General features: G+C 63.2%; 53 protein-coding genes, 2 pseudogenes and 1 riboswitch (2 of these 56 only partly in view). Of the genes and pseudogenes, 28 read left to right on the forward strand and 27 right to left on the reverse strand.

Features of this window, described 5'->3' with window-relative positions:
- From CO655_RS22345 to CO655_RS22375, 7 genes are all read right to left on the reverse strand, one after another.
- Positions 1-777 carry the 5' portion of an aminotransferase class V-fold PLP-dependent enzyme gene (locus CO655_RS22345; protein WP_097666688.1) on the reverse strand. Its footprint begins 318 nt before the window's first position, so the window shows 777 of its 1095 coding nt (coding positions 1-777); the start codon lies at positions 775-777; its stop codon lies beyond the left edge, outside the window.
- Positions 778-788: 11 nt separating this feature from the next.
- The gene (locus tag CO655_RS22350; RefSeq protein ID WP_097666690.1) at positions 789-1568 is read right to left on the reverse strand and encodes a dipeptide/oligopeptide/nickel ABC transporter ATP-binding protein; all 780 of its coding nucleotides are present in this window, start codon (positions 1566-1568) and stop codon (positions 789-791) included.
- Positions 1565-2359 carry an ABC transporter ATP-binding protein gene (locus CO655_RS22355; protein ID WP_097607585.1) on the reverse strand — a complete coding sequence of 265 codons (795 nt, stop codon included), beginning with the start codon at positions 2357-2359 and terminating at the stop codon, positions 1565-1567. Before CO655_RS22355 ends, CO655_RS22350 begins: the two co-directional genes overlap by 4 nt.
- Complete coding sequence (locus CO655_RS22360; protein WP_097607586.1) at positions 2356-3189, reverse strand: ABC transporter permease; 834 nt, start codon at positions 3187-3189, stop codon at positions 2356-2358. The genes CO655_RS22355 and CO655_RS22360 overlap by 4 nt, the downstream gene beginning before the upstream one ends.
- On the reverse strand, positions 3186-4175 hold the full coding sequence (locus CO655_RS22365; RefSeq protein WP_097607587.1) for an ABC transporter permease: 990 nt from the start codon (positions 4173-4175) through the stop codon (positions 3186-3188). Before CO655_RS22365 ends, CO655_RS22360 begins: the two co-directional genes overlap by 4 nt.
- A 102-nt stretch (positions 4176-4277) precedes the next feature.
- On the reverse strand, positions 4278-5888 hold the full coding sequence (locus CO655_RS22370) for an ABC transporter substrate-binding protein (RefSeq protein WP_097666692.1): 1611 nt from the start codon (positions 5886-5888) through the stop codon (positions 4278-4280).
- A gap of 159 nt (positions 5889-6047) precedes the next feature.
- Positions 6048-7088, reverse strand: a complete 1041-nt coding sequence (locus CO655_RS22375; protein WP_097666694.1) for a substrate-binding domain-containing protein — start codon at positions 7086-7088, stop codon at positions 6048-6050.
- Positions 7089-7223: 135 nt separating this feature from the next.
- Between CO655_RS22375 and CO655_RS22380 the strand changes: the two genes are divergently transcribed.
- The 8 genes from CO655_RS22380 to msrA all read left to right on the forward strand — a co-directional run bounded on the left by CO655_RS22380 (position 7224) and on the right by msrA (position 15081).
- Positions 7224-8258 carry a Gfo/Idh/MocA family oxidoreductase gene (locus CO655_RS22380; RefSeq protein WP_097666696.1) on the forward strand — a complete coding sequence of 345 codons (1035 nt, stop codon included), beginning with the start codon at positions 7224-7226 and terminating at the stop codon, positions 8256-8258.
- Positions 8259-8269: 11 nt separating this feature from the next.
- The gene (locus CO655_RS22385) at positions 8270-9172 is read left to right on the forward strand and encodes a sugar phosphate isomerase/epimerase (RefSeq protein ID WP_097666698.1); all 903 of its coding nucleotides are present in this window, start codon (positions 8270-8272) and stop codon (positions 9170-9172) included.
- A gap of 62 nt (positions 9173-9234) precedes the next feature.
- Entirely contained in the window at positions 9235-10467 is a 1233-nt protein-coding gene (locus CO655_RS22390; protein WP_097666700.1) for a sugar ABC transporter substrate-binding protein, read from the forward strand.
- Positions 10468-10717: 250 nt separating this feature from the next.
- Entirely contained in the window at positions 10718-11620 is a 903-nt protein-coding gene (locus tag CO655_RS22395; RefSeq protein WP_003595640.1) for a sugar ABC transporter permease, read from the forward strand.
- Entirely contained in the window at positions 11617-12447 is an 831-nt protein-coding gene (locus CO655_RS22400) for a carbohydrate ABC transporter permease (protein ID WP_010031033.1), read from the forward strand. The genes CO655_RS22395 and CO655_RS22400 overlap by 4 nt, the downstream gene beginning before the upstream one ends.
- Entirely contained in the window at positions 12444-13514 is a 1071-nt protein-coding gene (locus tag CO655_RS22405; protein ID WP_097666702.1) for an ABC transporter ATP-binding protein, read from the forward strand. Before CO655_RS22400 ends, CO655_RS22405 begins: the two co-directional genes overlap by 4 nt.
- Positions 13515-13626: 112 nt before the next feature.
- Complete coding sequence (locus CO655_RS22410; protein WP_097666759.1) at positions 13627-14460, forward strand: inositol monophosphatase family protein; 834 nt, start codon at positions 13627-13629, stop codon at positions 14458-14460.
- 111 nt (positions 14461-14571) lie between these two features.
- Positions 14572-15081: a peptide-methionine (S)-S-oxide reductase MsrA gene (msrA, locus tag CO655_RS22415; protein WP_097666704.1), complete on the forward strand. Its 510-nt coding sequence runs from the start codon at positions 14572-14574 to the stop codon at positions 15079-15081.
- A gap of 4 nt (positions 15082-15085) precedes the next feature.
- Here msrA and CO655_RS22420 read toward each other — a convergent pair whose 3' ends face one another.
- Positions 15086-15958, reverse strand: a complete 873-nt coding sequence (locus tag CO655_RS22420) for a LysR family transcriptional regulator (RefSeq protein WP_097666706.1) — start codon at positions 15956-15958, stop codon at positions 15086-15088.
- 97 nt (positions 15959-16055) lie between these two features.
- Between CO655_RS22420 and CO655_RS22425 the strand changes: the two are divergent.
- Positions 16056-16841 (forward strand): annotated as a pseudogene (locus tag CO655_RS22425) (SDR family oxidoreductase).
- Positions 16842-16866: 25 nt separating this feature from the next.
- Positions 16867-17565 carry a ribonuclease activity regulator RraA gene (locus CO655_RS22430; protein ID WP_097607596.1) on the forward strand — a complete coding sequence of 233 codons (699 nt, stop codon included), beginning with the start codon at positions 16867-16869 and terminating at the stop codon, positions 17563-17565.
- A gap of 99 nt (positions 17566-17664) precedes the next feature.
- Here the strand turns inward: CO655_RS22430 and CO655_RS22435 are convergent, their stop codons facing one another.
- The 6 genes from CO655_RS22435 to CO655_RS22460 are packed head-to-tail and all read right to left on the reverse strand — an operon-like array spanning position 17665 to position 24893.
- Positions 17665-18954, reverse strand: a complete 1290-nt coding sequence (locus CO655_RS22435) for an amidohydrolase family protein (RefSeq protein WP_097666761.1) — start codon at positions 18952-18954, stop codon at positions 17665-17667.
- Between the two features lie 25 nt (positions 18955-18979).
- The gene (locus CO655_RS22440) at positions 18980-19924 is read right to left on the reverse strand and encodes an ABC transporter permease (RefSeq protein ID WP_097666708.1); all 945 of its coding nucleotides are present in this window, start codon (positions 19922-19924) and stop codon (positions 18980-18982) included.
- Positions 19921-20970 carry an ABC transporter permease gene (locus CO655_RS22445; RefSeq protein ID WP_097607598.1) on the reverse strand — a complete coding sequence of 350 codons (1050 nt, stop codon included), beginning with the start codon at positions 20968-20970 and terminating at the stop codon, positions 19921-19923. Before CO655_RS22445 ends, CO655_RS22440 begins: the two co-directional genes overlap by 4 nt.
- On the reverse strand, positions 20960-22492 hold the full coding sequence (locus tag CO655_RS22450) for an ABC transporter ATP-binding protein (protein ID WP_097666763.1): 1533 nt from the start codon (positions 22490-22492) through the stop codon (positions 20960-20962). The genes CO655_RS22445 and CO655_RS22450 overlap by 11 nt, the downstream gene beginning before the upstream one ends.
- The gene (locus tag CO655_RS22455; RefSeq protein ID WP_097666710.1) at positions 22489-23901 is read right to left on the reverse strand and encodes an amidase; all 1413 of its coding nucleotides are present in this window, start codon (positions 23899-23901) and stop codon (positions 22489-22491) included. Before CO655_RS22455 ends, CO655_RS22450 begins: the two co-directional genes overlap by 4 nt.
- Positions 23902-23909: 8 nt before the next feature.
- On the reverse strand, positions 23910-24893 hold the full coding sequence (locus CO655_RS22460) for a BMP family protein (RefSeq protein WP_097666712.1): 984 nt from the start codon (positions 24891-24893) through the stop codon (positions 23910-23912).
- Positions 24894-25233: 340 nt separating this feature from the next.
- Here CO655_RS22460 and CO655_RS22465 point away from each other — a divergent pair.
- The 3 genes and pseudogenes from CO655_RS22465 to CO655_RS22475 all read left to right on the forward strand — a co-directional run.
- Positions 25234-25440, forward strand: a pseudogene (locus CO655_RS22465) (hypothetical protein); the annotation flags it as partial.
- Between the two features lie 53 nt (positions 25441-25493).
- Positions 25494-26114 carry a lysophospholipid acyltransferase family protein gene (locus CO655_RS22470; RefSeq protein ID WP_097607601.1) on the forward strand — a complete coding sequence of 207 codons (621 nt, stop codon included), beginning with the start codon at positions 25494-25496 and terminating at the stop codon, positions 26112-26114.
- The gene (locus tag CO655_RS22475; protein WP_097666714.1) at positions 26111-27040 is read left to right on the forward strand and encodes a phosphatidate cytidylyltransferase; all 930 of its coding nucleotides are present in this window, start codon (positions 26111-26113) and stop codon (positions 27038-27040) included. Before CO655_RS22470 ends, CO655_RS22475 begins: the two co-directional genes overlap by 4 nt.
- Before the next feature lie 27 nt (positions 27041-27067).
- Here CO655_RS22475 and CO655_RS22480 read toward each other — a convergent pair whose 3' ends face one another.
- The 3 genes from CO655_RS22480 to CO655_RS22490 form a co-directional block, all read right to left on the reverse strand.
- Positions 27068-27391, reverse strand: coding sequence for a chaperone modulator CbpM (locus CO655_RS22480; protein ID WP_097666716.1), 324 nt, complete (start codon positions 27389-27391; stop codon positions 27068-27070).
- A gap of 2 nt (positions 27392-27393) precedes the next feature.
- On the reverse strand, positions 27394-28308 hold the full coding sequence (locus CO655_RS22485) for a J domain-containing protein (protein ID WP_097666718.1): 915 nt from the start codon (positions 28306-28308) through the stop codon (positions 27394-27396).
- 136 nt (positions 28309-28444) lie between these two features.
- Positions 28445-28912 (reverse strand): universal stress protein, encoded by a 468-nt coding sequence (locus CO655_RS22490; protein WP_097666720.1) that lies wholly within the window; start codon positions 28910-28912, stop codon positions 28445-28447.
- A 216-nt stretch (positions 28913-29128) separates the two neighbouring features.
- Between CO655_RS22490 and CO655_RS22495 the strand changes: the two genes are divergently transcribed.
- Positions 29129-29995, forward strand: a complete 867-nt coding sequence (locus CO655_RS22495; protein WP_097666722.1) for an NAD(P)-dependent oxidoreductase — start codon at positions 29129-29131, stop codon at positions 29993-29995.
- A gap of 69 nt (positions 29996-30064) precedes the next feature.
- Here CO655_RS22495 and CO655_RS22500 read toward each other — a convergent pair whose 3' ends face one another.
- Both CO655_RS22500 and CO655_RS22505 read right to left on the reverse strand, forming a co-directional pair.
- Positions 30065-30889 carry a phosphoenolpyruvate hydrolase family protein gene (locus tag CO655_RS22500; protein WP_097607607.1) on the reverse strand — a complete coding sequence of 275 codons (825 nt, stop codon included), beginning with the start codon at positions 30887-30889 and terminating at the stop codon, positions 30065-30067.
- Positions 30886-32097: a Tm-1-like ATP-binding domain-containing protein gene (locus tag CO655_RS22505; protein ID WP_097666724.1), complete on the reverse strand. Its 1212-nt coding sequence runs from the start codon at positions 32095-32097 to the stop codon at positions 30886-30888. Before CO655_RS22505 ends, CO655_RS22500 begins: the two co-directional genes overlap by 4 nt.
- Positions 32098-32226: 129 nt before the next feature.
- Here CO655_RS22505 and CO655_RS22510 point away from each other — a divergent pair, with 129 nt between their 5' ends.
- From CO655_RS22510 to yghU, 7 genes are all read left to right on the forward strand, one after another.
- Positions 32227-32880 carry a GntR family transcriptional regulator gene (locus CO655_RS22510; protein ID WP_064685297.1) on the forward strand — a complete coding sequence of 218 codons (654 nt, stop codon included), beginning with the start codon at positions 32227-32229 and terminating at the stop codon, positions 32878-32880.
- A gap of 79 nt (positions 32881-32959) precedes the next feature.
- A complete protein-coding gene (locus CO655_RS22515) occupies positions 32960-34216 on the forward strand; it encodes an extracellular solute-binding protein (RefSeq protein ID WP_097666726.1) in 1257 nt (418 codons plus the stop codon).
- A 92-nt stretch (positions 34217-34308) separates the two neighbouring features.
- The gene (locus CO655_RS22520) at positions 34309-35211 is read left to right on the forward strand and encodes a sugar ABC transporter permease (protein WP_097666728.1); all 903 of its coding nucleotides are present in this window, start codon (positions 34309-34311) and stop codon (positions 35209-35211) included.
- Positions 35208-36035 (forward strand): carbohydrate ABC transporter permease, encoded by an 828-nt coding sequence (locus CO655_RS22525; RefSeq protein WP_097666730.1) that lies wholly within the window; start codon positions 35208-35210, stop codon positions 36033-36035. Before CO655_RS22520 ends, CO655_RS22525 begins: the two co-directional genes overlap by 4 nt.
- A 2-nt stretch (positions 36036-36037) precedes the next feature.
- Positions 36038-37129: a Gfo/Idh/MocA family oxidoreductase gene (locus tag CO655_RS22530; RefSeq protein WP_097666732.1), complete on the forward strand. Its 1092-nt coding sequence runs from the start codon at positions 36038-36040 to the stop codon at positions 37127-37129.
- Between the two features lie 17 nt (positions 37130-37146).
- Positions 37147-37527: a cupin domain-containing protein gene (locus CO655_RS22535; RefSeq protein ID WP_097666734.1), complete on the forward strand. Its 381-nt coding sequence runs from the start codon at positions 37147-37149 to the stop codon at positions 37525-37527.
- A gap of 254 nt (positions 37528-37781) precedes the next feature.
- Positions 37782-38657 (forward strand): glutathione-dependent disulfide-bond oxidoreductase, encoded by an 876-nt coding sequence (yghU, locus tag CO655_RS22540; RefSeq protein ID WP_097607614.1) that lies wholly within the window; start codon positions 37782-37784, stop codon positions 38655-38657.
- 83 nt (positions 38658-38740) lie between these two features.
- Here yghU and CO655_RS22545 read toward each other — a convergent pair whose 3' ends face one another.
- Genes CO655_RS22545 through CO655_RS22565 form a run of 5 tightly spaced genes read right to left on the reverse strand, consistent with a single transcriptional unit; the run spans position 38741 to position 44693 of the window.
- Entirely contained in the window at positions 38741-40255 is a 1515-nt protein-coding gene (locus CO655_RS22545) for an ABC transporter substrate-binding protein (protein WP_097607615.1), read from the reverse strand.
- Positions 40256-40273: 18 nt separating this feature from the next.
- Positions 40274-41971, reverse strand: coding sequence for an ABC transporter ATP-binding protein (locus CO655_RS22550; protein WP_097607616.1), 1698 nt, complete (start codon positions 41969-41971; stop codon positions 40274-40276).
- Positions 41968-42816: an ABC transporter permease gene (locus CO655_RS22555; protein ID WP_097666736.1), complete on the reverse strand. Its 849-nt coding sequence runs from the start codon at positions 42814-42816 to the stop codon at positions 41968-41970. The genes CO655_RS22550 and CO655_RS22555 overlap by 4 nt, the downstream gene beginning before the upstream one ends.
- A complete protein-coding gene (locus CO655_RS22560; RefSeq protein WP_097666738.1) occupies positions 42813-43751 on the reverse strand; it encodes an ABC transporter permease in 939 nt (312 codons plus the stop codon). Before CO655_RS22560 ends, CO655_RS22555 begins: the two co-directional genes overlap by 4 nt.
- Positions 43752-43802: 51 nt before the next feature.
- Positions 43803-44693 (reverse strand): proline iminopeptidase-family hydrolase, encoded by an 891-nt coding sequence (locus CO655_RS22565; protein ID WP_097607619.1) that lies wholly within the window; start codon positions 44691-44693, stop codon positions 43803-43805.
- 127 nt (positions 44694-44820) lie between these two features.
- Here CO655_RS22565 and CO655_RS22570 point away from each other — a divergent pair, with 127 nt between their 5' ends.
- A complete protein-coding gene (locus tag CO655_RS22570; protein ID WP_097607620.1) occupies positions 44821-45597 on the forward strand; it encodes a LuxR family transcriptional regulator in 777 nt (258 codons plus the stop codon).
- Positions 45598-45689: 92 nt separating this feature from the next.
- Positions 45690-46592 carry a proline iminopeptidase-family hydrolase gene (locus CO655_RS22575; RefSeq protein WP_097607621.1) on the forward strand — a complete coding sequence of 301 codons (903 nt, stop codon included), beginning with the start codon at positions 45690-45692 and terminating at the stop codon, positions 46590-46592.
- 16 nt (positions 46593-46608) lie between these two features.
- Here CO655_RS22575 and CO655_RS22580 read toward each other — a convergent pair whose 3' ends face one another.
- The gene (locus CO655_RS22580) at positions 46609-47523 is read right to left on the reverse strand and encodes an acetamidase/formamidase family protein (protein ID WP_097666740.1); all 915 of its coding nucleotides are present in this window, start codon (positions 47521-47523) and stop codon (positions 46609-46611) included.
- Positions 47524-47698: 175 nt separating this feature from the next.
- Here CO655_RS22580 and CO655_RS22585 point away from each other — a divergent pair, with 175 nt between their 5' ends.
- Together CO655_RS22585 and CO655_RS22590 are read left to right on the forward strand one after the other, a co-directional pair.
- Positions 47699-47953, forward strand: coding sequence for a type II toxin-antitoxin system Phd/YefM family antitoxin (locus CO655_RS22585; RefSeq protein WP_004677292.1), 255 nt, complete (start codon positions 47699-47701; stop codon positions 47951-47953).
- Entirely contained in the window at positions 47950-48372 is a 423-nt protein-coding gene (locus CO655_RS22590; RefSeq protein WP_097666742.1) for a type II toxin-antitoxin system VapC family toxin, read from the forward strand. Before CO655_RS22585 ends, CO655_RS22590 begins: the two co-directional genes overlap by 4 nt.
- A 15-nt stretch (positions 48373-48387) precedes the next feature.
- Here the strand turns inward: CO655_RS22590 and CO655_RS22595 are convergent, their stop codons facing one another.
- A complete protein-coding gene (locus CO655_RS22595) occupies positions 48388-51861 on the reverse strand; it encodes an AAA family ATPase (RefSeq protein WP_097666744.1) in 3474 nt (1157 codons plus the stop codon).
- Complete coding sequence (locus CO655_RS22600) at positions 51861-53129, reverse strand: DNA repair exonuclease (RefSeq protein WP_097666746.1); 1269 nt, start codon at positions 53127-53129, stop codon at positions 51861-51863. The genes CO655_RS22595 and CO655_RS22600 overlap by 1 nt, the downstream gene beginning before the upstream one ends.
- 291 nt (positions 53130-53420) lie before the next feature.
- A riboswitch (TPP riboswitch) is annotated at positions 53421-53552 on the forward strand.
- 95 nt (positions 53553-53647) lie between these two features.
- On the opposite strand from CO655_RS22600, the gene thiC reads away from it, so the two are divergent.
- The 3 genes in view from thiC to thiS are tightly spaced (at most 2 nt apart) and all read left to right on the forward strand, a layout consistent with a single transcriptional unit that may run on beyond the window.
- A complete protein-coding gene (gene thiC / locus CO655_RS22605) occupies positions 53648-55480 on the forward strand; it encodes a phosphomethylpyrimidine synthase ThiC (RefSeq protein ID WP_097666748.1) in 1833 nt (610 codons plus the stop codon).
- Between the two features lie 2 nt (positions 55481-55482).
- Positions 55483-56469, forward strand: coding sequence for a glycine oxidase ThiO (thiO, locus tag CO655_RS22610; protein ID WP_245423880.1), 987 nt, complete (start codon positions 55483-55485; stop codon positions 56467-56469).
- A protein-coding gene (gene thiS, locus CO655_RS22615; RefSeq protein ID WP_088393589.1) for a sulfur carrier protein ThiS crosses the window boundary here: on the forward strand, positions 56466-56629 show its 5' portion. The gene runs 34 nt beyond the window's last position; only the first 164 of its 198 coding nucleotides appear in the window; it begins with the start codon at positions 56466-56468; its stop codon lies off the right edge, out of view. The genes thiO and thiS overlap by 4 nt, the downstream gene beginning before the upstream one ends.

The raw sequence follows: 56629 nt of genomic DNA on the forward strand, positions 1-56629 counted from the left end.
CCACGTCGCCGATGCCGCCAGCGCATGGCGGGCAATGACATTCTCCAGGCCCTCGGCCTCAATGCGGTCGAGGGCCGCCTCCAGCGCAAAGAATTCCAGCGGCGCCGGGGTTCCGGGCAGGATGCGCCGGCCGTCGTCGATCCAGCGCTTCAGATCGGCCAGCGACAGGATCGAGTCGCGCGGCGCGCCGGCCTTGAGAACGAGATCCCAGGCACGCTGACTGACGGAGAGCGCAGAGACACCCGCCGGACCGCCGAGCGCCTTTTGCGGGCCGATCACCGCGATGTCGATGCCGAGATCGTCGACCTCGAGCCGATGCCCGCCGACCGAGGCGACCGCATCGACGACGGTGACGATGCCGCGGGCGCGCGCAAGCGCGAGTATCTCCGGCAGCGGGTTGAGAATGCCGCTCGCAGATTCCGCGTGAACCACGGCGAGCACATCGATATGAGGGCCTGCATAGAGGGCTTTGGCGACGGCGTCGATCTCGATCGGCAAGCCCGGCTCGGCGACGAGATTCCGAACGGTTGCGCCGCCTCGCCGCAGCCATTGCCCGAACCAGCCGCCATAGGGGCTGGTGACGAGGTTGAGGGCCGAAAGGCCGGGACGCGCGAGACTGATCCCCACGGCTTCCAGCGCCACCACCGCCTCTGCCTGCACCAGCACGACGTCACCCCGGCAGCGCAGAATGCGGCCGATTCTGTCAGCGAGCATGGCGTAGCGCTCCGCGGGGTATAAAGGCGCGCCGAGCAGGGGATTCCAACCGAGATCGAACATGGGCGCCTCCTTCACAACGGTTCGGTCACAAGACGAGGAACGGCTGCCACAAGCGCGCGGCCGGCAGCCGATTGCGGTGCGGCGACAACCGCCGCAGCCGGACCGGTCTCGACGATCCGGCCGCCGTCCATGACGGCGATGCGGTGGGAAACGGCGCGCACCACGGCAAGATCGTGCGAAATGAACAGACAGGCAATGCCGTGCTCCTTCTGCAGCTCGACTAAAAGTTCGAGGATCCTGCCGCGCACGGTGACGTCAAGCGCCGAGACCGCCTCGTCGAGCACCAGCAGCGACGGCCGTGTGGCGATCGCCCGGGCAATCGCCACACGCTGGCGCTGGCCGCCGGAGAGCGCGCGGACCGGCCGGCGGGCATAATCGGCAGGCAGGCCGACGTGTTCGAGGAGCATGGCGATCTCGCCGGCACGCTGGTCTTTCGACACGACGCCGTGGATGCGCAAGGGGTCGTCGAGCACCGAACCGACCGTCGCCAGCGGGTTGAAGGCCGCCAGCGGATCCTGGAACACCATCTGCATGCGCGCCCGCCTGCGGCGCAGCGCAGCACCTCTCAGCGTCAGCCAATCCTCTTCCTCGAAACGGATGGCACCGGCATCACAGGAGAGAAGCCGCAGCAGGATACGCGACAGCGTCGATTTTCCGCTGCCGGAGGCGCCGACCAGACCGAGCGTTTCCCCGGCTGCGATCGTCAGCGAAACATTGTCGAGCGCGGCAACCCGGCGGCCCGCGGAAGAAAAGCCCTTCGAGATGTTTTCTATGGACAGCAGAGGATTCATGGCGCCAGCTCTTCGATCAGGGGTGGCGTTGCGAGGTCGCGATGGCTGGCGATGAGAGCGGCGGTATAGTTGCTCACGGGCGCCGAAAGCACCGAACGCACGGGACCTGCCTCGACGAGGCGCGCATCGCGGAAGACGGCGATCCGATCGACGAAGCCGGAGGCGAGTGCGATGTCATGGGTGATGAAAAGCAGCGTCATGCCGTCCTCGCGCACCAGCCCGTCGAGCAGGCGGACGATCTCGGCCTGGACCACGACGTCGAGGGCGCTCGTCGCCTCGTCGGCGATCAGCAGCGCGGGCTTGCCAGCGATCGCTGCCGCGATCGCCACGCGCTGGCGCTGGCCGCCGGAAAGCTGATGCGGAAAGGCCCGCAGCGCCTTGTCCGGCTGCGGTATTCGCACTCGTCCAAGGAGTTCCTCGGCTCGGATAGAGGCCTGTTTCCAGCCGAGCCCGAGATGGCGCCTGGCGCCCTCGGCGATCTGCTCGCCGACCGTCAGGACGGGATTGAGGCTCGTGCCCGGATCCTGGAAGACGAAGCCGAAATCGCGGCCCGGGCGGGGCGGGTGGCCGAGGGCGGGCCAGAGCATCTCGCCGGTGACTTTCGTTCCCTCGGGCAAAAGACCGGCGAGCGCCCGGGCGAGCGTGCTCTTGCCGGAGCCGCTTTCACCGATGATCGCCAGCCTTTCGCCGGCGGCGATATCGAGATCGACACGGTCGAGCGCCGCAGCATTGTTCCTGCCGCGCCGATAGGTGACCGAAAGCTGCCGGAGGCTGCAGAAGATGTCGCTCACGCCGCCCTCCCGCCGTCATCGCCAAGCGCCTTGCCGAGACCCTCGCTGAAAAGATGAACGCCGAGCACGGTCACGGCAAGTGCCGCGCCCGGCAGGACGGAGAGATAGGCGGCCGAGCGCAGCACGCTGCGGCCCTCGGCGATCATCGAACCCCAGGTGGCGATATTCGGATTGCCGAGGCCAAGAAAGGAAAGCGCCGCCTCGGTGAGGATCGCGCCGGCGACGATGGTCGCGGAAAGCGCCAGCACCGGCGGCAGGGCGTTCGGCAGGATCTCGCGAAAGGCGATTTCCGCCGGATGCATGCCGATCACCCTTGCCGAGGCGACGTAATCCTGCTCGCGGATCGCCAGCACCTGGGCTCGCGTCAGCCGCGCCGGATCGGCCCAGGCGCCAAGCGCGATGGCAAGCACGACGATCGGGGTCGACACCCCGATGGTGCTGACGAAGGCGAGGGCAAGCAGGAAGCCCGGCACGATCTGGAAGGCATCGACCACGCGCATCAACGCCTCGTCGACGAACCCGCCGGAAAATCCGGCCGCCATGCCGACGCAGACACCGAGGACCATGGCCGAAAAAGCTGCCGCGAGGCCGACGGCAAGCGAGGTTCGCGCGCCGTAGAGCAGGCCGGCGAGCACATCACGTCCGAGGCGATCCGTGCCAAGTGGAAAGGCCGGGTCGGTGAAGGGCGCAAGCAGCGCCCGCCCGGCGATCCTCAGCGGATCGCCGGGCGAAATGATCGGGGCAAGCAGCCCGACCGACAGCAGGATGGCCAGGATTGCAAATCCGGCCATGCCTTCCCACGTGCCGAGCAGACGCTGGAGACGGCTCATGCGCCGCCCTCCGAAGCGCCGATGCGCGGGTCGAGCGCGGCATAGATAAGATCGACGAAGAAATTGACCGAAATGACGAGAACGGCACTGGTGACGACGATGCCCATCAACAGCGGCGCGTCGCGGCCGTTGACCGCCTCCTGTGCCAGGCGCCCGAAACCGGGGATCGCAAAGACGCTCTCGATGACCACGCTGCCGCCGAGCATGGCCGCCGATTGCAGCCCAAGCATGGTGACGAGCGGCAGCGCCGCATTGCGCGCCACATGGCGCAGCACGATGCGGCTGCGCGACAGGCCCTTGGCGCGGGCGAAAAGGACGAAATCCAATTTCCAGGCCTCAGCCATGCCGGCCCGCATCACCCGCAGGAACAAGGCGAGATAGATCAGGGCAAGGGCGCCGACCGGCAGGACCAGATGATCTGATATGTCGACGGCGCGGGAAAACCCGGTCTTGCCCGAAGCGATCGTCTCGATGCCGGCGATCGGAAACCAGCGCAGCTTCACCGAAAAGGCAATGCTCAGAACCAGGCCGAGCCAGAAGCTCGGAATGGCATAGACGATCAGCGAGCCGATCGACAGCAGCCGGTCGCGCAAGCTTCCCGGCCGCGCCCCGGCGAGGATGCCGAGCGCGGAACCAAGGCCGAAAGAAAGCGCCGTCGCGCTGCCCATCAACAGCAGCGTATTGGGCAGGCGTTCAGCGATGAGCGCGCCGACCGGCCGGTCGAAGGCGACCGACCAGCCGAGATCAAGCCGCGCCAGCGAGGAAAGATAGAGCCAGAGCCGTGCCAGCACGGACCGGTCGAGGCCGTAGCTTTCGCGCAGCGCCTGCCTGAGTGCCGCATCGCCGCCGCCGATCGCGCCCAGATAGGCATCGACGGCATCGCCCGAGGCGGATTCGAGCAGGAAAAAGGTGAAGATCACCACGATCAGCAGCACTGGAAGGCTGCTGATCGCCCTACGCCGCAGGAGGAGGATTGCGCGTTTCACGCCGGATAAGGCCTCCGGAAGAAAATTGCCGCCGATTTATCTCTTTGTTTTTACGCAATTCCGAACGCAAAACCGCGGCACACTTTTACTGAAATTGCTCTATCACGATTGCAAAGCGGTATCGCCCCAGTTCGAGACGGCCCAGCGCGGATTGTCCGCAACGTTGAGGACGGTGTCGCGGGCGACGGTGATGAAGCCCCATTCCGCAACGTTGATCAGCGGCAGATCGGCGACGACGAGCTGCTGGAACTTGCGGTAGAGATCGGTGCGCGCCGCTGTGTCGACGGTTTCGGAGGCCTGCTTGATGATCTTGTCGAGCTCAGGATTGGCATAGCCGCCCTGGTTGGAGAAGGGAACGCCGTCAGGCGTACCGGACTGAACGAGAATGGTGGTGGAGATCGCCGGATCGCCGCGGAACACCGGCGGGGCGACGGCGAGGTCGAAATCGTGGTCGGTGTAAACAGCCTTCTGGTGCGCGGCCGCATCGGCATTGACGATCTCGGCATCGATGCCGATCGCGGCAAGCGCCTGGCGAAGGTAATCGCCGAACTGGCGGGTCTCGTTGAAATAGGGCGCGGGGCGGAGCTTCAGCTTGAAGCGGTTGCCGTCCGCCCCCTGGGCATAGCCCGCCTTGTCGAGAATATCGTTGGCGGCCGCCGGATTGAAATCATAGGTCGCGACATCGGACGTATAAAATTCCGGCGCATTCTTCGGCACCGGACCTGTGGCGGCGGCGGCATAACCGAGGAAGATCGTGTCGACCACAAATTTCTTGTCGATGGCGTGCGCGATCGCCTGGCGGACCCTGAGGTCGGCGAGCTCCTTGCGGCGGTGATTGATCTCGACGACAAGCTGGTAGGTCAAGGCCTCGTAGCCCTTCGAAATCACCTTGATGCCGTCGACCTTGGAGATGCGGTCGAGATCGGCAAGCGGCACCGCCGAGAAGGCGGCAAGCTGAATTTCGTCGGCTTCGAGCGCCGCGCCGGCCGAGGCGCGGTCGGGCAGCACGCGGAAGACGATCTCGTCGAGTTTCGGCTGGTCCTTGCCCCAATAAGTCTCATTGCGCGTCAGCCGGTAGTATTCGCCGGGCTTGTGTTCGGCGAACTTGAACGGGCCGGTGCCGATGAGCGTGTTGTTGGCCGGATTGGTGGCGATATCGCTGCCGTCGAAGATGTGTTTGGCGACGACGCTGGTGACGACGGGCAGGGCATTGCGGATGAGCTGGAACGGCGTCGGCTTGGAGAAGCGGAAGATGGCAGTGTAGTCGTCGGGCGTATCGACGGTTTCGAGATTGGCGAAGACCAGGCGGCCGAGATTCTGCAGCGGCTTCCAGATGTTAAGGGCGGAGAAGGCGACATCGACCGAGGTGAACGGCTTGCCGTCATGCCAGGTGACGCCGTCGCGCAGCTTGAAGGTGACGGAAAGGCCGTCGGCCGAGCCTTCCCAGGAGGTGGCAAGGCGCGGCGCAAGCCCGTCCTTGCCATCGAACGAGGCTTCGGCCAGTGGTTCGATCACCTTGCTGGCGATGAAAAAGACACCGTTCGAAGCGACGATGGCAGGGTTGAGGTTCTTGGGCTCGGAATCGGCCGCAACGACCAGTCTCCCGCCGCCAGGTGCTGTCTGCGCCAGCGTCTGGCGGGCGAGCGCCGTCGAGGCAAGCAGCAGAGCAGCGCCCTTCATCAGCGTGCGCCGCGAGATAGATGACACCGTCATGACCCCTCCTGATCGATCGAAACCGGCTACCATATTCGGCCCGAAATACCGGTTGGCATAGAGATTAAATTCGAATGATCGGGCTCCGCGAGACATTTTTTGTCACCCAGCCATTATATCCTCTGCCGTGCTCGCAGGGGAGGCCGAAGCCGGCAACCTTCAGGCCTCCGCCAGCTGAAACGCGTCGCTTTCTCCTGCCACCAGTTCGAGTGGCCAGATTATGTTGCCACCGGCATCGGAATAGAAGTCTCGATAGGCAGGCATGCGGGCGAGCAGCATTTCGCCGAGTGCAACGCCGAGATCGTAGAGCGACATGCGGAAGCAGCTGAGCGAGGGCTGCAGAAAGCGGGCGCGCGGGGCATCGCGGAAGCCGATCACCGCAAGATCGCGGCCGGGCAGGACGCCCGATTCCATCAGGCGGCGGTAGAGGCCGATCGCCATCAGCTCGTAGATCAGGATCACCGCCGTCGGCCGGTCCTCAAGCAGCAGCAGCTCATGGGCCGCCTGATAGCCGCCTTGTTCGCTCGATTTGACGCGGATGACGAGCGACGGGTCGAAGGGAAGGCCGTGCTGCTCGAGCGCGCGGCGATAGCTCTCGACAAAGACGTAGCCGAGGTTGACCTCGCTTGAGGGCGCCGTGATCGCGATCCGGCGGTGGCCGCGCGCGACCAGCCGTTCGACGGCGCGCTCGGCGACGCCTTCGAAATCGAGGTCGATCCAGGGGAAGTTGCCGGCCGAAAGGCTGCGCCCGACGGCGATGAACGGGATCCTTGCCCGCGACAGAAGATCGACACGGCGATCGACGCGCTGCATATTGGAGATGATCATCGCATCGACGACACGCCGCGCTACCATGCGCTTTAGATATTCGCACGGGTCTTCATCGCTCGGGCAGGGCAGCATAAGAAGGTCAAGCTTGTGGCGGGTAAAGACATGCTGCAGGCCGCTGGTGACGCCGAGGAAGAAGTTGTCAGCGTTTTCGACCGCCTCCGCGCTGGATTCGATCATCAGGCCGATAACCTTCGTCTCTCCTTGTCTCAGGCTGCGCCCCGACTGATTGGCGACGTAGCCGAGCGCCTCGGCCGCCGCCAGCACCCGACGGCGCGTTTCCTCATTGACATCCGGCCTGCCGTTCAGGGCACGGGACACCGTGCCGATCGAGATAGCCAGGTGTTCGGCAAGCTGGCGGATTCCCTTCATCGGCTGCGATTCCCTCCTGGGCCGTAATTTCGCAGTTGGCCTCTATTGACACCGCAAAATGTTTTCGCCTACAGTCGTAAACGTTTACGGAGTGCGTGTCACGAGGAGAGTTGGCGCCATTCCCTGGAGGAAATCGTGAAATTCAGTGCCATTCTGTGCGGGTGCGGAGCTATGTCCAAAGGTTGGTTGCGCGCCATCGCGTCCAACCCCGATCTCGCCGACTCCATCACCATCGTCGGCCTCGTCGACCTCAACCGCGAGACGGCGGAACAGCTCGCCGCCGAGTTCGGCCTCGACAGCGCCGTCATCGGTTCGGATCTCTCCGACGTCATCGCGGCGACGAAGGCCGACCTGGTCTTCGACATCGTCATTCCGGCCGCCCGTTACGATGTCGTGTCGACGGCACTCAAGGCCGGCTGCCATGTGCTCAGCGAAAAGCCGATGGCCGCCTCGCTCGCCGAGGGCGCCGCGCTGATCGATCTTGCCGCCGAAACCGGCCGCCTCCATGCCGTCATCCAGAACCGCCGCTTCATCTCCGGCATCCGGCGCCTGCGCCGTTTCGTCGACAGTGGCGCGATCGGCGATCTCACCGCCATTCATTGCGACTTCTTCCTTGCGCCGCATTTCGGCGGTTTCCGCGAGGAGATGGACAATGTGCTGCTTCTCGACATGGCGATCCACACCTTCGATGCCGCGCGTTACGTCGCCGACAGGAAGCCGCTCGCCGTCTATTGCGTCGAGCGCAATCCTGCGGGCTCGTGGTACCGGCACGGCGCCTCGGCCAATGCCATCTTCGAATTTTCCGACGACATCGTCTTCACCTATCGCGGCTCCTGGTGTGCCGAGGGCGAACGTACCAGCTGGGAAAGCCAGTGGCGTCTCGTCGGCTCGAAGGGGATGCTGACCTGGGATGGCGAGGAGAGTTTCAAGGCGACTGTTGCCGGCGAGGAGCCCGGCCTTCTGCGCGGAGCTGCCTCCGTAAACGTTCCCGGTCCGGAACACGATGCCGAAACCCATGGCCACGCCAGCATCATCGCCGATTTCATTGCGGCGATCCGCAGCGGCAAGCAGCCCGAAACGGTCAATTCCGACAATATCAGAAGCCTCGCCATGGTCTTCGGCGCCATCGAAAGCGCCAAGACCGGCCGGCGCATCGAAATTTCAGCATAGGAAGACGTGACGTGAGCAACCCTGCAAAATCCATTCGCATCGGCACCATGGTCAGCGGCAACAAGGGCGATGCCGCCCAGCGCATCGGCCAGATTGCCGATCTCGGCTTCGAGAGCTTCGAGCCCTTCTTCTGGCAGACGACCAAGGGCCAGGACCTCGCCGAGCTCGGCAAACGCTGCCTCGACGCGATCGGTGATCGCGACATCACCATCTCGACGCTCGGCATGTTCGGCAATCCGCTGGAAGAGAGCGCAATCGACCTCGAGACCCTGCAGGGCTGGAAAGACTGCATCGACAATGCCCATCATTTCGGTGCGACCTGCGTTGCCGGTTTCACCGGCCGCATCCGCGGCAAGCCGCTGACCGACAGCCTGCCGCGCTACAAGCAGATCTGGAGCGAACTCGCCAAGCGTGCCGCCGACAAGGGCATCAGGATCGCCTTCGAGAATTGCGCCATGGACGGCAACTGGGAAAGCGGCGACTGGAACATCGCCCATAATCCGGATGCCTGGGAGCTGATCTTCAACGAGACGCCGGACGACCATATCGGGCTGGAATGGGAACCATGCCATCAGATGGTCTATCTGATCGACCCCATGCCGCAGATCCGCAAATGGGCGCATAAAATCTTCCACATCCATGGCAAGGACGCGACCATCCGCTGGGAGGTCATCAAGGAACACGGCATCTTCGGCAAGGAGAAATTCGTCTTCATGCGCACGCCGGGCTTCGGCGACAGCAACTGGACCGACATCATTTCCGAGTTGCGGCTTGCCGGCTGGTCCGGCTCGATCGACATCGAAGGCTGGCACGACCCGGTCTACCGCGACGAACTGGAAATGACCGGCCAGGTCTATGCACTGAACCACCTCAAGCATGCCCGGGGCGGCGAATTCGTCGTCGATCCGGCCTGATGACATCGTTGCCGGCAAGGAGGAATTGCCGGCAACGGGGATAACCACAAAGGAGGAGAACCATGGCTATCCGCAAATATGCAATTCTCGGCGCTCTGGCGCTTGCAGGCGTTTCGCTGTTCGGCCTTTCGGCCAAGGCCGAGGACGTCACGCTGACACTCTGGTCGCTTGATAAGGACACCCAGCCGGCGCCGAACCTCGTCAAGGAGTTCAACGCCCAGAACAACGGCATCAAGATCGAATACCGGCTGATCCAGTTCGACGACGTCGTCACCGAGGCGATGCGCGCCTATGCCACCGGCCAGGCGCCCGACATCATCGCCGTCGACAATCCGGAGCATGCGATGTTCTCGTCGCGCGGCGCCTTCCTCGATCTTACCGACATGATCGCCAAGTCGACCGTCATCAAGCCGGACAATTATTTCCCCGGCCCACTGAAATCGGTCGAATGGGACGGCAAATATTACGGCGTGCCGAAGGCGACGAACACGATCGCGCTCTACTACAACAAGGACATGTTCAAGGCGAAGGGCCTCGATCCGGCGAAGCCGCCGCAGACCTGGGACGAGCTGGTCGAGGATGCGCGCAAGCTGACCGACCCCGCCAAGAACATCTACGGTCTCGCTTTCTCGGCCAAGGCCAATGAGGAGGGCACCTTCCAGTTCCTCCCCTGGGCCCAGATGGGCGGCGGCAGCTACGAGCATATCAATGCCGACGGCGCGGTGAAGGCGCTCGGGATCTGGAAGACGATCATGGACGAGAAGCTTGCTTCGCCCGACACGCTGACGCGCGGCCAGTGGGATTCGACCGGCACGTTCAACTCCGGCAACGCGGCCATGGCGATCTCCGGTCCCTGGGAACTCGACCGCATGACGCAGGAAGCGAAATTCGACTGGGGCGTCACCCTGCTTCCGGTTCCCAAGGAAGGGGCTGAACGGTCGTCGGCCATGGGCGACTTCAACTGGGCGATCTTCGCCAGCAGCAAACATCCGGCCGAAGCCTTCAAGGCGCTCGAATATTTCGCCTCGCAGGACGACAAGATGTTCAAGAATTTCGGCCAGCTTCCGGCCCGCTCCGACATCTCCATCCCCGAAAGCGGCCAGCCGCTGAAGGACGCCGCCCTCAAGGTCTTCCTCGAACAGCTGAAATACGCCAAGCCGCGCGGCCCCCATCCGCAATGGCCGAAGATCTCCAAGGCGATCCAGGACGCCATCCAGGCGGCACTGACCGGCCAGATGAGCCCGAAGGACGCGCTCGACCAGGCCGCGGACAAGATCAAGGCTGTACTTGGGTGAAGCTTGCTCCCTCTTCTCCCCGGCGGGGAGAAGATGCCCGAAGGGCAGATGAGGGGGGTGAGGAGCACAAGCGACGAACGTTCTGAACGCAAGTGAAGAACAGCAAACGCCGAGTTCGCCGCCCCCTCATCCGCCCTATCGGGCACCTTCTCCCCGCGGGGGAGAAGGGGAAACTCAACCATTTCCTCCCGGCAGGGGCCGTCTTCCGCATCATGCGCCAGGCGGCCCCGATCGGAGCATCGGAGGACGCATGAAAAGGATCCTGATGAGCGTCAGGGATGGCCGCGGTTTCGATATCGTGCTCGTCGCTTTCCCGCTCGGCTTTCTGTTCCTGATGGCGGGGCTGCCGCTCATCTACAATGTGGTGATGAGTTTCCAGGAGGTCGACATGTTCAGCCTCGGAACCTTCTCGCGTCCTTTCGTCGGCTTCAAGAATTATACCGACCTCTTCGCGCAGCCGGAAACCCTGCCGATCCTCTATAACACCGTCATCTTCGTCACCGGCTCCATCGCCGGCCAGTTCCTGATCGGCTTCGGCCTGGCGCTGTTCTTCTGGGTCAATTTCCCCGGCGCCTCATGGATGCGCGGTCTGTTCCTCGTCTCCTGGGTGATGCCCGGCCTCGTCGTCGGCGCCATCTGGAACTGGATTCTGTCCGGCGATTTCGGCGTGCTGAACTTCATCCTCAGGGAAAGCGGCATCATCTCCGGCAACATCTTCTGGCGCTCCGATCCGCATTATTCGCTCTATGCCGTCATCATCGCCAATATCTGGCTCGGCACCTCCTTCAACATGATCCTGCTGTCCGTCGGCCTCGCCGGCATTCCCGCCGATCTCTACGAAGCGGCCGAACTCGACGGCGCCAATGTCTGGCAGCGCTTCTGGACGATCACGCTGCCGATGATGCGCTCGACGATCGGCGCGATCATCGCGCTCGGGCTGATCTTCACCCTGCAGCAGTTCGACCTTTTCGCCGCGATCACCTCGGGCGGGCCGAACAATTCGTCCAATGTCACGCAGTACTGGGCCTGGGACCTCTCCTTCCGCCAATATGACTTCGCCAAGGGGGCGACGATCTCCGTCATCATGATCGTCTTCGTCATGTTCGCCTCCGTCGTCTATGTCCGCTCCACACGTCATGAGGTGCGCGGATGAGCACGACCACGAACCGCGACCGGCTGATGCTGGCAATATCGATCGTCATGGCGGCGATCTATCTCTTCCCGCTCTACTGGATGTACATCACCGCGCTGAAAAGCGGCTCGGAGATGTTCGCCACGCCGCCGAGTTTCTGGCCAGCAGCACCCCAATGGAGCACCTACACCTATGTCTGGGAAAGCCGCGGCATGGGCCGCTATCTCTGGAATTCGCTGGTCATCGCGCTGGGCTCGGTAGCGCTGATCACGCTGCTCGGCGTCGGCTGCGCCTATGTGCTCGCCAGATACCGCAACGTCTGGGTGGATATCGGCCTGTTCCTGATCCTGATGCTGCAGGTCCTGCCAGCCTCGCTGATGATCACGCCGATCTTCGTCGGATTCTCGCAGATCGGCATGCTCTCTTATCCCAGGCTTGCCGTCATCATCGCGGTCGCGGCCAAGAGCATGCCCTTCTTCGTCATCCTGGTGCGCGCCACCTTCATGAGCGTTCCCCAGGAACTGGAAGAGGCGGCCCTCGTCGACGGCAATTCGCGCGTCGGCGCCTTCTTCAACATCGTGCTGCCGCTCGCCCGCAACGGCATCCTCGTCAGCGCCATCCTGATCTTCATGCAGGCCTTCGGCGAATTCGTCTATTCGAAGTCGATGATCCAGGCGGTCGACCTTCAGCCGGCAAGCGTCGGTCTCAACTCCTTCATGGGGCCGAACACCAACGAGTGGAACAACATCATGGCCTACGCGACGATGTATGTGACGCCGATCCTTGCCATCTTCGTTCTCTTGCAGCGCCGCATCGTATCCGGCCTCACCTCTGGAGCCCTCAAATGACCACACAGATCGAGCTCAGAGGCGTCAACAAATATTACGGCGCCTTCCACGCCCTGAAGAACATCGACCTGTCGATCGCCAAGGGTACTTTCGTCGCGCTCGTCGGCCCTTCGGGCTGCGGCAAGTCCACATTGCTGCGCTCGCTTGCCGGTCTTGAAAGCATTTCGACCGGCGACCTCCGGATCGCCGGCGAGCTGATGAACGGCGTGCCGCCGCGCAAGCGCGACGTCGCCATGGTGTTCCAGTCTTATGCACTCTATCCGCATATGACGGTCGAGGAAAACCTGACCTACAGCCTGCGCATTCGCGGCATCGCCAAGGCGGAAGCCAAGAAGGCGGCAGAGGAGGTGGCGGCGACAACCGGTCTTTCGCATCTCCTCAAGCGTTATCCGCGCGAACTTTCCGGCGGCCAGCGCCAGCGCGTCGCCATGAGCCGCGCCATCATCCGCCATCCCAAAGCCTTCCTGTTCGACGAGCCGCTGTCCAACCTCGATGCGGCGCTGCGTGTCCATATGCGCAAGGAAATCCGATCGCTGCACGACCGGCTGAACGCAACCTTCGTCTATGTCACCCACGATCAGGTCGAAGCGATGACGATGGCCGACCATGTGGTGGTGATGCGCGACGGCATCATCGAACAGCAGGGCGCACCGCTCGATCTCTACGACCGGCCGGCAAACCGGTTCGTTGCCGGCTTCATCGGTTCTCCTGCGATGAATTTCATTCCGGCGATCGTCGCGGAAGACGGCAAGAGCCTGATCCTGGATTTCGGCGCCGTGAAGCAGAGACTTGCCATCAACCGCGCCATCGAGCCCGGACGCAAACTCATCGCAGGTGTCCGGCCTGAACATATCGAGGTTGTCGCTCTCGGGCAGGGTAGTTTCGACGTGCCGATTGCCTTCGTCGAATCGACCGGCTCCTCGACCTTCATAGTCGCGGCGACCGAGCCGGAACTGACGATCGTCGAGACGCGCCGTGACAGGGTGAAAACAGGAGACATGATCGGCCTTTCGGTCGACCCGGCTCAGATCCATCTCTTCGATGCATCGACGGACCGCCTGATATAACAACCGGTGGACAGGGGCGACAGTCAGCTTCATAAAACCATCATCGGCCTCTGCGAAGGGAGTGCTTTCGCATGAGTCACTTGCGTTTCATCTGCAGCATCCGGATCTTCTCATGGCATCCTTCCCGATATCAGCGCGTCTTTCGCCGACCGCGTCGCCCCGCCTCGTCGTGCTTGCCGAAACGGTCCTGAAGGCGGGAGAAACGGCCCGAGCCTCGCTGCGGCGGCGGACATCGGCAGAAATCCTGGCCAAGGCGCCACGCGATTACCAGACCGAAATCGATGTCGCCGTCGAGCGGATCATCGTCGAGGAAATGACGAAGGCCTTTCCGGATTATGCCATCCAGGGCGAAGAGGCCGTCGGCAACCGCACGGGCGGGCCGGACACGCCGATCATCTACATCGACCCGATCGACGGCACCACCAATTACGCCTGGGGTGTTCCGCATTTCGGCATGACGATCGCCATCGCCGAAGGCGGCAGGCTGGTCGCCGGCGTCGTTTATGACGCCATGCAGGACGAATTGTTCAGCGCCGAGGCCGGCGGCGGCGCCTATCTCAACGGTGAGCCTATCCGCTGCGCCGATGTCGCCGACATCGAGAACGTGCTTATCGGCGCCGGCCTGCCGATCCCCGGCCAGGTCAAGGCGGTCGCCGAGGAAACCTATTTCGACGCCATCAAGCGTCTGATGGCCAATACGGCCGGCGTGCGCCGCCTCGGCTCGGCGGCACTGTCGATCGCCTATGTCGCCTGCGGCCGGCTGGACGGTTTTTTCGAGGACGGGCTTTCGATCCATGACTTCGGTGCCTCGGCGCTGATGGTCGAAGAGGCGGGCGGCATCGTCACCCGTTTTTCCGGCGCCGAAGTCAGCGGGCGGGGCGATATCCTCGCCGCCAGCAAGGCGCTGCATCCCTGGCTCAAGGAAGGCTTCCGTATCAAAGCCTGATTGACCTCAGCATCATCTTCCCTTGGGGACGATAGCGAGGCCGCGTCTCATTGCGCCGTATGGAAATCGGCGACGCGAGACACTATTTCTGGGCAAACAAGGAGACATCCAATGACCGAAGAACGTGCAGTGCTCGCCGGCGGCTGCTTCTGGGGCATGCAGGACCTGGTCCGCCGATTGAACGGTGTGATTTCGACCCGCGTCGGCTATACCGGCGGCGAGGTGCCGAATGCGACCTACCGCAACCACGGGACCCATGCCGAAGCCATCGAGATCATCTTCGATCCGGCCAAGATCAGCTATCGCGACATCCTCGAATTCTTCTTCCAGATCCATGACCCGAGCACGCGCAACCGCCAGGGCAACGACGTCGGCACGAGCTATCGCTCGGCGATCTTCTATACCAGCCCCGAGCAGGAGCGTGTCGCCAAGGATACGATCGCCGATGTCGACGCATCCGGCCTGTGGCCCGGCAAGGTCGTCACCGAAGTCGTGCCGGTGAGCGATTTCTGGGAGGCCGAGCCCGAGCACCAGGATTATCTGGAGCGCATCCCGAACGGCTATACCTGCCACTTCGTCCGGCCCGGCTGGAAGCTACCGGTCCGTCAGAAGATCGCCTGAGCCATCAGGCCTCCATCGCCGCGCGGCTGGTTTGCAGAAGTGCGGCGATGAGGTTTGCCCGCGGCGACGAACGCGGCGCGACAATGCCGACCGTGCGCATTGCCGACGCACGCGGCAGGGGCAGCTTGACGATATCGAGCCCGGCCGGCCACGGCGGCGCCCAATCCGGCACGATCGAGATCCCGAGACCGCGATTGACCATCACCGCGATCGCCTCGAGCGCGTCGAGTTCATAACGCTCGATGGGGCGAATGCCGATCTCGCGCAGATATTCGTCGGCGATATGGCCGCCCCATTGGTTGCGATCGTAGCGGATGAAGGGTTGGGTCCTCAGCAGCTCGAGCGGATCGGCCCGCTCGAAGCCTCGCGGCCCGATCAGCACGAGCGGTTCCTGGCGCAGCGTATTGAAGGTCAGCGTCTTCTGCATCGGAAATCGCGGTTCGATGATGAAGGCCGCATCCAACGCGCCGTTCAGAACCTCGGTATAGAGATCCATCGAAGCCCCCGGCCGGATGAAGATCTCGATCAGCGGAAAATCCTGGGCAAGGCGGTGGAGAATGTCGGGGACAAGACCCGTCAGAGCCGTGTTGATCGCGCCGAGCCGCATCTCGCCCGAGATCGTCGCGGTACCGGCCATCGCTTTCAGGTCGCGTGTATCGCGCACCAGGTCCCTGCAGCGTTCGAGAATGGCAAAACCCGCCTCGGTCGGCCGCATGACGCGGCCGGAGCGCACCAGCAGCCGCACCCCCAATTCGGTCTCCAACGCACGGATGCGCTGGGCGACGGCGGCCGGCGTCAGGTTCAGCCGCTGGGCCGCCTGCGCCAGCGAGTGCCGTTCGGCAACGACAATGAATGTTTCGAGAAAACGCGTGTCCATCGATAGTTTTTCTATCTCCTGAATAAAGCAAAAGCGATATTTTATTTACAGTCCGATGCTCCGAAAGATGGCTCGACCATATGAGGAGACGAGCGATATGGATTTGGGCCTCACGGACAAGACGGCTCTTGTGCTTGGCGCCGGCGGCGGATTGGGCAGCGCGATCGCCGCCAGGCTTGCGCGCGAAGGCGCCAGAATTACCGCTGCGGATATCGATCTCGCCGCCGCGCAAAAGACCGCAGCCGCAATCGAATCCGAAGGCGGCAAGGCGTTGGCGTTGCAATGGGACCTTGCCGATCTCGCCTCGATCGACGCGCAGGTCGCCGCAATCGAACGTGACTTCGGACCGGTCGATATCCTCATCAACAATACCGGCGGCCCGCCGCCGACCACGGTCTCCGGCCAGGGCGCTGATATCTGAAACCGGTATTTCCAGAGCATGGTGCTCTCCGTCATCTCGATAGCCGATCGTGTCCTGCCCGGGATGCGGGCGCGCAAATGGGGGCGCATCGTCACCTCGACTTCGTCGGGCGTGGTCGCGCCGATCCCCAATCTCGGCATCTCGAACGCGCTGCGCCTGTCGCTGGTGGGATGGTCGAAAACCTTGGCGCGCGAGGTCGGCCGCGACGGCATCACCGTCAACATCGTCCTGCCGGGCCGCATTGCCACCGGCCGCATCACCTTCCTCGATGAGCAGAAGGCCAAGCGCGAAAACCGATCCATTGATGACGTCATCACTGAGAGCACCGGCGGCATTCCGCTCGGCCGTTATGGTCGGCCGGAAGAATACGGCAATGTCGTCGCCTTCCTGGCGAGCGAACCTGCTTCCTATCTCACCGGATCGGTGATCCGCGTCGACGGCGGCATGATCCAGAGCATCTGAACGAACCCCGATTGGAAACGATACCATGACCCTCGACGCTCAAGCGATAGCAACCCTCAAGACCGTCTCGACGGCGACCCTGACGACCGTTCTTCTGAAGAAGGGACTGCGGAACGTCTGGATTCGCGGCGCCGTTCCGTTGAAGCCCGGCCAGCCGCGCATCGTCGGCCCGGCCTTCACCCTGCGTTTCGTTCCAGCCCGTGAAGATCTGGCAACACCCGCCTCCTGGGCCTCGCCGATCTCGACACGTGCCGCAATCGAGGCGATGCCTGAAGGTTGCGTTGCGGTCGTCGATGCGATGGGTGTCACCGACGCCGGCATTTTCGGCGATATCCTCTGCGCCCGCATGCAGAAGCGCGGTGTCGCGGCCCTCGTCACCGACGGCGTCGTGCGCGACCTCGCCGGCGTGCTCGACAGCCACCTGCCGGTCTGGTGCCGCGGCGTCGCAGCTCCCCCTTCGGTCGCCGGCCTCACATTCGTCGCCTGGCAGCAGCCGATCGGTTGCGGCGGCGTCGCGGTCTTCCCCGATGACATCATCGTCGTCGACCAGGACGGCGCGGTGTTGATCCCGGCCGATCTGCTCGACACCGTGCTCGATGAAGCGCCGGAACAGGAGCGCATGGAAGCCTGGATCATGAGCAGGATCGATGAAGGCGTGCCGCTGCCCGGCCTCTATCCGATGAACGCCGACACCAGGGCGCTCTATGAGGCTTCGAAGAAATAATTTTCAGGCCGGAGCGAATTGAAAGGGTCGCTGCGTCGCGACCCCTTTTATTTTGGCTCAAATTGAAACTGCTCCGGGAAGCCGGAAACCCGTCGCATCTCAATGACGCGGCGTGTAATCCCGACCGCCGTCGATCCGCGTCGGGCGCCCCTCCAGGAAAAGCTCGCCGATGCGCGGCGCCGAGCGGGCGATGACCTTGCCGCGGCGGATCACCGCCAGCCGGTTCGGCTTCAGCCGCAACGCTTCCAGCGTGTCGCTTGCCTGAAGGATGACGAGGTCGGCATTGCATCCCTTCTCCAGGCCATAGGCCGCAATCTCCATCGTCCTCGCCGAATTGACGGTCAGCGCGTCGAAGATCCTTTTCTTGTCGTCGATGCCGGCCATCTGCGCGACATGGATCGCCATGTGGCCGACCTCCAGCATGTCGCCGGACCCCATCGAATACCACGGATCCATGACGCAATCGTGCCCGAAGGAGACGTTCAGCCCGGCATCCATCAGCTCGCGGACGCGGGTCATGCCGCGGCGTTTCGGATAGGTGTCGTGCCGGCCCTGCAGCATGATGTTGATCAGCGGATTGGGGATCACGTTGATCTCCGCCTCCGCCATCAGCGGGATGAGCTTGGAAACATAATAATTGTCCATCGAATGCATCGAGGTCAGATGCGAGCCGGCGACACGTCCTTGCAGGCCGAAGCGGATGGTTTGCGCAGCCAGCGTCTCGATATGGCGCGAGAGTGGATCGTCGGTTTCGTCGCAATGCATGTCGACCGGCAGGCCGCGATCGGCGGCGATGCGGCAGAGCGCCTCGACCGACGCCGTGCCGTCGCCCATCGTCCGTTCGAAGTGAGGAATGCCACCGACGATATCGACGCCCATATCGAGCGCCCGGTTGAGCGCGTCGATCGCGCCCGGCGAGCGGTAATAGCCGTCCTGGGGAAAGGCGACCAGTTGCAGATCGATATAGGGCGCGACCCTTTCGCGGACTTCGATCATCGCCTCGACGGTCACCAGTCTGGGATCACTCGTATCGACATGGCTGCGGATGAAAAGCAGGCCTTGCGTGACCGCGAGATCGCAATAGCGCAGCGCGCGGTCGACCAATTCCTCCTTCGTCACGATCGGGCGCAGCTCTCCCCAGAGCGCGATACCTTCGAGCAGCGTACCCGACACGTTCATCCGCGGCAGGCCGAGCGATAGCGTGGCGTCCATGTGAAAATGCGGATCGACGAAAGGCGGGCTGACCAGCCTGCCGGTTGCGTCGATTTCCTCCGGCGCCTGCGCCTGCAGATTGCGCTCGACGGCAATGATCCTGTCGCCCTCAATGCCGATGTCGATGCCGGTTCGGCCATCAGGGAGATTTGCGTTTCTGACGATTAGATCGAACATCGGAACCTCGTTGGAAAAGGCGGCTTCACCGTTCACCGCGACGATAGGGCTGCATCAGCGCCTGCGGGACGCGGGCGCGGCGGGCCATGATGGCGAGAGCCGCAATGGAAAGGATATAGGGCGTCATCAGGAAGAGCTGATAGGGTACGAGTCCGCTTAACGCCGTTTGCAGCCGAAGCTGAAAGGCATCGAAGAAGGCGAAGAGCAGGGCCCCGAACAGCGCGCGGCCCGGCCGCCAGGAGGCGAACACGACAAGCGCGATGCAAATCCAGCCGCGCCCCTGCACCATGGTCGGGAAGAAGCTGTTGAACGCCGACAATGTCAGGAAAGCGCCGCCCATTCCCATCAGCGCGCTGCCGATGATGACTGCACCGTATCGCACCTTCATCGGATTGACGCCCTGGGCTTCCGCTGCATGCGGATTTTCACCGGTCATCCGGATTGCGAGCCCCACGGGAGTTCGGAAGATGATGTAGGCCATCAAGAGGGCGATAAGGATCGCAAGATAGGTCGGCGCCGTCTGCGTGAAGAAGGCCGGGCCGATGAATGGCAGCGTCGAGAGGCCGGGAATGGCGATCGGCTGGAACGGCACGATGGTCGGCGGCGTATTGGCAAGCGGCACGATCAGCCGGAAGACATAATAGCTGAAACTGGAGGCAAAGAGGGTGACGCCGAGGCCGGAGACGTGCTGGGACAGGCCGAGCGTCACCGTCAGCGACGCATGCAGCAGGCCGAAGATGCCGCCGGCGACCGCGGCGATCAGCAGGCCGGTCCACAGATCGACGCCGTGATAGACGGAAAGCCAGCCGATCATCGCGCCGAAGGTCATGATGCCTTCGATACCGAGATTGAGCACGCCGGCCCGTTCGCAGAGCAGGGCGCCGAGCGTGCCGAAAATCAGCGGCGTGGCGATCCGCAGGATTGCCGCCCAGAGCCCGGCGGAAGCGATGATATCGAACAATTGCGTCATCGCCTTATCCTGTATTGGGTGAAGAACAATGCGATCAGCATCGTCAGCAGCGACAGCGCCACCGTAACGTCGGCAATATAGGTCGGGATGCCGAGACCCCGGCTCATGCCGTCCGCGCCGACGAACATCGTGGCCGTAAATATGGCAGCGAAGACGACGCCGAGCGGATTGAGATTGGCGAGCATGGCGACGACGATACCGGCATAGCCGAAACCGGGTGACAGGTCCGTCGTCACATAACCCTTGACGCCCATCACCTCGATCGCGCCGGCGAGGCCCGCAAGCCCGCCCGAAACACAGGCGACCTTTACCAGCGTCCTGCCGAGCGGCACGCCTGCGAAGACCGCGCCGGCGGGACTGAGGCCTGCTGCGCGGGACTGCATGCCGAACACCGTGCGGGACTGGACGAAGTGGACGGCGACCGCCAGGGCGATCGCAATCGCCAAACCGATATGCAGGCGCGAGCGGGCGATCAGCTTCGGCAGCATGGCGTGATCGCTGACGGATTGCGACTGCGGCCAGCCGAAGGCGAGCGGATCCTTGAGAACGCCGTCTATGAGCATCGAGACGAAAAGCACGGCAATGAAATTCATCAGCAGGCTGGTGACGACCTCATCGACGGAAAAGCGCAACCTCAGCCACAGCGGGATCAAAATCAGCACCATGCCGGCGATGGCGCCGATAAGCAGCAGCAGCGGAATGAGAAGGGGTGCGGGAAGATTGCCCAGCAGTTTCGAGCTTGCCGCCGCAACGGCGATGGCGCCGAGATAAAACTGGCCCTCGGCGCCGATATTCCAGAGCCGCGCGCGGAAAGCGACGGCGGCGGCAAGTCCGGTCAGCATCAGTGGCGTTGCCCGCGTCAGCGTTTCGGTCGCCGAAAGCCGCGAGCCGAAGGCGCCGGTCAGGATGCGCCAATAGGCGTCCAGAACAGGTGCGCCGGCGATCGAGATCAAGATGCCGGCCAGCGCCAGAGCCGCGATGATGGCGATGACGGGTGTGGCGATCAGCAGGTAAAGCGGGCGGTGCTCGCGGCGCTCAAATCGCATGATCGGCCTCGCGGGTCTCTTGCCATTCGCCGGCCATCATCAGCCCCAGCCTGCGGGCGTCGGCGCCATCGGCATCGACGGGCGGCGACAGCCGGCCGCCGACGATCGCCTGTATGCGGTCTGCGAGCGCGATCACCTCGTCAAGATCCTCCGAGATCAGCAGCACCGCAGTCCCCTGCCCGCGGGCTTCCAGCAGGCGCGCATGCACAGCGGCCACGGCCCCTTCGTCGAGGCCGCGGGCAGGCTGGGCGGCAATCAGGATGCGCGGCCGCCGATAGAGACTGCGCCCGAGAATGAGCTTTTGCATATTGCCGCCGGACAGCAGCCGTGTGCGGATCGCCGGGCCGCCGCCGCGAACGTCGAAGCCGTCGATGATCGCGCGCGCGAAGGTTATGCTGGCCTTGCGGTTGACGAGACCATGGCGCGAGAATGCCGGCGAGGCGATCCGCTCCAGCACGGCGTTTTCCCAGATCGCCATTTCCCCGATCACGCCCTCATGGTTGCGGTCCTCGGGAATGCGGCCGATGCCGGCGTCGACGACGTCGGCGACGCCAAGATTGCCGACCACTTCGCCGAACAGCCTGAGGTCGCCGCTGCTGCGCGCCAGCGTACCGGAGAGAAGATGCGCCAACGCCGCCTGGCCGTTGCCGGAAACGCCGATAATGCCGAGGATCTCTCCCTGATGCAGCCGGAAGCTGATCGATTTCAGACGATCGATGCCGCCGCTTCGCACGGTCACGCCCGAAGCCTCGAGTGCAACGTGACCGGGTGTCGACGGTTCGCGAACGGGCCGCGTTACGCGGTGCCCGACCATCAGCTCGGCGAGTTCCGCCTTGTTCGTTTCCGACGCCCTGCGCTCGGCGACCATCCTGCCAGCGCGCAGCACGACGATGCGGTCTGCCGCCGCCATCACCTCGTCGAGCTTATGCGAGATGAAGATCAGCGACAGGCCCTGGCGGGCCATTTCCTTCAGGGTCGTGAACAGCCGCTCGGCTTCGATGTTGGTCAGCACCGCCGTCGGCTCATCGAGGATCAGGATGCGGGCATCGTTGTAGAGCGCCTTGAGGATTTCCACTCTTTGCTGCTCGCCGACCGAAAGGTCGCCAAGGCGGGCATCCGGATCGACCTGGAGACCGAAGCGCTCCGAAATCGCCAGGAGCTTCTTGCGCGCCGCCGATGTTGCCGATCGCCAGGACCAAAGGCCTTCCGTGCCGGTCATGACATTTTCCAGGACGGTCAGATTGGGCGCGAGCGAGAAATGCTGATGCACCATGCCGACGCCGGCGCGGATTGCCGCGCGCGGCTTGCCCTGCGGCAGCTCGGCGCCGTCGATCAAAATTCGGCCGGCATCCGGCATGTAGTGGCCAAAAAGGATGCTCATCAGCGTGGTCTTGCCCGCGCCGTTCTCGCCGAGCAGGGCGACGACCTCGCCCCTGGCCAGCGTCATGGAAATATCGTCATTGGCAAGGTTGGCGCCGAAGCGTTTGCTGACGCCGGCAATTTCCAGAACAGGCCCGGTCATGACGGCAACCCCGCCACCGGAAAGCGGTGCTGCCATCGCCCTTCGGCCTCAAGGCGTGCCGCCAGCGACAGAAGCCGCGGCTCGTGACCCATCGGCATCATGAGCTGCACCGGCAGCGGCATGGCGTGCTGATCCTGTCCGAACGGCAGCGTCAAAGCAGGAAAACCCGAAACATTGGCAAGGCAGGCAAGCGGCGCAAACGCAGTCATTCGCTCCAGATGCAGATCGGTGTCGGCATGATCGGTCGGAAACGAGCCGGTCGCAAGGGGCGCAGAGGCAAGCATCGGCATCAGGATGCAATCGACCTTGTCGAACAGCCCCCAGACCGCATGGCTTACCAGCACTGCATCGTTCAGCGTTTTCCAGAGTTCGGTGGCCTTGAGCGCTCGTCCGCGTATCGCGAAAGCCTGCGTGAGGGGCTCGGCCCTGCTTTCCTCAAGGGCTGCCGCCTCGATGAGCGCGGCGAGGTTGACGGAAACGATATCGGCAAAGGCACGGCTGCTGGCAGAAACGCTCCATTCCAAATCGGCCGAGGCCAAGGGAACGATGATGTGACCGTCCTTTTCGAGCACACGTGCGGCGTCCGCAACGGCTGCAAGGCGGCGATCCTCGGTCGGATAGGCCTGTCCGGTGTCGGTCAACAAGCCGATCCGCAAACGGCCGGTGTCGACATCGGCGGGAGAGGGATCCGGAACGGGTCCGCGTGCATTGCCGCTCAGCCGATCAAAAATCAGCGCCGTATCCCGCACCGACCGGCAGACCGCAAGTTCGCTCGCGATTCCGGCAAGGTGATTGCCGAAAGAAGGTCCGCCGGGGATGGCGCCACGGGTCGGCTTCATTCCGACGAGACCGCAACAGGCGGCAGGCACGCGGATCGAGCCGCCGGCATCGGTGGCATGGGCAATCGCGACGATCCCGGCGGCAACCGCTGCCGCCGCACCGCCTGACGAGCCGCCGGCGGTGCGCGTGGGATCGAGCGGATTGCGACAGACAGGCCCGATTGCCGGTTCGCTGGCGAGCGAAAGGCCGAATTCCGGGCTCGTCGTCAGGCCGAACAGACAGAAGCCGGCCTCGAGGAACCGCGAAGCGAGATCGGAGTCGACTCCGCCGCCTTTTCTCTCGAAGAGGCGGGAACCGGCTGTTGCCGGCAGTCCGCGGAAGGGACCGCCAAGATCCTTCGCCAAGGTCGGCACGCCGGCGAAGGGTCGCGCCGAGAAATGCTCGGGCGCGCTCTGCCGCTCCCTGTCGCAGGCCTGCGCCGCGGCGAGGCCCATGGCGCCGTCGAGATAGGCGATTGCGCCGAGCGGCTCATGCCGCGCGGCGGCCTCGAGGGAGATCTGCATCGCTTCTGCAGCGCTCAGGTTGCCATGCCTGATCGCTGCCGCCAGTTCCGTCGCGTCGCCCCGCATCAACCGAACTACTTCGGCTCGTCCATCATCTTGGGCACTTCGAAGGTGCCGGCCTTGATCTCCGCTCGCTTGGTTTCCATAGCGGCCTCAGCCTCGGCAGGCGCAACGCCCTTGACGAAGACGATATCGCTGCCGCCTTCCTTCATCAGGCCGTAGGACGTGTAGTTCCGGCCGACCGGTTTGCCGGCAGCGACATCGGCGATCGCGGCATTCAGGATCGGGCGGAAATACCACATGGCGTTGGCGAAGACCGTATCGGGATAACGCGGCGTGTAGTCGACCAGCGAGCCGACCGATTTGATGCCGCGTTCCTTGGCGGCATCGGCCGTGCCGATGCGCTCGCCGAACAGGATATCGGCGCCGGCGTCGATCTGGGCGAGGCCGGCCTCGCGGGCCTTCGGCGGGTCGAAGAAGGTACCGATGAACGAGACCAAGTGCTTTGCGTCGGGATTGACAGCCTTGACGCCCGCGGCAAAGGCGTTGATCAGCATGTTGACCTCGGGGATCGGAATGGCGCCGACCGAACCGACGACGTTCGACTTGGTCATCTTGCCCGCAAGCATGCCGGCCAGATAGGCGCCGTCATGATTCCACGTGCCGAAGACGCCGAAATTGTCGCCGGCCTGCTCGCCGCTCGAACCCAGCACGAAAGCCGTATCAGGATAGTCGGCCGCGACCTGCCGGGCCTCCTTCTCGACCGCATAGGCTTCGCCGATGATCAGCTTGTTGCCCTGTTCGGCATATTCGCGCATGGCGCGCGGATAATCGGTGCCGGAGACACCTTCGGAAAAGACATATTCGATGACGCCTTCCTTGGCAGCATCCTGAAGGGCCTTGTGAAGACAGGAATTCCAGGCGTTTTCAACCGGCGACGCATGAATGCCGGCAACTTTCAGTGGGGCAGCCCTTGCGAGCGGGGCGAAGCTGCTCACTCCGAGCGCAATGCCCGATGCGATCACTGCCCGGCGTGAAATCAGGATGTCTTTGGTCATCGATTGTTCCCTTTTTTTACCATCTGGTTCAAAAATCATAGTAGCGCCTAAAAAGGTGTCAAGGAGAGAACAGGCTTAAAAATCAGGCTGATCGACCCCTTTAGGCTCCTTCCTCACCCGCCGAATTTTTACGTGCCTGCAGGGCGTCGCGACATGGCGGAAAGAAACGTGGCGTGGCAGCCTGCACCTCGATCCCGCCGCGCCTCCTGGTTGTGAATTTCCATCCCAACAAACGCGTCCTTCGCTTCGGCGCAAGGGGAGCTCGGACCGGACCTGCAGGGCTTGGCGCGACGATATTTGCAGGATATGCAGAGAACTGTCGGGTTGGGGAAACAAGAAAATGGGTGAAGAACAGGACGTCTCGCGGCGGCCGATCGCGAGCCGGTCGTCGTCCTGGGCGATCGGCCTGAGTGCGTGGCTGGCGCGCGCCGGCGTCACGCTGAACAGCATTTCGCTTCTCTCGATCCTGTTTGCCGGCATCGGCGCGGCGCTCATCCTGTTCACCTCACATCCGATCACCCCCTCCATCATCATCGCGGCCGGCAGCCTTGTCACCTGCATCACCCGTGCGATAACGCTTTCCCATTCGCTGGAGAGACTATGACCGCGCTTGTCCGTCGCCTCCTTGTGTTGTTCGTCCGTATCATGGTCGGCGCCCGAAGCGAGTGGCGGGGCTGCACGCCCGATACGCGCCGCCGCATCTATTTCGCCAATCACAACAGCCATGTCGATACGGTCGCCGTCATGGCCGCCCTGCCGTATCAGGTGCGGCGGCTGACCCATCCGGTAGCGGCGCGCGACTATTGGGGAACCAGCGCCCTCCGCCGTTTCATCGCGGAGAAAGGCCTGCGCGCCGTTCTGATAGACCGCAAGCCTCTGCCGGACAGCAACCCGCTGGAGCCGCTCGAGCGCCTGCTCGAGGAAGGGCGTTCGATCCTGATTTTTCCAGAAGGCACGAGAAGCGCCACCGAGGAGATCGCTCCATTCCGCAGCGGCATCTATCGCCTTGCCTGCCGCTTCCCCGATGTCGATCTCGTACCGATCCATCTCGACAATCTGCAGCGCATCCTGCCGAAGGGAAGCATACTGATCGTGCCGATCACCTGCACGGCGCGCTTCGGCAAGCCGCTGCGTGTCGAACCCGGCGAAGGCAAGGACGCATTCCTGGCGCGGGCCCGCGCCGCGGTCATCGAGCTGGCAGATGGAGGGCGCACCGCATGACCAGCCTTTTCTCCATCGTCCTTGCCGCGATCCTCGGCCTGCTCGCCGTCGCCTCCGCCATCGGCTTCATGCTGCAGCGGCGGGCGACCGAGCCCGGCTCCGTCGCCACCGTCCAGAACCTCAACGCCCGCATTCGCTCCTGGTGGATCATGGTCGCGGTGTTCGGCGGCGCGATCCTGCTCGGCGATACGGCGGTGGTCATCCTGTTCGCATTCCTGTCCTTCATGGCGCTGCGCGAATTCTGGACGCTGACGCCGTCACGGCGCGGCGATCACCTGGCGCTGTTCCTGTCCTTCTTCGTCGTCCTGCCGCTGCACTATGTGCTGCTCGGAACGTTATGGTACGGCCTCTTTGCGATCTTCATTCCGGTCTATGCCTTCCTGATCCTGCCGGCAGTGGCGACGCTCACGGGCGACGTCAAGGAATTCCTGGCGCGAACCGCCAGGGTGCAATGGGGCTTGATGCTGACGGTCTATTCGATCAGCCATGCGCCCGCGCTCCTGATGCTTGAGACCGGCACGCCGCCGGCGCTTCTTCTTGTCTATCTCGTTATCGTCGTGCAGCTCAGCGACGTCTTCCAGTATGTCTGGGGCAAGCTTCTGGGAAAACATCGTTTCTCCCCGAACATCAGCCCGTCGAAGACGCTCGAGGGCCTCATCGGCGGCGGCGCCTCGGCGATCCTTGTCGGAACGCTGCTCTATCGGCTGACGCCTTTCTCACCCCTGCAGGCGGCAGCCGTCAGCACGGTCATCGTCGTTGCCGGCTTCTTCGGTGGCTTCGTGCTCTCGGCGATCAAGCGCGATCTCAACGCCAAGGACTGGGGCTATGTGATCGAAGGCCATGGCGGCGTGCTCGACCGGCTGGATTCCATCACCTTCGCCGCACCGCTGTTCTTCCACATCGTCCGCTACTGGTTCACCACGTGAGGATATCCGCCGCATGCGGCCGGTTCCTCAAAAGCGGTCGATATCCTTGAGGCTCTCGATGAGCCGCTGCTGAACCTGCCGGTCCTGCCGGCCGATGGCCGTCACCAGCTTGCCCATCGTTCCCCTGATTCCGTGAAGCTGGTCGACCAGATCCATGACGACATCGACGCCGGCTTCGTTGACACCCATATTGCCCATGAGATCGAGGATGAGCCGGCCGCGGGCGACATCGGCCTCGCCAAACTGCCGCCCTTCGCCTGACATCTCCGGGATCAACCAGCCCCGTTCGACCCAGAAGTCGAGCTGGACGACATCGATTTTCAGGCAAAGACGGAACTCATGATCATCCATGATCAGGCCTCCATATTCTTCCTCGGATCGTATGGATTTGCCGCCGCCCATTCCTTCACCAGGGAGGCCAGCCGTTCGTCTGGATTATCGGGCAGCACGATCTTCAAGGAGACATAGACGTCGCCGTGTCCGCCGCCGCGTTTTGGAACGCCCTTGCCCCTGAGGCGCAGGACCTTGCCCGTATTCGAGTGCGCAGGCAGCGTCACGTTGACAGGTCCCGAAGGTGTCGGCACGCGGACCTTGCCGCCGAGCACCGCCTCGCCAAGCGAGATTGGCAGTTCCAGGCGGATGTCGTCGCCGTCGCGCGTGAAAAAGCGGTGGGGGGCCACACGGATTTCGATCAGGGCATCGCCCGGCGGCCCGCCGCCAATGCCCGGTTCACCTTTGCCACGCAGCCGCAAAGTCTGGCCGTCGCGGGTTCCGGGCGGGATCTGCACATCGAGCTGCGGCCCATCCGGCAGCTTGATCTCGGTCCTGGTGCCGTTGACGGCCTCGAGAAAATCGACCTCCATGGAGAAACGCCGATCCTGGCCTTGGCTGCGCGTCCTGCCGCCGCCTGCGCGGCGCGAAAAGAAATTGGCAAAGGTATTGTCGATGTCGGCGAAATCGGCAAAGCCGGAATTGTTGCGGTAGGGATCATTGGCACCGCTCGTCGAGGCATAGTCGCGGTAATAGCTGCGCTGCGCCCGCTCGGCGCCCGTCATATCGATCTCGCCGCGGTCGAAACGTCTCCGCTTCTGTTCGTCGCTCAAAATCTCGTAAGCGGTCGAAATATCTTTGAACCGGTCCTCTGCCTTTTTGTCGCCGGGGTTAAGGTCGGGGTGAAGTTTCTTGGCGAGCTTGCGGAACGCACTCTGAATATCCTTCTGCGTCGCATCCCGCTTCACGCCCAGAAGCTCATAGGGATCCTGGCTCATGCATATCTCCGGTCGGGCAGTCCATGCTGCTGGTTGGCTTGGCACTGATATAGGTTGTCGGGCCGCCGCCGGGGAGGGGCAACCCACGGGGCACCTCAAGCCGGTGATCCCGTGATCGGCGGGAACTTGCCAGAGCTCAGAGCGGAACGGCGTCTTCGGTTTGGGGCGCGGAGCCCTCATGCGCGTCGTCAAAACGCCGATCGACGAGAACCGAGCATCCGGCATGACGCACGACCTTCTCGACGATCGAGGAGAAGACGTAGTCGGTGATATCGGGCACGTGGGATGACAGCAGAATGAGATCGGCCGCTCTCTTCCTTGCGGCCGACACCAGCAGGGAAGCGGCAACGCCGATGCGAACCTCGATCATCACAGGGATTCCCAACTCCTTGCAGAGCGACACGAGCTTCTTTTCGGCGTCGACGATGGCGGCCGTTGCCGATTCCTCGGGAATGCCGGTCAGACGACGCTGCGGGACATTCTCGATGACATGCATGACGAGGATGGTTCCGCCTTCGTCCACAAGCGCCGCAGCCCGGCGCAGCAAGCGGTTTGCCGTCCGCCTCGAACCCATGCCGATGCCGCAGATGATCGTGCGATACATTGAAATCAATATCCTCGAATGCCAGCCATTGCCGTGATCTTACCTAGATCGACGACGCCTGCTTTGACCAAAATCAAGTCCGTCAGTGAAGCGGCGGCGTGCACGGGAAAGCCGTCGCCCGCTTTCGACACGAGCATCCTGCCGCCTTGTCGCAGTTGACGGCGGCCCGATCGGCGGTAGCTCTCATGCGATGTCGTCACACCATAGAGGTTTCACATGCCGAATTTCGCAATCATCGGAGCGGGCGCAATGGGAAGCGCTGTCGCCAGACGGCTGATCGACCATGGCGCCACGGTGCTGACCCATCTCGACGGTAGAAGCGATCAGACGATTGCGCGCGCCAAGACAGCCGGCATGGTGCCGGTCGGACGCCGGGCGCTGGCGGAGGCCGAGCTGATCCTGTCGATCGTTCCGCCGGTGGAAGCGATCAGCGTCGCCGAATTGGTCGCGGAGATATCGTCGGGGATGCCGGCACCGCCGCCCTTTATCGACCTCAATGCGATCGCACCGAAAACCATGCAGGCGCTGGCGGCGCGGTTCGATGGCAGCCGGGTAGAGGTTCTCGACGGCGCTATCATCGGCGGGCCGCCGGTTCCCGGCAAATCAGGGCCGGCCATCTATATCAGCGGCGATAGCGCGGAGCGAAGCAGGCTGCTCGAAGATTACGGCTTGCGGGTCTGCAAGCTCGACGGCCCGCTCGGCGCGGCTTCAGCGCTGAAGATGTGTTATGCCGGCATCAACAAGGGTTTTATCGGCCTCGGCGCCGCAATGCTGCTGGCCGCATCCCGCTCTGGCGCTGCCGAAAGCCTGAAGGCCGAACTCTCTGAAAGCCTCCCCGATATCGACATCAAACTGTCGAAATCCATTCCCGACATGTATCCGAAAGCCTACCGCTGGGTCGCCGAAATGCAGGAGATCGCCGATTTCCTCGGAAAGGACGATCCGGCAGCGGAGATTTTTCGCGGCATGGCTGATGTTTTCTCCAGGCTGGCCGACGACGTCAAGGGCAGCCGCGTGCTGGTCAGACGGCTGGACGAGATCCTTGCCTCCCCGGAAACCGCCGGTGCGATGGTCATGCCGTAGCACTTACCCGCGGCCGGCGCCCCACACTGGGGGCGCCGGCAGCTGGCGTACGGCCGGTCCAAGCCGCGCCTAAATCTTTACGAAATCCTCGACCTGTGCCCTGATCGCGACTTCGGTCGGCAACCGCTCCATCGAACTTGCGCCGTAAAAGCCGTTGCATCCCTTGCAGCGGGCGAGCACGTATGCGGCATCCGCCGGCATGGCGATCGGACCGCCGTGGCAGAGCACGATGACGTCGTCGCGCACGGATCTGGCGGCGTCCGTCCAGGCGTTGATCTTCTCCACGCATCCGTCGAGCGTCAGCGCCGTTTCGGCGCCGATCGCGCCGCCTGTGGTCAGGCCGAGATGGCAGACGACGATATCGGCGCCGGCCCGGGTCATGGCCATGGCGTCCTCGGCGCTGAAGACATAGGGCGTCGTCAGCATGTCCTTGGCGTGCGCGCGGGCGATAATATCGATCTCGAGATCGAAGCCCATGCCGGTTTCTTCGAGATTGGCGCGGAAGGTGCCGTCGATCAGCCCGACGGTGGGAAAGTTCTGGATGCCGGCAAAGCCCATCGCCTTCAGTTCGTCGAGGAAGAGATCGGGCAGCATGAAGGGATCGGTGCCGTTGACGCCGGCAAGCACCGGCGTGTGGCGCACGACCGGCAGAACCTCGCGGCCCATCTCCCTGACGATCTCATTGGCATTGCCATAGGCGAGCAGGCCGGCCAGCGAGCCGCGTCCGGCCATGCGGTAACGGCCGGAATTGTAGATCACGATCAGGTCGATGCCGCCGGCTTCCTCGCTTTTGGCGGAAAGGCCGGTGCCGGCGCCGCCGCCGACGATCGGCCGGCCCTCGGCGATCTTGCGGCGAAGCCTGTTCAGAATGTCGCTTCTATCGATGCGGGTCAAAATTCCCTCCTTGAGGCATGGATGTCATGAAAGTTGGCAACGAGTGCCGCGGCGAATTCCGGGCTGTTGATATGGGCGTCTATCTCGACAAGGCGCCTGTTTTCCGCATTGCGCCAGCCGGCGCGGATGGCGGCAAACAGCGCCGCGTCGGCTTGCGGATCGTGGAACGGCTGACCGGCGGCGTCGATGGCCGAAACGCCCTGGAGCGGCAGCAGGAAACGGACCGGCCCCTGCATCCGGTTCATCCGCTCGACGATGAAGGCGCCGATCCGGCTGTTTTCCGCTGGCGTGGTGCGCATCAGCGTCACCTGGGCATTGTGGACATGAAGCCTGCGGTCGCGGAAAGGCGCCGGCACGGTTTCCCGCGCGCCGAAATTCACCATGTCGACGGCGCCGACCGAGCCGACATAGGGCAGGCCGGTGCGGATGATGGCGCCGAAGCGATCCATGGTCGCCGGAAAGACGCCGCCGACGAGGAGATCGGGAACCTCCGTCGTCGTCACGTCGATCACGCCCTGCAGCAGGCGGGAATCGGCAAGCTTCTCCATCGACTCCCCGCCGACGCCGGTCGCGTGAAAGACGTAGATTTCATGCGTCTTGCCGAGCATCTCACGGATCTGCGTGACGCAAGGCGTGGTGACGCCGAACATGGTCATGCCGATGCCCGGCCGATCATCGCTCGAAGCGGGAATGGGATTGCCGGCCATGCCGGCCGCCGCATTCGCCGCATTGCCGATCACCTTGCGCGAGATCGCATTCAGGCCGGCGACGTCGACGACCGAATACATCATGGTCAGATCGTTCGGCCCGACATAGGGCGCGACATTGCCGGAGGCGACCGTCGAGACCATCAGTTTCGGCAGGCCGATGGGAAGTGCGCGCATCGCTTCCGTGACGAGCGCGGTATTGCCGGTACCGCCGAGACCGAGAACGGCGCCGATGTCGCTGCGTGATGTCAGGAATGCCGTCAGCGCCTTGGCCATGGCCGAAACCGCCGTTCCCCGATCGGTCTGCCCCAGCACGGCCGCCGCGCCCTCGGGATGAAATTCGGCCACTTCCCGCGCCCGGATATCGGCGCCGGCGTTATCCCCGAGCGTTCCGACATCGACCAGGATGGCATCGGCGCCGGCCGCACGAACCACCTCCCTGGCGTAATTCAGTTCCGCGCTCTTGGTGTCGCAGGTGCCGACGATATAGACCTTTCCCATTGTTTTTCCTCCTTTTTCAAACTTTCTCTGTGAGCTTTCGATAAAATTCCTGTTTATGTATTTTTCATATTGTATATTCTTTCGAATATTGCATACTTAATTCATCAACGCCAGACGGAAATGGAAACCATGAACGCACCGCGCCACCTCACCCTTCGCGAGCGGATCTACGAGGAAATCGTTCGCCTGATCGTCTCGGGTGAGCTGCCGAGCGGCGTCTCGATCGACGAAAAAGAACTGACGGAACGGCTGCAGGTCAGTCGCACGCCATTCCGGGAGGCGATCGGCACGCTCGCCAAGGAAGGGCTGATCGAGATCAAGCCCTATCGCGGTTTTTTCGTGCGCAGCTTCACGCCGAAAGAGATCGACGACCTCTATAATTTGCGCAAGACGCTCGAATGCTTCGCCGTCGAGCTCGCCGTTCCGGAGATGAGCGACCGGCATATCGCAAACTTCGAGCGTATCCTGGATGAAGCAGTGGCCGCATTGCGCCGCGGCGACATGGAAACCTACGGCATTCGCGACAAGGAATTCCACGAGACCATTGCCGAGCTTTCGGGGAGCGCGCCGCTGATCGAAACGCTGGCGCGACTCGCACTGCAGATCCAGATCTGCCGCTCGATCGCCAATGAGAGCCGCGATCTGGCCGAAAGGGCGGCCGAGGAGCGCGATCAGATCCTGCAGGCTTTCAGGGCGCGCGACATTGCCCGCGCCAAAGCGCTGATGCACGCGCATATCAGCGATGTCCAGCAGGCCGTCATGGCGCGCTTTCAGAAGGGTTAGCCGAAGGACATGAAGGAGAGGGAGGTCTCCTTCAGCAACCGAAAAACATGGGCCGCGGAGCGGCCCGGAGGAGGGAACAATGCTGAAATTACTTGCCCGCAGCACCGCACTGGCGGCGATGATCGCCGCAAGCTCGCTGGCGGCACATGCCGAAACCCTGAAGATGTGGGGGCCTGAGCAGATCACCGAGCCGCTGGTCGCGCAGCTCTGGAACGGCATCAAGGCCGATTTCGAAAAAGCCAATCCCGGTGTGACCGTCGAATTCATGCCGCCGACCGGCACGATCAGCAACGGCGCGGTGCAGGCGGCGATCCAGTCGGATGCCGGACCGGACGTGATCCTCACCAACTCCGGCATCGGCCGCATCAGCGTCGTCAAGAACGCCAAGCAGGTGATGCCGCTCACCGAGCAATATGAAAAGCGCGGCTGGAAGGACAAGATCTATCCCTGGCTCTACACCGAGCTGAAGGGCCAGTTCGCCGGCGAGATCTATGAGGTTCCCGATGGGCTCGATGCGCTGGGCATCTGGTACCACAAGGACATTTTCGCGCAGGCCGGCTGGAAGATCCCAGCCACCTGGAGCGAATTCGAAGCGCTGATGAAATCGATCGAGGAGACCGGCCTGCAGCCGATCGCCATCGGTCCGCGCACGACGGGCAGCGCCGGTCATCTCTTCGGCAACCTGCTGCAGTCGGCGAGCGGTAAGGAGGTGATCGGCAAGGCGCTGCGTCGCGAAATTGCGTGGGACGACCCGTCCGTCGCCGCCGGCGCCATCCGGCTGCAGAAGCTGGTCGAGGCAGGCGACATCAAGAAGGAAATGGCCGGTCTCGATCTCGACGGCGCCTCGCGGCTCTGGTTCAACAAGCGCGCCGCCATGTTCGTTGCCGGCCCCTGGTTCACCGCCAATGCCCGCAAGGCTGGTTATGACCTCAAGAATGCCGGTTATGCGCCGATGCCGTCCGACATCAAGGGCGCAGCGATTCCGACCGGCGGCGTCGGCTGGAGCTGGCTGATCCCCGTCAATTCGAGGCAGCCGGAACTCGCGATGAAATGGATCGACTTCATGCTGTCGGATGCGGTGATGAAAAAACGCGCGCAGGACCCGGCGAGCACGATGATCTATCCACGCGAAATCCCTGGCCTCGAACCTCCGACCCCGGTGCTCAAGGATATCTTCGCGGCCGCGGCCGGCGGCGTCGGCTATAATCCGAGCGTCTATCTGCCCGGGCCGGTGCTCGACACCTATTTCCAGGTCATCCAGGGCCTGATCTCCGGCCAGATCGGCGGTGAAGACGGCATGAAGCAGATCCAGGCGAAGATGGCAGAGGCGAAATAGTGGCCATCCCCGAAACATCAGGCAGCAAGGTCGTGGCTTCTCTCAGCACTACCCCTGCCGCGGCAGGACATACGGGCGGAACATTCGCCCATATGTCCAAACCCCGGGCGGCCGGGTCCGGCTCAGCCGATCGGGATGCCGGCACCGCATTCTGGCTGATGGCGCCGGCGCTCGCGCTTTACGCCGTCTTCACCCTGCTGCCGATCGCCGCGACTTTCTGGCTGAGTTTCAACAGCTCGGCCGGCTTCAACACCTCCGCGAGCTTCGTCGGCTTCGGCAATTATGCGAAGGCGGCGCATGATCCGATCGTCTGGAAGAGCCTCGCCCATACCTTTCTCTGGCTGGCCTATCACGTGGTGATGGCAGGCGGGCTCGGCCTTCTGCTGGCCCTCGCCGTCAGCAGGCTGCGTTTCACCCAGGTCTTCTTCCGCACCGCCTTCTTCCTGCCGCATCTGGTGTCGCTGGCCGTGGTCGGCGTCATCTGGGCCAATATCTACGATCCGTTTTTCGGCCTGCTGAATACGGCCCTGACGCGGATCGGGCTCGGTGCCTTCACGCAGGGCTGGCTTTCCGATCCGGCCCTGGTGCTGTTTTCCGTCAATGTCGCAAGCTCGTGGCAGGGCTTCGGCCTCTATATGCTGCTCTTCATCGCCGGCCTGCAGAATATCGACCGCTCGCTTTACGACGCGGCGGAAGTGGACGGCGCCAACGGCTTCCAGAAGCTGATTTATGTGACGCTACCGGGGCTTCGCGAGGTCATGACGTTCGTCGTCTCGCTGGCGATGATCAATGGCCTGAAGGGCTTTGCGACGGTCTTCGTCATGACCAATGGCGGCCCCTTCTACCAGAGCGAACTGATCACAACCTATATCTACCGGCTCGCCTTCCAGTCCCAGGATCACGGGCTGGCGGCGGTGCTCTGCATCCTGCTCAGCCTGCTGGCAATCGTCATCACCATCGTCTTCAACCGCTGGCGCGCGAGGCTTGCGCAATGAGTAGGCGCAATCGCGAATGGCCGGTGGCGCTGGCGCTGATGCCTGTCTTGATCCTGATCCTCGCCCCCTTCGTCTGGCTGCTGATCTCCAGCTTCAAGACCGAAGCCGAGATCGGCCAGGCCGATCCCTTCACCTGGCCCGCCGACCTGATGTGGCGGAACTATCTGGATGCCTGGCAGATCGGCGGTTTTGGCGATCTCGTCGGCAACAGCCTCATCAACCTCGTCGGCGTCGTCACCCTGTCGCTGATCACCTGCGCCCCTGCCGGCTATGCGCTGGCCAAGATCCGCTTTCCCGGCCGCGAATGGCTGTTCTACGCCTTCATTCTCGGCCTCACCGTGCCGGTCCAGGCGATCGTCATTCCGCTTTACCAGGTGCTCTTCGGGCTCGACCTCGTCAACACGCTGACTGGCATCGTCCTAGTGCAGGTCAGCAACGGCATTCCCTTCGGCATCTTCCTGATGCGAAGTTTCTTCATCGGCGTGCCGGATGATCTGATTGAGGCCGCCAAGATCGACGGCGCCTCGCATCTCCAGATCCTCACCAAGGTTTTCCTGCCGATCTCGACGCCGGCGGTGCAGGCGCTCGTCATCATCAGCGCGCTCTCCACCTGGAACGATTTCTTTCTGCCGCTGATCGTGCTGATCAGCCCCGAAGTGCAGACCCTGCCGCTCGGGCTGGTGCGTTTCGCCAGCACCTATGCCTCCGACTACCGTCTGGTCTTCTCCGGGACGGTCATTTCATTCCTGCCGATCATTCTTCTCTACATCCTGATGCAGCGCCGTTTCACCGAGGGGCTGACCCAGGGGGCAATCAAGGGCTGACCATGTCGCATCACGTCCAGCGGGAAATCCGCTACAATTTCGAATTCGACCACCGCATCAAAGCCTGCTTTATCGGCGCCGGCGGCCATGCCTACCGCAATATCTACCCGGCGCTGCGGTATGCGCCGGTCGAGATCGCCGGCATCTGCGATCTCGATCTCGGTCGCGCCGAAAAATTCGCCAAGCTTTTCGGCGCCGGCAAGGCCTATACCGATCACCGCGACATGCTGGAGCAGGAAAAGCCGGAGCTGGTCTTTCTCGTCACCGCCTACCATCCCGACGGCCGGGTGCAGGCAACGGATCTGGCGCTCGACGCGCTCGCCGCGGGCGCGCATGTCTGGATGGAAAAACCGACCGCCGCGACTATGGAAGACATCGAAAGGCTGCAGGCGGCAAGTGCTGCAGCCGGCCGCATGGTGATGACCGGTCTCAAGAAGACCTTCTTCCCGACGATCGAGAAGCTGAAGGATTTGATCGGCTCGCCCGGCTTCGGCCGGCTGACCTCGATCAATGTCCGTTATCCCCAGAGCCTGCCGAGACCCGAGGACCGCACCGATCTCGTCAAGATGCAGAGCTTCCTCGATCACATCTATCATCCCGGCGCGATCCTTAATTTCCTCGGCGGCGAGATCGAACGCGCGAGCTATGAATGGGAGGCGCTGTCGGGGGCGACCGTCACCAGCCTGCGCTTCCGCTCCGGCGCGATCGGCACACTGCACCTTGCCGCCGGCCAATCCGGCGGCAGCAGCTTCGAGCGGGTCGAGATCATCGGCGAAGGCGCCAATGCGATCGTCGAAAACGGCAGCCGGCTGACCTATTTCCGCAGGGCGGATCTGCCGTCCTATGGCCGCGCCGCAAGCTTCATCCAGCCGGACGAGAATGCCGCGCTCATCTACGAGCCGGAGCATTCGCTCGGCCAGCTCTACAACAACAATCTCTTCTATCTCGGCTATGTGCCCGAGATCCTGCATTTGACGGATGCGATCCTCGCCGGCACATCAATCAGCCGGGGCACGCTGGAAATCGCCCGCGAGATCATGAAGCTCTTCGACTTTTTTAGACGCGCGGATGCCGGCGTCACCACCAATCTCTGAATGGGGGAAAGACAGCCTTGACCGAGACAGATGTGATTTTCAGGAAAGCCGGCGGCGAATTCATGCCGACCACCTGGGGCGAACTCAACTGGAAGATCACCGGCGACGGCACACCGGGCGCCGAGATGACCTTCGGCACCTGCCGCATCAATCCCGGCGAGCGCAACCAGCTGCATTCCCATCCCGATTGCGAGGAGATCCTCTACGTCATTTCCGGCCATTGCGAGCACAAGCTCGGCGATGCACTTTACCGGCTCGAAGCCGGCGACGCCATCCGCATTCCCCGCAATGTCCGCCACTGGGCGCGCGCCCTCGGCACCGAACCGCTCTTCGCGCTGATCATGTTCTCCTCCGGCACCAGGACGGCGGTCAATCATGAAGGCGAGGGGGCGGCCTGAACGTAACGCTGCGCCCCGGCACGGCCGATCCCGGCGAGAAGCTCATCTACGGCGTTCAGGCCGCGACGGGCAGGCGTCTTGTCGACGCGGAGCTCTGATGCGGCCTTTCTCCTGCATTTGCTAATATTCTGACGATTGTGTGAAGCCGCCCCGACACCTCTGACAAACCGCATCGCCTCTGCTATGTCAGGAAAAATGCGGTGGCCAGCCGATTGCCGCCGCGCTCTGTCCGATCAATGCCAGGAGTTTGAAAGATGAGCGGTTCTTCCGATTACGCACCCCCGAAAGTCTGGGCCTGGAACAAGGCGAATGGCGGCCAGTTCGCCAGCATCAATCGCCCGATAGCAGGGCCGACACATGAGAAGGAGCTTCCGATCGGCCGTCATCCGCTGCAGCTTTATTCGCTCGGAACGCCGAACGGCCAGAAGGTCACCATCATGCTCGAGGAGTTGCTGGCCCTTGGCCATAGCGGTGCCGAATATGACGCCTGGCTGATCCGGATCGGCGATGGCGACCAGTTCGGCAGCGATTTCGTCAAGATCAACCCCAACTCGAAGATCCCTGCGCTGATGGACCGCAGCGGCGAAAAGCCGATCCGCGTCTTCGAGTCCGGTGCCATCCTTACCTATCTCGCTGAGAAATTCGGCGCTTTCCTGCCGACAGAGCCGGCCGCCCGCGCCGAATGCCTGTCATGGCTGTTCTGGCAGATGGGAAGCGCACCCTATCTCGGCGGCGGCTTCGGCCATTTCTACGCCTATGCGCCGACGAAGATCGAATATGCGATCGACCGCTTCGCCATGGAGGTGAAACGCCAGCTCGACGTGCTCGATCGCCGCCTCGCCGAAAGCGAGTATCTGGCAGGTGGCGAATATACGATCGCCGATATTGCCGTCTGGCCGTGGTATGGCGGGCTGGTCAAGGGCTGGACCTACGGCGCGGCCGAATTCCTGCAGGTCGAGGACTATAAGAACGTCCAGCGCTGGGCCGATACCATCCACAGCCGGCCGGCCGTACAGCGCGGCCGGATGGTCAACCGCCTCTCCGGCGACCCTTCGAGCCAATTGCACGAGCGTCACGACGCCAGCGACTTCGACACGAAGACGCAGGACAAGCTCGCGGCCGCCGAATAAGCAAGCGGCCCCAGCGACGTGTCGCAGCAAGAAGTGGAACTCCGCCGCCTTACGGCGACGGAGCATTTGCATGCTGCCCGGACTCAGTTCTTGACCGTATCCTCCAGGAAGAACCGGCCGAGCGGGTTCTGGTAGAAATTGTCGATATTCTTGCGCGAGACGTTGATGTAGGGGCTGTAATAAAGGTCGATCCAGTTGACGTCGTCCTTGGCCATCTTCTGCAGATCGACATACATGGCTTCACGCTTTTTGGGGTCGAGCTCGAGACGGGCTTTCGCCACCAACTCCTTCACCGCCTCGTTCTTGTAGTTGGTCAAATAGTTGTTGTTGGAATCGTGGCCGAGCACGAAGGTGGTCTTCTGGTCCGGATCGAGGATGTCGTTCGTCCAGTAGTTGACCGAGATGTCATAGTCGCCGGCAACCAGCATATCCCATTCCTGGCTCGGATCGACCTTCTGCAAATTGGCGGTGATGCCGGCCTTCTGCAGCTGCTGTTGGACCAAGACGGCCGTCTGCTCGTCCACCTCGTCGCCGGCGCGAACCACGTAATTCAGCGTCAGGTCGGATGCGCCGGCGGCCGCCAGCATTTCCTTGGCCTTCGCGGGATCATAGGGTCGCTGCAGATTGTCGGCGTAATAATAGAGCGCGCCCTTTGGAATGTAGGAATTGGCCACAGTGCCCTGGCCGAAGGTGACGGTGTCGACGATCGCCTTCTTGTCGATGGCAAGATCCAGCGCCTGGCGGACTTCCTTCTTGCCGAGCGCGCCATGCGCGTGATTGATCAGCAGATGGTCCTCGCGGGTCGAAGCGTCGATGCCGACTTTGAGATTTGGATCCTTCTTCAGTTCCTCGACGCGGGAGAAGGGAACGAAAATCGCCGCATCCAGTTCGCCGGCCTGAACGTTCAGCATTCGCGTGTTGTCGTCGGGCACCGAGATCCATTCGACGCCGTCGAGTTTGACGCGGTCGGCTTCCCAGAAATTCGGGTTCTTTTTGAGGATGACGCGGTCACCGCGCCGCCATTCGTCGATCACGAAGGCGCCGGATGCGATCGGCTTTTCCGCATAGGCATCTGCGCCCAGAGATTCCATGCCTTTCTTCGAGATGACTGACGCGTTCGGCAGCGCCAGCGTCGACAGGAATGGCGCGGACGGGTTCTTGAGCTTGATCGTCAGCGTGTGCGGATCGGTCGCCACTGCCGTGTCGATCACCTTATAGGAATCGCTCCAGAGGGAGGCGGCATCGTCGCGGATGCGCAACAGACTGAAGGCCGCATCCTCCGCCGTCAGCGGCGAGCCGTCGGAGAATTTCGCTTCACGGATCTTGAGGGTGTAGGTCAGTCCGTCATCCGAGATCGTCCAGCTTTCGGCAAGCCCCGGTTCCAGCTTGGTGCCCGTCTTGTCGACGCGGATCAGCACGTCGTAGACGTTGGAAAACACCCAGTTGTCGATGTTCTGTGCGGTCTTGATCGGATCGAATGTCGTCGAATCCTCGCGGCGGCCGATGGTGAGCACGCCGGCGGCCTCGGCATAGCTTGCGCCGAGCGTCAGCCCGGCGAGCAGGGCGGCAAGCCCGATCGATTTCCAGTTATTCGTCATGAGTCGTTCCCTTCGTTGTTATGGCATGCGCTTGCTTGATGTGGATTGCGGATCGTGGCTGCGGCCGGCGCCCTGCAGCAGCGGCTTGTCGGGATCGATATCGGGGATGGCTGCGATCAGCGCCGCGGTATAGGCGTGCTTCGGCCGGGCGAAGACCTCTTCCGAGCCGCCTTCCTCTACGATCTCGCCGCGATACATCACGACGACACGTTCACAGAGATCGCGCACGATGGCGAGATCATGGGCGATGAACATCAGCGTCAGGTTCATCTTCGCGGTGAGCTGCCGGAAAAGCTCGATGATCTGCGCCTGGATGGTGACGTCGAGTGCCGCCACGCATTCGTCGGCGATGATCAACTTCGGATCGACGGCGAGCGCGCGAGCAATGCCCGCACGCTGGCACTGGCCGCCGCTCATGCTGCGCGGCTTGCGGTCGGCGAATTCGCGCTCGAGGCCGACGAGATCGAGCAGTTCGCCGATGCGCGCCGGGATCTCGGCCCTGGCGACCTTGCCCTGGACCTTCAACACCTCGGCCAGCATCTGCCCGATCGTCAGCCGCGGGTTCAGCGCATTGTAGGGATCCTGGAACACCATCGCCGTTTCGCGCCTGAGCTTGGCCAAGCCCGCCTTCCTCTGCTGCGCCAGATCGACACCGTCGAAGGTAACGTGGCCGGCGGAAAGCGGCGTCAGCCCGAGCACGGCGCGGGCAAGCGTACTCTTGCCGCTGCCGGATTCGCCGACGATGCCGACGGTTTCGCCCGGCATGATCCTCAAGCTGACGCCGGCGACGGCACTGATCGTCTTGGCGCCGCCCTTGAACAGGCCGCCGCCCCTGAAGCGCACATGCAGATCGTCGACCTCCAGCAGCGGCCTGGCCGATCCGCCTGTGTCCCCATGAACGGACGGCGGCGCGGGCTGCTCGCCCGATATGGAAGGGTGGCTGTCGACCAGGCTGACCGTATAGGGATGCTGCGGCCGCGCCAGGATCGCACGCTTCGGCCCCACTTCAATAAGCTTGCCGCTGCGCATCACGGCAATGCGGTCGCAGGTCTGGGCGACGATGCCGAGGTCATGGGTAATGAGAATGATCGACAGGCCGCGCCGGTCGCGAATGTCGATCAACAGCCGCAGGATCTGCGCCTGGATGGTCACGTCGAGCGCCGTGGTCGGCTCGTCGGCGATCAGGATCTTCGGATTGCAGGACAACGCAACGCCGATCATCGCCCGCTGGCGCATGCCGCCGGAAAATTCATGCGGATAGCTGTCGTACTGGCGGGCGGGATCGGGGAAACCGACCTGCGACAGAATTTCGACCGCCGCGGCGCGGGCCTCGCGGGCGCCGAGGCCCTGGTGGTGGCGAATGCCCTCGGCGACCTGGTCGCCGATCCGCATGACCGGATCGAGGTGGCTCGTCGGGTTCTGGAAGATCATGCCGATCTCGCCGCCGCGCACTTGCAGCATCTCCCTATCGTCGATCCGCGTCAGGTCGCTTCCTTCGAGCAGTACGGAACCGCTCTCGATCTTCAGCAGTGAGGAGGGCAGCAGCCGCACCAGCGAGCGGCAGAACAGGCTCTTTCCCGAACCGCTCTCACCGACGAGACCGAGAATTTCTCCCCTGCCAAGATCGAGGGAGACCGCGTCGAGCAGCGTGCGCGTGCCGGAATCGAGATGCGCCCTCACGGTCAGATCGCGGACGGAGAGCACGGAGCCGCTCATTCATGTACCCCTAGCAATTCGCCGAGAGCATCGCCCAGCATGCTGAAGCCGAAGGCGAGGCAGACGATGGAGAGGCCGGGAAACAGCGTGATCCACCAGGCGGTGGTAATGAAGCTTTGTCCTTCCGCGACCATCACGCCCCATTCGGCGATCGGGGGCTGGACGCCGAGACCGAGATAGCTGACGGCGGCGCCGCTCAGCAGCACCAGCGTCGCATCCGACATCGAAAAGACGATCGAGCCGGCGACCGCGTTCGGCAGCAGGTGCCGGAACATGATGCGCGGACGGCTGAAGCCGAGGCTGACGGCGGCGACCGCGTAATCGCTGCTTTTTAGCACCAGCATCTGCGCCCGGATCAGCCGCGCATAGGAGACCCAGCCGACCAGCGCCATGGCGATATAGAAGCTGCCGAGGCCGGGACCGAGGATCGCGATGATCGACAGCATCAGCACCAGGAAGGGGAAGGCGAGAATGATATCGACGAGGCGCATGAACAGCGCATCGACGATACCGCCGTAAAAGCCGGCTATCGAACCCACCGTCGTACCGATCAGGAAGGGGAAGGTGACGCCGATGAGAGACATCTGCAGATCGAGGCGCGCGCCCCAGATGACGCGGGAGAGAATATCGCGGCCGAAGTTGTCGGTGCCGAACGGATGCAGCAAGGAAGGCGCCTGCAGGCGCACCTCGGCATTCTGAGTGATCGGATCGTAAGGCGCGATAACAGGCGCGGCGACCGCCAGCAGCACGAAGAACAGCAGCAGGCCGGCCCCGACGGCAAGCATCGGCCGTCGGCCGAAGAGCCGGCGCCAGGCGGGGGCAGGGACGATCGCCTCGATGCTCATAGCGTCACCCGCGGATCGACGGTGACGGTGACGATGTCGGCAATGAAATTGATGAGCACGGTGGCGCAGGCAAAGACCATGGCGACGCCCTGCACCACCATGTAATCGCGCGAAAAGATCGCCCTGACGAGCAGTTGCCCCATGCCTGGCAGCGCAAAGACGCTCTCGACCACCACCGTGCCGCCGATCAGCCAGCCGATGTTGACGGCAAGCAGGTTGATCGTCGGCACCAGCGAATTCGGCAATACATGCCGCCAAAAGACGATGCTTTCCGGCATGCCGCGGGCGCGCGCCGCCGTCGCGACGTCCGACTTCAGCGCTTCGATCATTGCCGCCCGCAGGCTTCGCGTCAGAACGGTCGAGAGCGACAGCGCCACCGTCAGGCTCGGCAGCACCAGATGCGAAAGCTTGTCGCCGATCGTTGCGCCGTAACCGGAAACCGGCAGCATGCCGAGTTCGACGCTGAAGAGGATGATCAGCATCAACCCCAGCCAGAAGGGCGGGAAGCCGATGCCGAAGGTCGAGACGATGCGCACCGCATGGTCCGGCGCCCGGCCGGCATTGCGCGCGGCGATCGCCGCCATCGGCACCGCGATCACGACCGACAGCACGACGCTGGAGACGACGAGCGCCAGCGTCGGCTCGATGCGGGTGACGATCAGCTTCAGCACGTCGATCTTGTAGAGGATCGATTTGCCCATCTCGCCATTGGCGAGATTCTTGAGGAAGTAGAGATATTGCAGCCACATCGGCTGGTCGAGGCCGTATTGGGCGCGGATGCTGGCAAGCGCTGCCGGCGTCGCGCGCGTGCCGAGGATGTTGCGCGCCGGATCGCCGGGGATCAACCGGACCAGAATGAACGTGATGACGCTGATGCCGAAAATGACCGGCAGGAACTGGAGCGGCCGCGTCAGAACGAATTTATAGCGATGCATGACGGCGATCGCCCCTCTGTCTTCCTCGGGTTTGAGCCGCTTTCATTTGCATCAGGCTGCCTTGTGCCGGGCGAGGAAACCGAGAAGCGCCGGATAATAGTCCTGCGGGTTTTCATAAAACGGCATGTGGCTGGCGTTCGCAATTACTTTGAGTTCGGCATTCGGCAATTCAAGTTTCATCCTCAGCGCGCAGGCCGGCGTCAGCTCGTCATGCTCGCCCGTGGTGATCAGCACCGGCAGCGTCAGCCGCGGCAGATCCGGGATACGATTCCAGTCCTTGAGGTTGCCGATGTAGAGAAACTCGTTCGGGCCCTGCATGGTCGCGTAAGGCGCCATGTTCCAGTCGTCGAGCGAGCGGCGAACCGGCGCCGGCCATTCGGCCAGGCGGCAGACGTGGCGGTAGTTGAGGATGGTGACGGCGGCGAGATATTCCGGATGATTATAGGTGCCCTGCGCCTCGTGCTTCTGCATCATCGAGACGGTTTCGGGACCGAGTGCCGACCGCAGCCGTTCCAGCTCCGAGATCAGATGCGGCATGTCGGCGACGGTATCTTCGAGGATCAGTGTCTTGAGGTTCTCGGGATAGGTCAGCGCATAATCGATCGCCAGCCACCCGCCCCAGGAATGGCCGAGCAGGTGAACCTCGCCGAGCCCAAGTGCCTTGCGCACTGTCTCGGTCTCCTCGACATAACGGCCGATCGTCCAGAGTGAGAGATCGTCCGGCCGATCGGAGGCGCCGGTGCCGAGCTGGTCGAAGGCGACCACACGGTAGCCCTTGTCGATCAGGCAGGAATGCGCCTCGCGCAGGTAATCGCAGGGCAAGCCGGGACCGCCGTTCAAGCAGAAAACCGTCTCGTCGCCGGTCCCGAAGCTATAGGCGATGACGCGGTAGCCATCGACATCGATTTCGAAACGGGCGTCCGGCTGTATTTCACGCCACATTGATTGCTCCGGCAGAAGATTTCGCTTGCTCAATATTTGGGCATGGTTAAATTTTTACCGGAAATCGCGTCCCGTGCCAGCTATAAGAAGTGATAGGGTAGGGCGCATGCGAACCAGGGAACTGCCCATGCTTGATGATATCGGAACGATCAGACGGCAGTTTACAGCGCATGAAACGCTGGACGGCCGGATCGACCAGGCCTTCGAGGCGATGAAGCGGTTGGGCTTCGAGGCCCTGATCTATGACTATACGCCGGTGCCCTACGATCTCGACGGCGCGATCATGATACCCTCGCTGCTGAAACTCAGGAACATCGCCGACGACATGCACGATTATTGGTTCGGTCGCGGTTATTTCCGCATCGACCCGGTCCAGCAGGTGGCGCTGCGCAGCAGCGCGCCCTTCTTCTGGAACTACGATACGAATGCCGACACGCTGATCAACCGCTTCATGAGCGACGACACCGCGCCGGTGACGCGCTATCTCCGCGAACGCGACATGTCGACCGGCGTCACCGTGCCGGTCCATATGCCGGGCGGCGACTATGCGACCGTCACCGGCATTCGCTTCGGCGAAGACAGCGACTTCGAGCGGCATGCGCTGCGCTATATCGCCGACTTCAACCTGCTCGCCCATGTCTTCCACGAGACGGCCTATTCGCTTTTCGACAGGAAGGCGCGCAGCGTCGGCACCATCCATCTGACCGAGCGGGAACGCGAATGCCTGCGCCATTCGGCGGAGGGCTATTCTGCCAAGGAAATCTCGCGCATCATCGGCCGCTCCGTGCCGACCGTGGTGATGCATCTCAATGCCGCGGCCAAGAAACTCGGCGCCCGCAACCGCACCCAGGCCGTCGTGCGCGCCACCCACTACCGCCTGCTCGAAGAACGCGACCGAAACTAAAGCGGCTCCTAGCCACCCTATAAGTTGTGATAGCTGCCTTCGGCGCTGCCGCCGCTTTATGGTCTCCAAACGCCCAAGAGATGGAGACGCCGGTGGCCGAAATCGCAACGAGTGAAGCCTATCTGCCCTTTCGCGACTATCGCACCTGGTATCGCGTGACCGGTTCGGTGGAAAGCGGCAAACTGCCGCTCGTCGTCGCCCATGGAGGGCCCGGCTGCACACATGATTACGTCGATTCCTTCAAGGACATTGCTGAGCTCGACGGCCGCCCTGTCATTCATTACGACCAGCTTGGCAACGGCAATTCCACCCGTCTACCCGAGAAAGGCGCGGATTTCTGGACGGTCGGCCTCTTCCTTGAAGAGCTGGATGCGCTGCTTGCCCATCTCGGCATACAGGATCGTTATGCCCTTCTCGGCCAGTCCTGGGGCGGCATGCTCGGCGCCGAACATGCGGTCCGTCGGCCACCAGGCCTGAAGGCGCTTGTCATCGCCAACTCGCCAGCCAATATGCACACCTGGGTTTCGGAAGCGAACCGGCTGAGGCAGGAACTGCCGAAAGAGGTACAGGACACGCTGCTGAAACATGAGCAGGCGGGAAGCCTCACCGATCCGGACTATATCTCCGCCTCCCGCGTCTTCTATGATCGCCATGTCTGCCGCGTGGTGCCGTGGCCGCCGGAAGTGGCGCGGACCTTTGCCATCATGGACGAGGACAACACCGTCTACCGCAACATGAACGGCCCGACCGAGTTTCACGTCATCGGGACGATGAAGGACTGGACGATCGAAGACCGGCTCGACCGCATCGAGGCGCCGACGCTGCTGATCTCGGGGAAATATGACGAGGCCACGCCCCTGGTAGTGAGGCCCTATCTCGAACGCGTTCCCGGCTGCGAATGGGTGCTCTTCGAAAATTCCAGCCACATGCCGCATGTCGAGGAAAAGCAGCTTTGCCTGGCGACCGTTTCCGGCTTTCTGTCGCGCTACGACTGAAGCAGATGCCGGCTGGTCACGATCGGCGGACCAGCCATTTCTTCGCGACACGGCAGGCCATCGTATAGGCCGGATTGAAGACATTGCCGACATCATAACGCACCACCTGTCCCAAGAGATGGCTTGCTGCCGTTCTGTCGAGGCCGTAATCCGAGGCCAGCCAATTCAGCATTTCGCTGGTGGCATGCTGAAGCGCCTGATCGAGGGGCCTGGCATTGCCGATGGTGAAGATGTCTTCGGCGGTTTCTCCGCGTGGCCAGACCAGTCCGGCCTTCTTTTCCACCGTCAGCCGAACTGTCACTTCGAAAGTGGTTTCGACGCCGGTGCCAACGATCTCACCATCGCCCTGCACGGCATGGCAATCGCCGAGAAAGAACAGCGCGCCGGGAACCGATACCGGAAAACGAACGGTCGTGCCGGGGCCGAACAGGCGATAATCCATGTTGCCGCCATATTCGCCGCTAGTCGCCGTCGAGATCGCCTGGCCGAGGCTGGGCGCCACCCCGAAACAGCCGATCATCGGGTCGAGCGGCAGAACGAGATTTTCGAGGCCGGCGACCGGCTCGGACAGCCGGACGGTCAGCGCTTCGCGATCGATGGCCCAGATCGCCATGTTGCGCGACGGCAGGTTGCGAACCGTTTCGGGATCGATGACATTGGCCGCGACGATGCTCCGGGTAAAGCCGGTGCCCCTGGTCGGAACCATGCTGATGATTTCGACCTTCAGCGCATCTCCGGGTTCGGCGCCATCCACGAAGATCGGGCCGTTCATCGGGTTCGGACCAGATGTCCGCCGGATGCCGTCCTTGTCATAGCCGATGGCGTCGAGCGTCTCAGTGACGACTGTATCGCCGTCGGCGATATGCAGCGCCGGCGCAAGTGAACCGAGAACATTGTGAAAAAGCGTCGGAATGAAGCGGTGAGTGGTCATGGGAATACAGCTCTCGCTCGTTTCGAATGCCAGGGGCCGCGGCTGGTCTGCCCGGCGGAGTCCAGACTAGAGCAGAGATTACCTGGGAAGCCAACACGCCCGAGGCATGCGATCTGATCTTGCCTTGCATCCCCTGGATACTATATGTAGGTATGTACCTACATGGAGAAGAGTAATGAACGTGACAAGTCTTTCCAGCCGCGAACTCAATCACGACGTGAGCAGGGCAAAGAAGGCGGCGCAAAATGGTCCTGTCATCATTACGGATCGCGGCAAACCATCCCACGTGTTGATGACCTATGACGAATTCGAGCGTCTCACCGGCAAGCGCCGCAGCCTGGTCGATGCTCTCTTCATGCCGGGTTTGTCAGATATTGACTTCGACCCGCCTCGTGTTGAGATCGCACCGCGCGGGGTCGATCTGTCTTGAAATATTTGCTGGATACCAACGTTGTTTCCGAATTGCGTAAGGTCGGAGACGGCAAGGCAGATGCCAATGTGGTCGCATGGGCCGGGGCGCAAGATACCGCGAGCTTATGCATCTCCGCCATCACGATCCTGGAGCTGGAGCGTGGAATACTCGGCGTAGAGCGCCGCGATGCGGCGCAGGGGGCTCGTCTGCGTACGTGGCTGGAAAATCAGGTACGGCCGGCATTCGCCGGCCGTATCCTGTCGATCGATGACGCGATCGCGACACGCTGCGCGCATCTGCATATTCCGGATCGGCGCAATGAAGCCGATGCTCTGATTGCCGCAACCGCCCTGGTTCTCGGCCTGACCGTGGTTACGCGCAATATCCGGGATTTCGAAGGCGCGGGCGTTGTCGTGTTGGATCCGTGGCAGGGTTGATGTCTTTGCGTCCGGTCATGGCAGCTGGTGTATGGTCACATCAGGAACGACGTGTCGCGCGATCTCGCAGAGATGCCAGTGATGCGTGAGGTAGATGACCTGTCCGACCTTCGCCATTGCGCCGAGCAGGCGGAAAACCTCTTCGGAGCGGGGATTGTCGAAGCTCTCCATGATGTCGTCGGCGACGAACGGCACGGGCGGGCGAAGCGCTGCAAATTCCTCGTAGCCCGCCAGCCGAAGCGCGAGATAAAGCTGGAACTGCGTGCCGGTCGACATCGCGTCCGCCAGCTTCGAGCCGCCGTCGCGCGAGACGCCGATCAGTATTTCCTTGTCCCGGTCGGGCTGGGTCGTCAGGCCGGAATAGTTGCCGCCGGTGATCAGGTGAAAAGCTTGCGATGCGCGGTTCATCATCGAGCTGCGATGTTTTTCGCGATAGATGTGCAGCGCCTGTTCGGCCGCGAGCGTGCCGGCGCGCAGCGTCAGATGCCGCACGGCCAGTTCCTCGATCTCGAGGAAGATGGTTCGGCGTTTGGCCTCGATCCGCGCCACCGCGTCGTCCCCGCCGACGGCCTCGAGCTTCTGCCGCGCCAGCGACACGTCGGAATAGAGAAGTTTCGCCCGCTCGGTGAGATCCTCGATCCGGGCACCAAGCTCGATCGCATCGCGCTCGGCCGCATCGGCGTCGATATCGGCAAGGCGGCATTCGGCTTCGGAAAAACTTGCCGCGCGCAATGCCTCGGTGATCTGGCCGCGCAAGGTAGCGGCGCGCGCCTCCAGCCGGTCCCGCTCCCGGACCTGGTTCAGGAATACCTCGACCGAGGCAAGCGAGTCCGTGCCGAAATAGCCCGTCAGTTCGTTCCTGCGGGCATTGTGAACGGCCAGTTCCTCCTCTAGCGCCCGGCGTTTCTCCAACTGTTTTTCGAGATCCGCCTGACGGTCTGCCCGAAGCTGTGCGGCATGCCGCGCCGCCTCATGGCGTTCCACCAGTGCATTGGCCGAAGCGAGCGTATCGGGTGCCAACCGGCTGAGGCCGCCGTCCGCGAGGAGCCCGGCAATATCCCCACGGAATTGCTCCTGGTCGCGCTCCATCGCGGCAACGCGGCTTGCGAGGTCATCCCGCTCCTTCAGGATGGCGGGCAGTGTGGCGAGCGCATCCAGCATGGCGCGGACGGCGGCCATCGAGCCGGCCTTGTCGGCAAACCAGGTTCGCGACAGCGCTTCCGCCCATTCCCGGTTCCAGGCCTCGACCGCGGCCTCTGCCTCCTGCTGGTCGCGCTCACGTTCCCTGACATCGCGGTCGAGATCGCCGATTGCCTTTTCGTGCGCCTGCCGCGCCGCCTGTTCGGCTTTGCCGGCGGCAAGCATATCGCTCGCCGCCTGCATCAGCGCGGCGACCGGCAGATCGTCGGCGCCACCATGGCCGGCATCCACAAGGCTCGCGGCAAGCGTCGCGGCATGGCTGTCCAGTTCGCCGCGCAGCGCGTCTACCGCCTCTTCGGCCCGCTGCAGTTCGTCCCAGGCGGCCAGCGCCGCGGCTCGCTTGCTGCTCCATGCCTCGAGTGTTGCAATGCGCGCCGCAGCTTCGGCGTCATATTCGATTGCCTCGGGCAGCAGACCACCGATGCGGTCGGCAAGCCCATCATGTTCGGCGCGCGCCTCGGCAAGCAATTCCCTTTGCCGTTCGATCGCTGCCGCCGTTGCCGCTTCGGTCTGGCGGAGCTGGCGCAGCTCGGCCAGTTCCTGCGCGCGTGACAGCCGGCCGGCGGACACCACATCGTCCTGGCGCATCCGCTCCTCGAATGTCCGGGCGGTGGCGGCATTCAAGCTGGCAAGATGCGCCCGCCAGGCGGCATCGCGTTCATCGCGCAGCCTCGCGGCCTCGGCATCGTCGATCGAACCGCCGGCGACGAAAGCGGCGATCCGGGCTTTGGTCAGCGCCTGTTCGGTGCCGAGATCGCGCAGCCGTGCCTCGTGATCGGCAATCCGCTTGTCGATGGAGATCGCCTGGCCACGCCAGGCCTCGGTCTGCCGAGGCTCGGCAGCGGTCGTCCGCTGCAGGGCGACGGCATCCCCTGTCCAGGGCGCAAGCTGTGCGAACTGCTTCTCCTGAATTCGCTTCGCCTGCGCGAGCGCACGTTCTTCCAGGGTGAGCCGCATTGCGAGATCGGACCCGGCCAGCCGGCTCAGGGCGGCTTCGATGCGACCGAGACGCGCGGGATCGACGACCGCGGCTCCGTTTTGCGAGCCGCCTTCCTTGTTCAGCCTTTCGAGATTGTCGCGCGCCCGCACCAGTTCGCGGCCCGCGGCAGCCAGGTTGGCCTCGACGCCGGAACGTCGCTCGATGAGATCGCGGACGATGCCGATCAGCGAGGCGGGCAGCAGCAGCGCCTCGGGCGTCGCATGGCCAGGCTGTTCGAGATCGGCCAGCAGCCGCACCAGCACGCCTTCCTGTTCGGCCAGCGCCAGCCGGCGCTTCGGCAGATCGCTCTCAGCCGCGAGATAGCGGGCGCGGCCCTGATCCAGCATGTCCATATGCGCAGCGACCGCCAGCGCCTTGTCGTCGATCGCGATCGCCTCGATCTCGTCGGCAAGCTGGCGCAGCGTGCGGTCGGCGGTTTCGACAAGCGCCTGCAGCCGCGTCTCGTCGTGGAAAAGCTGCGGCAGCAGGGTGAACCATTCGGAGGGCGGCCGCGGCAGATCGCCCATGCCGGCTGCATCGGTGTCCAGCCGCCGAAGTTCCAGCGCCGCGGGCAGGGCGCCGAGAAGACGCGTCAGCTCCTGGTGCCGAGCCTTGGCCCCGGCCAGTTCCCGCGTCGTCGCGGCATAGGCGGCGTCGGCCTGCTCGTGGGTCGATTTCAGGCCCGAATAGGTGGAGGCAAGCGTGTCGATGGCATTGCGCTCGGCCTTCAGCGCTTCGAGCGCGCGTTTGAGTTCCGCAAGCTTCGTGCTCGACGACCGCTTCTTGTAGATCCCATTGGCTTCGTCGGCTGCCGTTACCAGCGAACGGCTGAGGCCGGCGAGGCCCGAGCTTGCCGAGAACAGCAACTCGCCGAGCTCGCCCTTGCTTTGTATGATGGCGTTGCCGCCTTCCTTGAGCGACTGGTCGTCGAGCGAGAACATGGTGCGATAGGCGTCGCGGCCGACGCCGCCGAGCGCGCCGGCCAAAAGCGCCTCGTTCACAGCCTGTCCCCGATCATCGACGAGGCTGCCGGTCCGCAATTTGAGCCGGGCCAACTCGTGGTCCGCGCCTCCGAATTCCAGCCGCGCACCGACCTTCATCGTGTTGTAGGGATGCAGGAAATTGTAGGTGCTGCGCTCGCCTATGCCGTAGAGCAGGTCGAGATAGGCGGCGAAGGTGGTCGACTTGCCCGCTTCGTTGAGGCCATAGACGATGTGCAGATCGGGCGAACCCGGTCGGACCGCGCCGAAATCGATCGAGTGGTCGGTGAACTTGCCATAACGGATGAGGTCGAGACGGCGCAGGCGCATCAGCTGTCTCCCCGCTCCGCAGCCTTCATCCGGGCGGCGATGTCCTCGGCGCCGTCGGCGAGAAGGCTGTCGATGAAGCGTTCGAAACCCGCCTCGTCATGCCCGGCAAATGCCCGGCTCTCGGGCGGCAGGTCGGCGAGCAGGTCGCGGACCATCTCCCTGACATCGTCGCGAAACCCGCTGCGGGCGATGACCTCGTCCCGCATCAGCGCGCCGAGCTCGATGACGGGATCGGCAACGGCTTCGTCGGCGAGGGGCACCGGCGCTTCGAAGGCGAGCTCCAGCTTCTCGATCCAGGTCCGGCCGACCCGGTCACCGCGCTGCTCGGCTTCCGTCTGCATCAGGTCGACATCGCGGCGAAGCTGCCAGGAGAGCGGCGTGCGACCGGAAAGCCTGAGGCGCGCGACGAGATGCGGCGAGGCCGTATGATCGCGCTGCGCCTGTAGTGCCGCTTCGATCGCCATGGCCGCGTCTCGCCAATCGTCGACACCCGTGAGGTCGACATCGACGCGCTCGAACTGCGCGATGCTGGTGCGCCGCTCCTCGACCGTCACCGTCCGGTCGTCCGCCACGGTCACCAGCGACACCGTCTTGACGCCCGACTCGTTGATGTCGCGGCCTTGCGGCATGCCGGGCATGATGACCGTCGCCGTGCCGGGATAGTGGCTGCGCTGATGAAGATGGCCGAGCGCCCAGTAGTCGAATCCCGAGGCGTGAAGGTCGAGCACGTTGCAGGGCGCATAAACGTCATGGCCGGCCGATCCGGCAAGGCTCGTATGCATGATGCCGATATTGACCGCACCTGCGACCGGCGGCTTGAACTTCGGCAGAAGCGGGTCCGGCGCCTGCGGCTTGGCGAAGCTCAGACCGTGGATCGCGATCGACAGACTGCCCTTCGTCGCCTCCACGGTCTCGGCGTGGCCGCCGAAGACCTTCACCGTATCGGGCATCACCAGCTCCCTGGCGATCTTCGACATCGCATCGTGATTGCCGCGGATCTTGAAGACGCAAATCCCCGCCCGGTTCAGCCGTTCCAGCTGGCTTGCCAGGAAGCGCGCCGTCTTCATCGACGTCTGCTCGCCGTCATAGAGATCGCCGGCGATGACCAGCGCATCGACCTGCTCCTCGAGGCAAAGGTCGACGATCGCGATCAGCGCCTGCCGGCTGGCGTCACTCACGAGATCGGCCAGCTCGGCGTTGCGAAGCGCCAGCGACCGCAGCGGAGAGTCGAGGTGGAGATCGGCAGTGTGAACGAAACGATAAGCCATGAATGCAGAAATCGTGTTGCGACAGAATGATGAGCCGGTGCCGTCGGACAGATGAACGCGCGGTCGCTGTCACGTGGCCGTGAGGATGAGAATATGGAGCACGCGTCCAAGGGGCGCGAGCGAAATGGCCCGGCAAACCGGCCCATCCACAATCAATGTTGCTCGACCGGGGCCGGTCCGGCCGCCGGCACACTCTACGATACCAGCCGATCGGCGACCAGCATCGACAGCCACTGCCTTGAAACGCAAAAGGGCTTCTTGACACAAAGGCCGCTGCGGTCTTTGATGGCGACCATTCACCAGGGGTGTCCCGGCAAGGGGCTGAGATTCTGCTAGACGATTCGGCTTTGCCGATTGTGGCGCAGTGACCCGTTGAACCTGATCCAGTTCATACTGGCGTAGGGACGGTGCGGACGCTGCGGCTGTTGGGCGGATTTTCGCTTTGTCGCGCAAGGCGTCTTTCCATCATTCCAACACTGGAACTGGGTCTCCAAACGTCAAACCTTGGAGCCTCATCCATGAATATTGTTGCACCCCAGCTTACTCCCGTCGTCACCACCGGCTCGCTTCCGGCCTCGACCAAGATCGTCAAACCCGGAACGCTCTATCCGGATCTGCGCGTACCGATGCGCGAAATCAGCCTTCACCCGACCTCCGGCGAGCCGCCGGTTACGGTCTATGATTCCTCCGGCCCCTATACCGATCCGGCCCATATGGTTTCCATTGACGCCGGGCTGCCGCGTTTGCGCGAAGCCTGGGTCAGGGCGCGTGGCGACGTCGAAGCCTATGAAGGCCGGGTGGTGAAGCCTGAAGACAATGGTTTTGCCACGGGCGAGCGGCTGACGCCGGAATTTCCCATTCGCAACACGCCGCTAAAGGCAAAGGCCGGACGCGCCGTCACCCAGCTCGCCTATGCGCGGGCCGGCATTATCACCCCGGAAATGGAGTTTATCGCGATCCGCGAAAACCTCGGCCGGCAGGCCGCGAAGGAGGCGCTCGCGCGCGACGGCGAGAGCTTCGGCGCGCATGTTCCGGATTTCGTGACGCCCGAATTCGTGCGGCGGGAAGTCGCCGAGGGCAGGGCGATCATCCCCGCCAATATCAACCACCCCGAAACCGAACCGATGATCATCGGCCGCAATTTCCTGGTGAAGATCAACGCCAATATCGGCAATTCGGCGGTCACCTCGTCGATGGCGGAAGAGGTGGAGAAGATGGTCTGGGCGATCCGCTGGGGCGCCGACACTGTCATGGACCTTTCCACCGGCCGCAACATTCACAACATCCGCGAATGGATCATTCGCAATTCGCCGGTTCCGATCGGCACGGTGCCGCTTTACCAGGCGCTCGAGAAGGTGAACGGCATTGCCGAAGATCTGACCTGGGAAGTCTATCGGGATACGCTGATCGAACAGGCCGAGCAGGGCGTCGATTATTTCACCATCCATGCCGGCGTGCGGCTGGCCTATATCCCGCTCACCGTCAATCGCGTCACCGGCATCGTCTCACGCGGCGGCTCGATCATGGCCAAGTGGTGTCTGCATCACCACAAGGAGAGTTTCCTCTACGAGCATTTCGAGGAAATCTGCGACATCTGCCGCGCCTATGACGTCTCCTTCTCGCTCGGCGACGGTTTGCGTCCGGGATCGATCGCGGATGCCAATGACGCAGCGCAATTTGCCGAGCTGGAAACGCTGGGCGAACTGACCAAGGTTGCCTGGGCGAAGGACTGCCAGGTGATGATCGAGGGCCCCGGCCATGTGCCGATGCACAAGATCAAAGAGAATATGGACAAGCAGCTCAAGGTCTGCGGCGAAGCGCCCTTCTATACACTCGGACCGCTGACGACCGACATCGCGCCGGGCTATGATCACATCACCTCCGGTATCGGCGCCGCGATGATCGGCTGGTTCGGCACGGCCATGCTCTGCTACGTCACACCGAAGGAGCATCTGGGGCTGCCCGACCGCAGCGACGTCAAAACCGGCGTCATCACCTACAAGATCGCCGCCCATGCCGCCGATCTCGCCAAGGGACATCCGGCCGCCCGCATCCGCGACGACGCGCTGTCGCGCGCGCGCTTCGAATTCCGCTGGGAGGATCAGTTCAACCTCTCCCTCGACCCGGATACGGCCCGCTCCTTCCACGACGAGACCCTGCCGAAGGAGGCGCACAAGGTGGCGCACTTCTGTTCGATGTGCGGCCCGAAATTCTGCTCCATGCGAATTTCCCACGACATTCGCGCCGAAGCTCAGAAAGAGGGATTGGAAGCGATGGCGGCCAAGTACCGCGATGGCGGCGATCTCTACATGCCGGTCGCAGAGGTCGCGAAAACTCCCGCCGGAGAATGACCATGCGCGTTCTCGTCAAAGGGGCCGGCGTTGCCGGCCTCACCGTGGCCTGGCAGCTCTATCGCCACGGCTTCCGCGTCACCCTTGCGGAGCAGGCCGACAAGGCCGGCGCCGGCGCATCCGGCTTTGCCGGCGGCATGCTGGCGCCGTGGTGCGAACGGGAAAGTGCGGAGGAGCCGGTGCTGACGCTCGGTCGCCTTGCCGCCGATTGGTGGGAGGCGGCATTGCCCGGCCATGTCAATCGCCGGGGAACGCTTGTCGTGGCGGGCGGGCGCGATTCCGGCGAGCTCGACCGCTTTTCCCGCCGGACAAGCGGATGGGAATGGCTGGACGAGGCGGCGATCGCCGCTCTGGAGCCTGATCTCGCCGGCCGCTTCCGCAGGGCGCTGTTCTTCCGGCAGGAAGCGCATCTCGATCCACGGCAGGCGCTCGCCGCCCTGGCCGCAGGGTTGGAGGACGCCCGCATGCGTCTCATGCTCGGCGTCACGGGCGAAGCTGATCTTGCCCATTATGACCGGGTAATCGACTGCACCGGTGCCGCCCAGATCGGCCGGCTGCCTGGATTGCGCGGTGTTCGAGGCGAGATGCTCTGCATCGAAACAGGCGAGGTCAGTCTCTCCCGCCCCGTCCGCCTGCTGCATCCGCGCCACCCGATCTATATCGTGCCGCGCAAAAAAAACCGCTTCATGGTCGGGGCGACGATGATCGAAAGCGACGATGCCGGCCCGATTACCGCGCGTTCGCTGATGGAATTGCTGAACGCCGCCTACGCCTTGCATCCTGCCTTCGGCGAGGCACGGGTCACGGAAACCGGCGCAGGCGTGCGGCCCGCTTATCCCGACAATCTGCCGCGCGTGACGCAGGAGGGACGCACCCTCCATGTCAACGGCCTCTACCGCCACGGCTTTCTGCTGGCGCCGGCCTTGGCCGGCGAAGTGGCGCGGCGTCTTCTCACAGAACAAGGACCTCAGGAAAGGAGGGCGTCATGACCTTCATCATCAATGGCGAGGAACAGGAGGTCGCGGCCGCGACGCTCGCAGATCTGCTTCTCGCTCTGGACTACGAAGGCGGGTGGCTGGCGACCGCGGTGAACGGCGAACTGGTGCACCGCGAGGATCGCGCCGATTTCGTGCTCGGCGAGCGCGACCG

The organism is Rhizobium sp. M1 (genome assembly GCF_002531805.1).
In the GTDB taxonomy this organism is placed as follows: domain Bacteria; phylum Pseudomonadota; class Alphaproteobacteria; order Rhizobiales; family Rhizobiaceae; genus Rhizobium; species Rhizobium etli_C.

Coding starts and splice junctions, on each gene's coding strand:
- CO655_RS22350 (WP_097666690.1), bottom strand. CDS start 1,568: ATGAATCCTCTGCTGTCCATAGAAAACATCTCGAAGGGCTTTTCTTCC.
- CO655_RS22360 (WP_097607586.1), bottom strand. CDS start 3,189: ATGAGCCGTCTCCAGCGTCTGCTCGGCACGTGGGAAGGCATGGCCGGA.
- CO655_RS22370 (WP_097666692.1), bottom strand. CDS start 5,888: ATGACGGTGTCATCTATCTCGCGGCGCACGCTGATGAAGGGCGCTGCT.
- CO655_RS22375 (WP_097666694.1), bottom strand. CDS start 7,088: ATGAAGGGAATCCGCCAGCTTGCCGAACACCTGGCTATCTCGATCGGC.
- CO655_RS22390 (WP_097666700.1), top strand. CDS start 9,235: ATGGCTATCCGCAAATATGCAATTCTCGGCGCTCTGGCGCTTGCAGGC.
- CO655_RS22395 (WP_003595640.1), top strand. CDS start 10,718: ATGAAAAGGATCCTGATGAGCGTCAGGGATGGCCGCGGTTTCGATATC.
- CO655_RS22400 (WP_010031033.1), top strand. CDS start 11,617: ATGAGCACGACCACGAACCGCGACCGGCTGATGCTGGCAATATCGATC.
- CO655_RS22405 (WP_097666702.1), top strand. CDS start 12,444: ATGACCACACAGATCGAGCTCAGAGGCGTCAACAAATATTACGGCGCC.
- CO655_RS22410 (WP_097666759.1), top strand. CDS start 13,627: ATGGCATCCTTCCCGATATCAGCGCGTCTTTCGCCGACCGCGTCGCCC.
- msrA (WP_097666704.1), top strand. CDS start 14,572: ATGACCGAAGAACGTGCAGTGCTCGCCGGCGGCTGCTTCTGGGGCATG.
- CO655_RS22420 (WP_097666706.1), bottom strand. CDS start 15,958: ATGGACACGCGTTTTCTCGAAACATTCATTGTCGTTGCCGAACGGCAC.
- CO655_RS22430 (WP_097607596.1), top strand. CDS start 16,867: ATGACCCTCGACGCTCAAGCGATAGCAACCCTCAAGACCGTCTCGACG.
- CO655_RS22435 (WP_097666761.1), bottom strand. CDS start 18,954: ATGTTCGATCTAATCGTCAGAAACGCAAATCTCCCTGATGGCCGAACC.
- CO655_RS22440 (WP_097666708.1), bottom strand. CDS start 19,924: ATGACGCAATTGTTCGATATCATCGCTTCCGCCGGGCTCTGGGCGGCA.
- CO655_RS22445 (WP_097607598.1), bottom strand. CDS start 20,970: ATGCGATTTGAGCGCCGCGAGCACCGCCCGCTTTACCTGCTGATCGCC.
- CO655_RS22450 (WP_097666763.1), bottom strand. CDS start 22,492: ATGACCGGGCCTGTTCTGGAAATTGCCGGCGTCAGCAAACGCTTCGGC.
- CO655_RS22455 (WP_097666710.1), bottom strand. CDS start 23,901: ATGCGGGGCGACGCGACGGAACTGGCGGCAGCGATCAGGCATGGCAAC.
- CO655_RS22460 (WP_097666712.1), bottom strand. CDS start 24,893: ATGACCAAAGACATCCTGATTTCACGCCGGGCAGTGATCGCATCGGGC.
- CO655_RS22470 (WP_097607601.1), top strand. CDS start 25,494: ATGACCGCGCTTGTCCGTCGCCTCCTTGTGTTGTTCGTCCGTATCATG.
- CO655_RS22475 (WP_097666714.1), top strand. CDS start 26,111: ATGACCAGCCTTTTCTCCATCGTCCTTGCCGCGATCCTCGGCCTGCTC.
- CO655_RS22480 (WP_097666716.1), bottom strand. CDS start 27,391: ATGGATGATCATGAGTTCCGTCTTTGCCTGAAAATCGATGTCGTCCAG.
- CO655_RS22485 (WP_097666718.1), bottom strand. CDS start 28,308: ATGAGCCAGGATCCCTATGAGCTTCTGGGCGTGAAGCGGGATGCGACG.
- CO655_RS22490 (WP_097666720.1), bottom strand. CDS start 28,912: ATGTATCGCACGATCATCTGCGGCATCGGCATGGGTTCGAGGCGGACG.
- CO655_RS22495 (WP_097666722.1), top strand. CDS start 29,129: ATGCCGAATTTCGCAATCATCGGAGCGGGCGCAATGGGAAGCGCTGTC.
- CO655_RS22505 (WP_097666724.1), bottom strand. CDS start 32,097: ATGGGAAAGGTCTATATCGTCGGCACCTGCGACACCAAGAGCGCGGAA.
- CO655_RS22510 (WP_064685297.1), top strand. CDS start 32,227: ATGAACGCACCGCGCCACCTCACCCTTCGCGAGCGGATCTACGAGGAA.
- CO655_RS22515 (WP_097666726.1), top strand. CDS start 32,960: ATGCTGAAATTACTTGCCCGCAGCACCGCACTGGCGGCGATGATCGCC.
- CO655_RS22520 (WP_097666728.1), top strand. CDS start 34,309: ATGTCCAAACCCCGGGCGGCCGGGTCCGGCTCAGCCGATCGGGATGCC.
- CO655_RS22525 (WP_097666730.1), top strand. CDS start 35,208: ATGAGTAGGCGCAATCGCGAATGGCCGGTGGCGCTGGCGCTGATGCCT.
- CO655_RS22530 (WP_097666732.1), top strand. CDS start 36,038: ATGTCGCATCACGTCCAGCGGGAAATCCGCTACAATTTCGAATTCGAC.
- yghU (WP_097607614.1), top strand. CDS start 37,782: ATGAGCGGTTCTTCCGATTACGCACCCCCGAAAGTCTGGGCCTGGAAC.
- CO655_RS22545 (WP_097607615.1), bottom strand. CDS start 40,255: ATGACGAATAACTGGAAATCGATCGGGCTTGCCGCCCTGCTCGCCGGG.
- CO655_RS22550 (WP_097607616.1), bottom strand. CDS start 41,971: ATGAGCGGCTCCGTGCTCTCCGTCCGCGATCTGACCGTGAGGGCGCAT.
- CO655_RS22555 (WP_097666736.1), bottom strand. CDS start 42,816: ATGAGCATCGAGGCGATCGTCCCTGCCCCCGCCTGGCGCCGGCTCTTC.
- CO655_RS22560 (WP_097666738.1), bottom strand. CDS start 43,751: ATGCATCGCTATAAATTCGTTCTGACGCGGCCGCTCCAGTTCCTGCCG.
- CO655_RS22565 (WP_097607619.1), bottom strand. CDS start 44,693: ATGTGGCGTGAAATACAGCCGGACGCCCGTTTCGAAATCGATGTCGAT.
- CO655_RS22570 (WP_097607620.1), top strand. CDS start 44,821: ATGCTTGATGATATCGGAACGATCAGACGGCAGTTTACAGCGCATGAA.
- CO655_RS22580 (WP_097666740.1), bottom strand. CDS start 47,523: ATGACCACTCACCGCTTCATTCCGACGCTTTTTCACAATGTTCTCGGT.
- CO655_RS22585 (WP_004677292.1), top strand. CDS start 47,699: ATGAACGTGACAAGTCTTTCCAGCCGCGAACTCAATCACGACGTGAGC.
- CO655_RS22595 (WP_097666744.1), bottom strand. CDS start 51,861: ATGCGCCTGCGCCGTCTCGACCTCATCCGTTATGGCAAGTTCACCGAC.
- CO655_RS22600 (WP_097666746.1), bottom strand. CDS start 53,129: ATGGCTTATCGTTTCGTTCACACTGCCGATCTCCACCTCGACTCTCCG.
- thiC (WP_097666748.1), top strand. CDS start 53,648: ATGAATATTGTTGCACCCCAGCTTACTCCCGTCGTCACCACCGGCTCG.
- thiO (WP_245423880.1), top strand. CDS start 55,483: ATGCGCGTTCTCGTCAAAGGGGCCGGCGTTGCCGGCCTCACCGTGGCC.